Annotated in this window: 49 protein-coding genes; 25 read left to right on the top strand and 24 right to left on the bottom strand. The window is 68.5% G+C overall.

Features of this window, described 5'->3' with window-relative positions; translation table 11 throughout:
- The first annotated feature begins 98 nt into the window (after nucleotides 1-98).
- A complete protein-coding gene (locus tag HUW62_RS10495; RefSeq protein WP_176434339.1) occupies nucleotides 99-668 on the top strand; it encodes an FtsX-like permease family protein in 570 nt (189 codons plus the stop codon).
- Nucleotides 669-733: 65 nt separating this feature from the next.
- A complete protein-coding gene (locus HUW62_RS10490; protein WP_163869359.1) occupies nucleotides 734-1,714 on the top strand; it encodes a GlxA family transcriptional regulator in 981 nt (326 codons plus the stop codon).
- 96 nt (nucleotides 1,715-1,810) lie between these two features.
- On the opposite strand, the gene HUW62_RS49630 is transcribed toward HUW62_RS10490, so the two are convergent.
- The 3 genes from HUW62_RS49630 to HUW62_RS10475 form a co-directional block, all read right to left on the bottom strand.
- Complete coding sequence (locus HUW62_RS49630; RefSeq protein WP_176434338.1) at nucleotides 1,811-3,007, bottom strand: M57 family metalloprotease; 1,197 nt, start codon at nucleotides 3,005-3,007, stop codon at nucleotides 1,811-1,813.
- A gap of 257 nt (nucleotides 3,008-3,264) precedes the next feature.
- Nucleotides 3,265-4,131: a hypothetical protein gene (locus HUW62_RS10480; RefSeq protein WP_163869357.1), complete on the bottom strand. Its 867-nt coding sequence runs from the start codon at nucleotides 4,129-4,131 to the stop codon at nucleotides 3,265-3,267.
- 267 nt (nucleotides 4,132-4,398) lie between these two features.
- Nucleotides 4,399-4,839: a hypothetical protein gene (locus HUW62_RS10475; protein WP_163869356.1), complete on the bottom strand. Its 441-nt coding sequence runs from the start codon at nucleotides 4,837-4,839 to the stop codon at nucleotides 4,399-4,401.
- 220 nt (nucleotides 4,840-5,059) lie between these two features.
- Between HUW62_RS10475 and HUW62_RS10470 the strand changes: the two genes are divergently transcribed.
- Complete coding sequence (locus HUW62_RS10470) at nucleotides 5,060-6,067, top strand: cupin-like domain-containing protein (protein ID WP_163869355.1); 1,008 nt, start codon at nucleotides 5,060-5,062, stop codon at nucleotides 6,065-6,067.
- Nucleotides 6,068-6,085: 18 nt separating this feature from the next.
- Here the strand turns inward: HUW62_RS10470 and HUW62_RS10465 are convergent, their stop codons facing one another.
- Nucleotides 6,086-6,253, bottom strand: a complete 168-nt coding sequence (locus tag HUW62_RS10465; RefSeq protein WP_163869354.1) for a hypothetical protein — start codon at nucleotides 6,251-6,253, stop codon at nucleotides 6,086-6,088.
- 57 nt (nucleotides 6,254-6,310) lie between these two features.
- Between HUW62_RS10465 and HUW62_RS10460 the strand changes: the two genes are divergently transcribed.
- Together HUW62_RS10460 and HUW62_RS10455 are read left to right on the top strand one after the other, a co-directional pair.
- Nucleotides 6,311-7,366, top strand: coding sequence for a cupin-like domain-containing protein (locus HUW62_RS10460; RefSeq protein WP_163869353.1), 1,056 nt, complete (start codon nucleotides 6,311-6,313; stop codon nucleotides 7,364-7,366).
- Nucleotides 7,363-8,262, top strand: a complete 900-nt coding sequence (locus HUW62_RS10455; protein ID WP_163869352.1) for a hypothetical protein — start codon at nucleotides 7,363-7,365, stop codon at nucleotides 8,260-8,262. Before HUW62_RS10460 ends, HUW62_RS10455 begins: the two co-directional genes overlap by 4 nt.
- Here HUW62_RS10455 and HUW62_RS10450 read toward each other — a convergent pair.
- From HUW62_RS10450 to HUW62_RS10440, 3 genes are all read right to left on the bottom strand, one after another.
- Entirely contained in the window at nucleotides 8,231-8,608 is a 378-nt protein-coding gene (locus HUW62_RS10450; protein ID WP_163869351.1) for a hypothetical protein, read from the bottom strand. The genes HUW62_RS10455 and HUW62_RS10450 overlap by 32 nt on opposite strands.
- A gap of 8 nt (nucleotides 8,609-8,616) precedes the next feature.
- Nucleotides 8,617-9,888, bottom strand: a complete 1,272-nt coding sequence (locus HUW62_RS10445) for a hypothetical protein (protein ID WP_163869350.1) — start codon at nucleotides 9,886-9,888, stop codon at nucleotides 8,617-8,619.
- 84 nt (nucleotides 9,889-9,972) lie between these two features.
- Nucleotides 9,973-12,738, bottom strand: a complete 2,766-nt coding sequence (locus HUW62_RS10440; protein WP_176434337.1) for a CHAT domain-containing protein — start codon at nucleotides 12,736-12,738, stop codon at nucleotides 9,973-9,975.
- Nucleotides 12,739-12,947: 209 nt separating this feature from the next.
- Here HUW62_RS10440 and HUW62_RS10435 point away from each other — a divergent pair, with 209 nt between their 5' ends.
- Nucleotides 12,948-13,898 (top strand): FAD-dependent oxidoreductase, encoded by a 951-nt coding sequence (locus tag HUW62_RS10435; protein WP_176434336.1) that lies wholly within the window; start codon nucleotides 12,948-12,950, stop codon nucleotides 13,896-13,898.
- 2 nt (nucleotides 13,899-13,900) lie between these two features.
- Here HUW62_RS10435 and HUW62_RS10430 read toward each other — a convergent pair whose 3' ends face one another.
- On the bottom strand, nucleotides 13,901-15,643 hold the full coding sequence (locus HUW62_RS10430) for an amidohydrolase family protein (protein WP_163869347.1): 1,743 nt from the start codon (nucleotides 15,641-15,643) through the stop codon (nucleotides 13,901-13,903).
- Between the two features lie 211 nt (nucleotides 15,644-15,854).
- Between HUW62_RS10430 and HUW62_RS10425 the strand changes: the two genes are divergently transcribed.
- Nucleotides 15,855-16,187, top strand: a complete 333-nt coding sequence (locus HUW62_RS10425; protein WP_176434335.1) for a hypothetical protein — start codon at nucleotides 15,855-15,857, stop codon at nucleotides 16,185-16,187.
- A gap of 83 nt (nucleotides 16,188-16,270) precedes the next feature.
- Entirely contained in the window at nucleotides 16,271-17,011 is a 741-nt protein-coding gene (locus tag HUW62_RS10420; RefSeq protein ID WP_163869345.1) for a peptidoglycan-binding protein, read from the top strand.
- A gap of 12 nt (nucleotides 17,012-17,023) precedes the next feature.
- On the opposite strand, the gene HUW62_RS10415 is transcribed toward HUW62_RS10420, so the two are convergent.
- On the bottom strand, nucleotides 17,024-18,298 hold the full coding sequence (locus HUW62_RS10415; protein WP_163869344.1) for an endonuclease/exonuclease/phosphatase family protein: 1,275 nt from the start codon (nucleotides 18,296-18,298) through the stop codon (nucleotides 17,024-17,026).
- Between the two features lie 256 nt (nucleotides 18,299-18,554).
- Here HUW62_RS10415 and HUW62_RS10410 point away from each other — a divergent pair, with 256 nt between their 5' ends.
- The 3 genes from HUW62_RS10410 to HUW62_RS10400 all read left to right on the top strand — a co-directional run bounded on the left by HUW62_RS10410 (nucleotide 18,555) and on the right by HUW62_RS10400 (nucleotide 21,449).
- Nucleotides 18,555-19,364 (top strand): hypothetical protein, encoded by an 810-nt coding sequence (locus HUW62_RS10410; protein ID WP_163869343.1) that lies wholly within the window; start codon nucleotides 18,555-18,557, stop codon nucleotides 19,362-19,364.
- 277 nt (nucleotides 19,365-19,641) lie between these two features.
- Entirely contained in the window at nucleotides 19,642-20,463 is an 822-nt protein-coding gene (locus tag HUW62_RS10405; protein WP_163869342.1) for an alpha/beta hydrolase, read from the top strand.
- Nucleotides 20,460-21,449 carry an alpha/beta fold hydrolase gene (locus HUW62_RS10400; RefSeq protein ID WP_176434334.1) on the top strand — a complete coding sequence of 330 codons (990 nt, stop codon included), beginning with the start codon at nucleotides 20,460-20,462 and terminating at the stop codon, nucleotides 21,447-21,449. The genes HUW62_RS10405 and HUW62_RS10400 overlap by 4 nt, the downstream gene beginning before the upstream one ends.
- A gap of 55 nt (nucleotides 21,450-21,504) precedes the next feature.
- On the opposite strand, the gene HUW62_RS10395 is transcribed toward HUW62_RS10400, so the two are convergent.
- From HUW62_RS10395 to nth, 5 genes are all read right to left on the bottom strand, one after another.
- The gene (locus tag HUW62_RS10395) at nucleotides 21,505-21,942 is read right to left on the bottom strand and encodes a hypothetical protein (RefSeq protein ID WP_176434333.1); all 438 of its coding nucleotides are present in this window, start codon (nucleotides 21,940-21,942) and stop codon (nucleotides 21,505-21,507) included.
- A 203-nt stretch (nucleotides 21,943-22,145) separates the two neighbouring features.
- Nucleotides 22,146-25,949 (bottom strand): xanthine dehydrogenase molybdopterin binding subunit, encoded by a 3,804-nt coding sequence (xdhB, locus tag HUW62_RS10390; protein ID WP_217911247.1) that lies wholly within the window; start codon nucleotides 25,947-25,949, stop codon nucleotides 22,146-22,148.
- Between the two features lie 5 nt (nucleotides 25,950-25,954).
- Entirely contained in the window at nucleotides 25,955-26,788 is an 834-nt protein-coding gene (gene xdhC / locus HUW62_RS10385) for a xanthine dehydrogenase accessory protein XdhC (protein ID WP_163869338.1), read from the bottom strand.
- Between the two features lie 150 nt (nucleotides 26,789-26,938).
- The gene (locus HUW62_RS10380; protein WP_176434331.1) at nucleotides 26,939-28,261 is read right to left on the bottom strand and encodes a DUF418 domain-containing protein; all 1,323 of its coding nucleotides are present in this window, start codon (nucleotides 28,259-28,261) and stop codon (nucleotides 26,939-26,941) included.
- A gap of 90 nt (nucleotides 28,262-28,351) precedes the next feature.
- Nucleotides 28,352-28,984 carry an endonuclease III gene (nth, locus tag HUW62_RS10375; protein ID WP_163869336.1) on the bottom strand — a complete coding sequence of 211 codons (633 nt, stop codon included), beginning with the start codon at nucleotides 28,982-28,984 and terminating at the stop codon, nucleotides 28,352-28,354.
- Between the two features lie 428 nt (nucleotides 28,985-29,412).
- On the opposite strand from nth, the gene HUW62_RS10370 reads away from it, so the two are divergent.
- The gene (locus tag HUW62_RS10370; RefSeq protein ID WP_163869335.1) at nucleotides 29,413-29,721 is read left to right on the top strand and encodes a hypothetical protein; all 309 of its coding nucleotides are present in this window, start codon (nucleotides 29,413-29,415) and stop codon (nucleotides 29,719-29,721) included.
- Nucleotides 29,722-29,809: 88 nt separating this feature from the next.
- Here the strand turns inward: HUW62_RS10370 and HUW62_RS10365 are convergent, their stop codons facing one another.
- Nucleotides 29,810-30,976 carry an acyl-CoA dehydrogenase family protein gene (locus HUW62_RS10365; RefSeq protein ID WP_163869391.1) on the bottom strand — a complete coding sequence of 389 codons (1,167 nt, stop codon included), beginning with the start codon at nucleotides 30,974-30,976 and terminating at the stop codon, nucleotides 29,810-29,812.
- Between the two features lie 503 nt (nucleotides 30,977-31,479).
- Between HUW62_RS10365 and HUW62_RS10360 the strand changes: the two genes are divergently transcribed.
- A complete protein-coding gene (locus HUW62_RS10360) occupies nucleotides 31,480-32,925 on the top strand; it encodes an ice-binding family protein (protein ID WP_176434330.1) in 1,446 nt (481 codons plus the stop codon).
- Between the two features lie 95 nt (nucleotides 32,926-33,020).
- On the opposite strand, the gene HUW62_RS10355 is transcribed toward HUW62_RS10360, so the two are convergent.
- Together HUW62_RS10355 and HUW62_RS10350 are read right to left on the bottom strand one after the other, a co-directional pair.
- Complete coding sequence (locus HUW62_RS10355; RefSeq protein WP_176434329.1) at nucleotides 33,021-33,455, bottom strand: DUF6624 domain-containing protein; 435 nt, start codon at nucleotides 33,453-33,455, stop codon at nucleotides 33,021-33,023.
- 162 nt (nucleotides 33,456-33,617) lie between these two features.
- Nucleotides 33,618-34,163, bottom strand: a complete 546-nt coding sequence (locus HUW62_RS10350; protein WP_163869332.1) for a hypothetical protein — start codon at nucleotides 34,161-34,163, stop codon at nucleotides 33,618-33,620.
- A gap of 227 nt (nucleotides 34,164-34,390) precedes the next feature.
- Between HUW62_RS10350 and HUW62_RS10345 the strand changes: the two genes are divergently transcribed.
- Together HUW62_RS10345 and HUW62_RS10340 are read left to right on the top strand one after the other, a co-directional pair.
- A complete protein-coding gene (locus HUW62_RS10345) occupies nucleotides 34,391-34,762 on the top strand; it encodes a hypothetical protein (RefSeq protein ID WP_163869331.1) in 372 nt (123 codons plus the stop codon).
- Between the two features lie 10 nt (nucleotides 34,763-34,772).
- Nucleotides 34,773-35,189: a hypothetical protein gene (locus HUW62_RS10340; RefSeq protein ID WP_163869330.1), complete on the top strand. Its 417-nt coding sequence runs from the start codon at nucleotides 34,773-34,775 to the stop codon at nucleotides 35,187-35,189.
- Between the two features lie 43 nt (nucleotides 35,190-35,232).
- Here the strand turns inward: HUW62_RS10340 and HUW62_RS10335 are convergent, their stop codons facing one another.
- Nucleotides 35,233-36,606, bottom strand: a complete 1,374-nt coding sequence (locus HUW62_RS10335) for a DUF2314 domain-containing protein (protein ID WP_176434328.1) — start codon at nucleotides 36,604-36,606, stop codon at nucleotides 35,233-35,235.
- 282 nt (nucleotides 36,607-36,888) lie between these two features.
- Here HUW62_RS10335 and HUW62_RS49930 point away from each other — a divergent pair, with 282 nt between their 5' ends.
- From HUW62_RS49930 to HUW62_RS10320, 3 genes are all read left to right on the top strand, one after another.
- Nucleotides 36,889-39,675, top strand: coding sequence for an SEL1-like repeat protein (locus tag HUW62_RS49930; RefSeq protein ID WP_176434327.1), 2,787 nt, complete (start codon nucleotides 36,889-36,891; stop codon nucleotides 39,673-39,675).
- Nucleotides 39,669-40,073, top strand: coding sequence for a hypothetical protein (locus HUW62_RS10325; protein WP_163869327.1), 405 nt, complete (start codon nucleotides 39,669-39,671; stop codon nucleotides 40,071-40,073). The genes HUW62_RS49930 and HUW62_RS10325 overlap by 7 nt, the downstream gene beginning before the upstream one ends.
- 106 nt (nucleotides 40,074-40,179) lie before the next feature.
- Nucleotides 40,180-41,445: a cytochrome P450 gene (locus tag HUW62_RS10320; RefSeq protein ID WP_163869326.1), complete on the top strand. Its 1,266-nt coding sequence runs from the start codon at nucleotides 40,180-40,182 to the stop codon at nucleotides 41,443-41,445.
- Between the two features lie 29 nt (nucleotides 41,446-41,474).
- On the opposite strand, the gene HUW62_RS10315 is transcribed toward HUW62_RS10320, so the two are convergent.
- Entirely contained in the window at nucleotides 41,475-42,983 is a 1,509-nt protein-coding gene (locus HUW62_RS10315) for a hypothetical protein (RefSeq protein WP_176434326.1), read from the bottom strand.
- Between the two features lie 593 nt (nucleotides 42,984-43,576).
- Nucleotides 43,577-43,792: an undecaprenyl diphosphate synthase family protein gene (locus HUW62_RS49925; protein ID WP_368670381.1), complete on the bottom strand. Its 216-nt coding sequence runs from the start codon at nucleotides 43,790-43,792 to the stop codon at nucleotides 43,577-43,579.
- A 424-nt stretch (nucleotides 43,793-44,216) separates the two neighbouring features.
- Between HUW62_RS49925 and HUW62_RS10305 the strand changes: the two genes are divergently transcribed.
- Together HUW62_RS10305 and HUW62_RS10300 are read left to right on the top strand one after the other, a co-directional pair.
- On the top strand, nucleotides 44,217-44,699 hold the full coding sequence (locus HUW62_RS10305; RefSeq protein WP_176434324.1) for a hypothetical protein: 483 nt from the start codon (nucleotides 44,217-44,219) through the stop codon (nucleotides 44,697-44,699).
- A gap of 244 nt (nucleotides 44,700-44,943) precedes the next feature.
- A complete protein-coding gene (locus HUW62_RS10300; RefSeq protein WP_176434323.1) occupies nucleotides 44,944-45,651 on the top strand; it encodes a hypothetical protein in 708 nt (235 codons plus the stop codon).
- Between the two features lie 99 nt (nucleotides 45,652-45,750).
- Here HUW62_RS10300 and HUW62_RS10295 read toward each other — a convergent pair whose 3' ends face one another.
- The 3 genes from HUW62_RS10295 to HUW62_RS10285 form a co-directional block, all read right to left on the bottom strand.
- The gene (locus HUW62_RS10295) at nucleotides 45,751-46,053 is read right to left on the bottom strand and encodes a hypothetical protein (protein WP_163869322.1); all 303 of its coding nucleotides are present in this window, start codon (nucleotides 46,051-46,053) and stop codon (nucleotides 45,751-45,753) included.
- Nucleotides 46,054-46,261: 208 nt separating this feature from the next.
- A complete protein-coding gene (locus HUW62_RS10290; protein WP_176434322.1) occupies nucleotides 46,262-47,074 on the bottom strand; it encodes a protein kinase in 813 nt (270 codons plus the stop codon).
- 177 nt (nucleotides 47,075-47,251) lie between these two features.
- The gene (locus tag HUW62_RS10285) at nucleotides 47,252-47,932 is read right to left on the bottom strand and encodes a DNA-binding protein (RefSeq protein ID WP_176434321.1); all 681 of its coding nucleotides are present in this window, start codon (nucleotides 47,930-47,932) and stop codon (nucleotides 47,252-47,254) included.
- 223 nt (nucleotides 47,933-48,155) lie between these two features.
- Here HUW62_RS10285 and HUW62_RS10280 point away from each other — a divergent pair, with 223 nt between their 5' ends.
- Nucleotides 48,156-48,620 (top strand): hypothetical protein, encoded by a 465-nt coding sequence (locus tag HUW62_RS10280; RefSeq protein WP_176434320.1) that lies wholly within the window; start codon nucleotides 48,156-48,158, stop codon nucleotides 48,618-48,620.
- An 88-nt stretch (nucleotides 48,621-48,708) separates the two neighbouring features.
- Here the strand turns inward: HUW62_RS10280 and HUW62_RS10275 are convergent, their stop codons facing one another.
- Nucleotides 48,709-49,641: a type VI immunity family protein gene (locus tag HUW62_RS10275; RefSeq protein ID WP_176434319.1), complete on the bottom strand. Its 933-nt coding sequence runs from the start codon at nucleotides 49,639-49,641 to the stop codon at nucleotides 48,709-48,711.
- A 136-nt stretch (nucleotides 49,642-49,777) separates the two neighbouring features.
- Between HUW62_RS10275 and HUW62_RS10270 the strand changes: the two genes are divergently transcribed.
- The 4 genes from HUW62_RS10270 to HUW62_RS10255 form a co-directional block, all read left to right on the top strand.
- Complete coding sequence (locus HUW62_RS10270; RefSeq protein ID WP_368670380.1) at nucleotides 49,778-51,073, top strand: AHH domain-containing protein; 1,296 nt, start codon at nucleotides 49,778-49,780, stop codon at nucleotides 51,071-51,073.
- A gap of 46 nt (nucleotides 51,074-51,119) precedes the next feature.
- On the top strand, nucleotides 51,120-51,845 hold the full coding sequence (locus tag HUW62_RS10265; RefSeq protein ID WP_176434317.1) for a hypothetical protein: 726 nt from the start codon (nucleotides 51,120-51,122) through the stop codon (nucleotides 51,843-51,845).
- Nucleotides 51,846-52,021: 176 nt separating this feature from the next.
- Nucleotides 52,022-53,410 carry a M57 family metalloprotease gene (locus tag HUW62_RS49920; protein WP_176434316.1) on the top strand — a complete coding sequence of 463 codons (1,389 nt, stop codon included), beginning with the start codon at nucleotides 52,022-52,024 and terminating at the stop codon, nucleotides 53,408-53,410.
- Between the two features lie 375 nt (nucleotides 53,411-53,785).
- Nucleotides 53,786-54,426, top strand: a 641-nt coding sequence (locus HUW62_RS10255; RefSeq protein ID WP_176434315.1) for a hypothetical protein, incomplete at its 3' end; no start/stop codon positions are given.

Below are 54,426 nucleotides of genomic sequence, written 5' to 3'. Positions count from 1 at the left end.
GCCCGTGATGCGGGATCTCTCCTGTTTTTTTTCAAGCAGAAGACGGCATACGAGGTTACTGCGCGTCTCGTGGGCTCGGAGAGGATCCACCGCGCGAGGTGTATCTCCCCTTCGCGCTGCAGCCCTTGCGGGACATCCGGGTGCTCGTGCGCACGAGCGGAGCTCCGATGGCGCTCGCGCCACACGTGCGTGAGCTGGTGCACGAGCTGGACTCCGTGCAGCCGGTGACGGACGTGCGCACCCTGTCGAGTCTGCGGAGCGAGTCGCTCGCGGCGCCGCGCCTGATGACGTTGCTCCTCGGCTTCTTCGCGGTGCTGGCGTTGGTGCTGACCTGCACGGGATTGACGGGAGTGGTGGCGTTCTCCGTGAGCCAGCGGGTGCGAGAGCTCGGTATCCGTCTGGCGCTCGGAGCCGAGCCCTCCAGTGTGCTGAGCCTGGTGCTGCGTCAGGGCATGAGCCTGGTGCTTGCCGGCCTGCTGATGGGGACGGCCGGCGCACTGGGGCTGTCGTGGCTGATGGAGGGGCTGCTGTTCGGAGTGGAACCCACGGACCCTGTGACTCTCGTGGGAGTGGTGTTGTTGCTGGGCGGTACGGGAGCGGTGGCTTGCCTGCTGCCCGCCTTGCGTGCCGCCCGGACGGACCCGGCCATCGCCCTGCGGAGCACATGATGCCCATGGTGTAGGTGCCCCATGGCCCTGCGGGCGGGATTACGATGCCGGGTCTCGAGGTGCACATGGCATCGGCGGTGCGGCGTGTGGGCATTGTTTGCTACGAGGCTCTGGAGGCCTTGGACCTCGTCGGGCCGCTGGAAGCGTTCTCGAAGGTCCAGACCGACGGACAGCGCCACTATGAGGTGGTGCTGGCGGGCCTTCACCTGGGGGAGTTCCGGTCCGAGTCAGGGCTCGCCTTCAAGCCGCATGTCCTGCTGGAAGAAGCCAAGGGGCTGGACACGCTCATCATTCCAGGAGGCGCGGGACTCCGGAGACCCGAAGTCAGGGCACCGGTGGTCCGTTGGCTCAGGGCTCATGGACATACGCTCAGGCGAGTCGTCTCTGTCTGCACGGGCGTCTACGCACTCGCGGACTCGGGCCTGCTCGACGGTCGGCGGGTGACCACGCATTGGCAGTTCGCGGAGGACGTGGCGGCTCGCTTCCCGAAGGTCCGTGTCGAGCCAGATGCCCTGTTCATCAAGGACGGTGCGTTCTACACGTCCGCGGGAATCACCGCGGGCATCGACCTGGCGCTCGCGTTGATTGAAGAGGACCACGGTCCACGTGCGGCCCTCTCCGTGGCGCGTGAGCTGGTGATGTACCTCAAGCGCCCGGGAGGTCAGGCCCAGTACTCGGAGCCACTGCGCTTCCAGGAGGAGGGCGGTGGGCGCTTCGGAGACCTGACGAGCTGGATGGTGGTCAACCTCGCCGGAGACCTGTCCGTGGAGGTGCTGGCACGCCGTGCGTGTCTGAGTCCACGACACTTCGCCCGGCAGTTCCGGACCGTGTTCGGGCAGACGCCCGCTGCCTATGTGGAACGGCTTCGTCTGGAGGAGGCGCGCCGCAGGCTGGTGGATGGAGATGGCGGCATCGAGCAGGTGGCCCTCTCCGTGGGGTTCCAGAGCGCGGATGTCTTTCGCAGGGCCTTCGAGCGCCGCTTCGGTGTAGCTCCGAGCACCTACCGTCGAGGCTTCGGCACCCCTGCGTTCCTGTCAGTGGAGTGACCGCGAACAGTGCTGTCCGTCGAGGTGGCAATGCCCAGATGGAGCCATCCATCTGGGACATCAAGACATGGTTGAGGCCAGCGCCGTGCGGAGACGTCACTGCATGAAGAGGACGAACGTCTCCCAAGCGCCGACCGCGGGGCGGTCGGCGTTCACCGCGCCCGAGTAACCGCCGCCGCCGCCGTTCTCGGCCACCACGTATTGTCCATTGGAGGCTTGCAGGGCCACGCGGTCTCCGGTCTGGAAGCGGCTCCGCCCTTCGATGTTGACGAGGCGGAAGGACTCCCAGCCCTGGGCGACGGGGCGGTTGGCGTTGACCACACCGCCGCCACCGTTTTCGGCCGTGACGAACTGGCCGTTGAAGGCGCGCAGGTTGATGAGGTCATTGTTGAGCAACTCGCCGCCGTTCAAGTCGACGTAGCCGAAGCTCTCCCAGGTGCTGATGGCCAGACGGTCAGCGCCCACGAACGAGCCGCCGCCGTTCTCCGCGACCAGGAAGTGGCCCGTGGCGGTACGGAAGGCCAGGGTCGCTCCGCTCCGGGGATACATCGCGAGCAGCGCGGTGACATCGCTGCCCGTGAACTCTCCGGTCTCCGACGAGCGGAAGCATGCATTCATGATCGAACCCCCGACCACCGCGTTGGTCGGCGTGCCGGGAATGTGGATGGCACCGACGCCCGCGGTGCCCTCGTTACCGCCAGTGCCGCAGCTGATGGTGCGGTTGTAGTAGTCCGAGTGACGGAAGCCGATGGTGTGGCCGAGCTCGTGCGTGATGACATGCTCGATGACGTCGACGCCGTACTGGCTGAGCAGGCCGCCAATGGTGATGGACCCGAACGGCAGGCCATTGGCAGGGAATCCCGCCACGCCGCCGTTCATGTTCGGGTCGATGTTGGCGTTGATGGTGAAGCTGCAGCCGGTGCTCGGCGTGCGCGCCATCGAGAATCGGAGCGACCGCTCCGAGTAGTTCTGGATGGCCAGGTTGAGGGCCGTGCTGAACACCCCGGTGAAGGCAGCGCCATTGACGCAGATCTTCGTCACGGCCGGGCCGACGAGGTTGGTCGTGCGGTATTGCTCCTCGGAGGTGGGGGCCTCCAGCATCTCGCGAGAGGCCTCCAGGCTGACCTCCGCGTCCCTGCCGACATAGACGGTCTCTCCCACGACCTGGATGTCATTGGCCGGGAAACCGGCCTGTATCAGGTTGTCGACAATCTCCTGTGTCTGTGCGGGCTGCTCTCCGCAGCCGACGACCAATGCGCTGCTCGCGACGAATGCGAGAATGAAGCCCTTCAAGGTCCTGGGGGTGTGGTTCACAGACAATCCGGTCGTGAAGGCTGGGCGGATGAGACATCGCCTGCTCGAGCCTTCTCGCGAGCAGGTTGGCCACTGCCCTATCGACCTTCATGTTCAGCGGCGACGAATTCGCGGGTGCTCCGCGCCCGTGTGTCGTCTGGAACTTCACGGCGTCATCGCGGGACGCAATTGTGTTCCTCAAAGACACACTGTCGTTGTCGCGGCGCGCGGCTCGTGGGTTGTCGGCGCCTGCGGGCTCACGGTGCGGGAGGAGAGAGCGCCCGGAATCCCTCCGCGAGCGCGAGGCCGATGTTGCCCATCAGGTCCTGTCGCGCGTTGACTACATAGAGATGGGGCGTCAGCGCCCACACCTCTCGGACGATGCGGCGCGGAGGGGGAGGGGGCTGAGTGCTCAGCTCCGCCTGGAGCAGCGGCAACACCTTGTCGGACAGCCGCAGTGCCGTATCCATCACGAAGACCGCCACGTGCGGACGCAGCGCACGCACGCGCCGGAAGAAGGCTCCTACTTCATCTGGCGCAAGGTGCTTGGGTGGCGAGGACTTCATCTCCAGATAGACGAGCCGTCCCTCCGCCGCGCCCACGACGTCCAGGTCTCCGCCGACGTCGGGCGCGTGGAACTTCACGCCCGCAGCCACGTCGAAGCCGAACCGGCCTCGCAGCTCGTGCGCGACGTACCACTCCAGCGTGCCGCCGAAGCTCGCGGCTGGGTACACGAGTTGGTATCGGCCATCCGCCTCGCGCGTGGCCAGGTCCAGGGACACCAGGTCCTCGGCGAAGGCGGTGGCGCCGGCCTCCTCCAGATATCGCGTGGCCTCCACGGGCGTGAAGCTGCCGTGTCGCAGGATGGCGCCGCGCAGGAAGAGGCGGAACGCATAGTGGCCCAATCGCTCCACGAGCCGCTCCGCCCGCGCGCCGCTCACGTCAGCGGGGAAGGGCAGGTCCAGCGGCGCGACGGTGGCCTGGAACCCCCGGCGCGCCAGCATCGCGAGGGGCTCGTTGCCGGGTGCCAACAACAGGCGCGGCGTGGGCGATGCGCTGGCCTCGCCCAGCTCCAGCTCACGCGCCGTGGGAAGGTCCTCCTCGGGGGGCGGCTGCTCCGTCATGGCCTCACCCTAACCCGGGGCGCGACAACGTGCGCCACTTGGGGCAGGACGTCAGACGATTCGCGTGCTCCATCGAATGACACCACCTCGACCATGTCGCATGCTCCGCGCACGACCTTCGAGTTATCGCGCGACGTTCCATGGTTCGCCCAGGTCGACCCTCGGCTCACGCTGAAAGGAGAGGTCGACGCTTACGAGCTGTCGCGCAACGCTCCGTCGTCCAACACGGAGCGATGCCTGGCTCACGATGAAAGAGGAGGTCGACGCTCACTGCACGTAGACAGGGCAGTAGCGCAGGAACTCCGTCACGGGAGGCTGGCAGAGCTGGAGGATGCGCGAGTCGTCACCGAAGCTCTTGCTGCGTGCCTGGAGGTAGCAAGCCGCTGGGTCATCGTCGTTCGTCGCGAACTGACAGAGCTGGAGCGCCTGTGCCTGGGTCAATGAGCCCTCGTCCTGGACGCGCAGGAAGCACTTCGCGGGAGCATTGGAGCGGGCGCCGCGACAGAGCTGGGTGGCCACGTAATCGTCGCTGAGGCCTCCCTGGCTGGCGGCCGAGTAGCAGGAGACCTGGGGGGCGAGCGCCACCTCGCCGTCATCGTCGTCCTGCGCGAGCCCGCTTGCCGGAGCGACGAGCAGGAGCAACGCACCCAACCCTCCCGTGCTGGCGAGCGACAGGCACGACCGGAACCTCAAGCTGGATGATTTCATCGCGGGCCTCGTCCGGAGAATCTAGGACTCCGTCCGCCCACGGGACTCGCGGCCCGTGCAGTCGCCCCCCGTCGGGACAGGCGGGAAGGCGCCACCCGGGCCTCGTGCCGCCTACCGCACGGAAGAAAACGCACACCCGCTGAAACCGTCTGTCCCCTGGCCTGCCCAGGATGACCGAGCGCCTTGTACAGTGCCCGGCGCGCAGGGCAGCGGAGGGGACATGGCCAACGTGGCATCCAGCCTGGGCTCGGAGTGGCGGGCATGGCTGGCGGAGAACGTGGTGCGAGGCGTGTCCTCGGCGCGACTCGTCGACACGCTGGTGTCGGCGGGCATGCCGCTCGCGAACGCTCACGCGGAAATCGAAGCCACCCGTGCGCACCCGGCCGTGGCGGCGGGTCTCCGTCGCATGGGTCCCCACGAGGACATGCTCTCGCTGCTCGACACCCGCGTCGCGCTGCACCGTCACTCCGGACGCCACCAGCGCCTGGAGCGCCAGGAACACCTGGCCGTGCCCACGCTGATGGAGCGCTACTACCTGGCGCACGAGCCCGTGCTGCTCGCGGGCTTCATGCGGGACTGGCCTCTCATGGCGAACTGGCGGCCAGAGGCGCTCTCACGTCGCTACGGAGACGTGGAGGTGGAGGTCATGGCGGGCAGGGAGTCCCGCGCGGACCACGACGTGGAGCCGGATGCCTGTCGCGCGGTGATGCGCCTGGGCGAGTTCCTCCGCAGGCTGGAGGAGGGCGGCCCCACCAATGACCTCTATCTCACGGCCCGCAACTTCGCCCTGGAGCGAGAGGAGCTGCGCGGGCTGCTCGACGACGTGCGCTATCCACCGGGCCTGTTGCGCGCTTCGGCGCGGGCCGGCGCCGTGAAGCTCTGGGTGGGTCCCGCGGGCACGCGGACGGAGCTGCATCACGACCTGGGCACCGTCCTCTTCGGACAGGTCTTCGGCCGCAAGCGCTTCCGACTCATCCCCTCGTTCCACACCCACCACGTCTACAGCCACCTCGAGGTGTGGAGCCAGGTCGACGCCGACCGTCCCGACCTCACGCGCTTCCCCGCATACCGCGAGGCGGACGTCCTCGAAGTCATCGTCGAGCCCGGAGACATGCTGCTGATTCCCGCGGGGTGGTGGCACTGGGTGCACGCGCTCGACGTCAGCGTGTCCGTCACCTTCCAGGAGTTCGACGTCCCGGAGGGCAATACGTGGTGGAAGCTGGGATGATGCCCATGCTCCGCGCCGTCATTTCTCCAGCGGCGGCGTGGTGGGCGGCGGGGTGGGAACGGCGCGCTCCTCGGGCGGCGCGGAATGACCTCCCGGGTTGGGGACGATGCGCGGCGCTATCCGCGTGGCCGGGTTGGGTGGCGGGTTCGGGACGATTTTTGGAGCAGGATCCTTTGAAGTCGTCATGCGGTCCCCAATGCAACGGTGTGGCCTACCCGAGTGGTATATCGCACCGCGCGAACCATGACTCCTGACGAGCGCGAGAGCCTGCCGCCCCCGGTGCGTTCCTGGCTCGCTGAAAACTTGACCGCGGGCGTGGACCCCTCACGGCTCGTCCAGGCGCTCCAGGCCCGTGGCCTGTCCGAACCACAGGCGCGTGAAGCGGTGGACGCCGTGGCCTCGCACCCCGCGGTGCGTCACGGCCAACAGGCCCATTTCCGGCGCCGGGAGCTGGAGGGGCTGCTGGAGACGCGGGCCCGACTCCATGCCCAGCGCCACCCTGGCACCCCTCCAGTCGGCGTGGAGCGACAACGCCACCTGGCCCCCAAGGACTTCTTCGAGCGCTATTACGTCACCAACCAGCCCGTCATCCTGGAGGGATTGCTGGACGACTGGCCGGCGCTGACGCGCTGGAGTCCGGAGTGGCTGGCCGAGCGCTTCGGTGACGAGGAGGTGGAGGTCATGGCGGGCCGCGACGCGGAGCCGGACCCGGACTTCCATGCGGAGCGCCTGCGCCGGACGCTGCCCCTGCGCGAGCTGGTGTCCCACGTGCGCGACACGGGTGTGTCGGACGACGTGTACCTGGTGGCACGCAACAGCCTGTTGCTGCGCGCCGCGTTCCGTCCGTTGCTCGACGACCTGACTCCACCTAGGGGCTTCATCCATCCGGACCTGAGCGCCCCGGACAGCGTGCACCTGTGGTTCGGCCCCGCGGGGACGGTGTCGAACCTCCACCACGACCACCTCAACGTCCTCTTCTGCCAGGTGCTGGGCCGCAAGCGCTTCTGGTTGGCGCCGCCCTGCGAGACGCCTCGGCTCTACAACGACAGGGGCCTCTACAGCGCGGTGGACATCCTCGCGCCGGACCTGGGCCGCTTCCCGGACTTCGCGCGCGTCACGCTGCACTCCTGCGTGGTGGGGCCGGGTGACGCGCTGCTGATTCCGGTGGGGTGGTGGCACGCGGTGCAGGCGCTCGACGTGAGCCTGTCGGTGACGTTCGTCAGCTTCGACCGGCCGGAGCGCAACGTGGAGTGGCGCGACTATTGGATTGGCCCCAGGCCAGAGAAGGTCCACCGATGACGGATGCGGACACGCGCGCTCCTGGAGCGCGAACGACGGGCTCGCTGGCGCCGGAGTGGCGGCGCTGGGTGGTGGAGAACCTGCTGCGCGGCGCGGAGCATGACGACCTCGTGGCTGTCCTGGAGCGCTCGGGCGTCGACGCGTCGCTCGCTCGCGCGGCCGTGCGGGCCGAGGCCGAGGACCCCTGCTACCTGGGCGCCGCGCGCGCCGTCGCGATGCAGCGCAAGCTGGAGGGGCTGCTGGACCTCTACGCCGACCTCCATCGCCAGTCGGCGGGCCCGACGCACGTCGCACGCCACGACGCCTTGTCGCCCGAGGACTTCTTCGAGCGCTACTACTTCCAGAACCTCCCCGTGCTGGCCCCTGCCACGGTGCTCATGGACGCGGTCTCGGAGGACATGGGTTCGCGGCTGGCCACGCTCGCGAGCGGAGCCAACGCCACGAGCGAGGCACCCGGCGCCTTCGTCGTGCCTCCGGGCTCCAGCGAGCTGTCGCGCATCTCGGTGATTGCGCCCCCGGGCCTGGTGACGGCGGAGGCCCCCGCGGGCCTGTGGTGGGACGAGCCGGGCGCGGAGGTGCCCCTGCGGCCCTCGCGCCGCAACACCCTGGTGTGTCAGGTGCGAGGGCACCGCGGGCTCCAACTCGTGCCCGCCCATGCGTTGCATCGCGTGCTGGGCGCCACCTCGGTGCCGGACGGCGTGCCGCGCCTGGAGGTGGAGCTGTCGCCCGGTGAGCTGCTGCTGCTTCCCGTGGGGTGGTGGTTCTCGCATCGCTCGCCAGAGGGCGGCGCAGCGATTGTCTTCGAGTCCTTCGCCGCGCCCGAGCCCAACGTGTCGTGGACACCCCGGCCGGAGTCCCGCGAGCCTACGCCTCCTCCTCGCTCTCCAATCGACTGAGGAGTTGTCGGGCCAGCTCCCGCAGCGCGGGAGCGGAGGGCTCGCGCTCCAGTCGCACCAGGTCCTCTCGGATGAGGGCGAGCCGTCCCGCCTGCGCGAGAATCTTCAGCGCTCGCGACTGCACCAGCTCCTCGGGGGGCATGGAGTGGGGGACGGGCGGTTGTCCTCTCAAGGGGACACGGCCTCGCTGCGCCAGCAGCTCCACCAGCACTCCCACGTCGGCGTCCTCCAGGGGGCCGACCTCCATCTGCTCCAGGGCCCCCATCAGCTCCCCCCAGGCGAAGCCGCGGGACGGAGGTTTTCGCTCCGCCACCATCCGCCTGAGCTGTTCGCGTGTCGTCGGCATGACAACTCCTAGCGTGTCCACATGATGTCTATCTCCGGGACCTGCTCCGTCCCGACGGTGATGCCGAACTCGTTGCGCCCCAGGTCCACCTCCCAGAGTCTTCCGTTCGCGCGCAGCGTCCCCATGAGGAAGGGCAGCGTCGGATGCAGGTAGCGGCGTCGGAAGGAGGACTCCGCGCCCAGTCTGACGGGGCGGCCATCCGCCGAGGGCAGCGGCATGTCCAGCTCCACCGCCTCTGTCCGGAAGCAGGCGTCGTAGAGATACAGCCGCCCTGAATCCTCCAGGAAGTTGAGGCAATGGCCGTCGTCCCAGCCAGCCATGAAGACATACCGGGACTCCACGCGGCCCAGCAGCTCCACGGGTTCGTCCGGCGCGAAGGGATAGCGCACGCAGTCATGGAAGCGCCCCTGCAGGCGCGTCAGGCGGCTGGGCTCGAGCTGGTTGATGCCCGGCGCCACCGCCACCATCGCCTCCCAGCGCACCTCGTCCGTGCGCGGGTCGTCCTTGGGCACCAGGTGCAGCGTGCGGCCCTCCAGCGTCACGCCCTGACAGTTGGCCAGCTGCTGGAAGAGCTGATACCAGCCGCCGCACATGCCGCCGCCCACCGTCAGCATGTGGCGCACCGTCCACGCGGGCACGCCGTAGCGAAGCCCCGTCTCCGGCAGGCCTCGCAGCAGCGCGTCGCAGATGTCCTTGCGCGACTCCAGCCCCGCGCACCAGCGGGAGGACCAGCGCACCAGCGGCACATAGGCCCCGGAGGGCGGCGCACCCGCGCCTCCTTCGCGCATGGGCGCGCCGGTGGTGAACAGCTCATGTCGGCTGTTGCCCAGGAAGAGCTGGCGCGCGCTGCCGTCCGCGTCCGTCCACTCGGCCACCCACTGGAGCTCCAGCGAGTGCGTGCCGATGTGGTTGGGCAGCGGCCGGTTGAAGGGCACCGGCTCCGCGAGCGTGCTCCAGCCCGCCGTGCGCTCCAGCGTCACCGGGTGCGGCCCGAGCCAGCGGATGGGCGTGTCCGGGCCATGGGCCGGGGACAGAGAGCGGCCGAAGGCGCTCAGCTCGAACGACGCGGGGACGAAGTGGTTCGCGAGCAGGGAGACCTGGACGGAGGGCCGCGCGCCGCGCACGTAGGCGATGGGCTCGGCGCGGTGGTCCCGAATCCACTCCGGCTGTTCTCCCAATCGGGTGTCGGTGATGGGGCTCCACAAGGCAACCGTGCCGCTGTCCGCGTCTCCTCGGTCGAAGTGCAGGCTGTAGATGGCCAGCGGTTCCGCGATGTGCATGTCCACCCCCCCCTTGCCCGTGCCGGAGGGGCACGGACACTGCGTCACGGCCTCCGGCGACACCCCCACGGGCCGCCGGTGGTCCTACTCATACAACAAGACGCGCGTCACCCACGGCGCGCCCTTCACCTCGCGCAGCCAGCGCAGCCGCTCCGCGCGCAATGCCACCGCCGGTGTCGCCCCCGCGTGGATGCGCTCCCGGACGCCCTGGAAGAAGCGGCCCGCCGAGTCCGGGATATCCACCGTCGCCGCGAACACCGCGCGTGCCCCCGCGCCGACGAAGGCCTGGGGCAGTGATGACGTCTGATGCAACAGGGGCGGCAGCCGCGCCGCGCTGCAAGCGCCCAGCAGCACCACCGGCGAACCCTCCAGGCGCACCTGCTTCAGCGCCTCCGAGGTCAACGCGTAGCGCCCGTCATATTCGGGAGCCAGGGCGATGACGGGGGCTTCGGACAGGCTGCGGTCCACCACTCCGTGCGCGTGGAACTCGATGTCGGTGGCCCGCGCCATCGCCTCCAGCACGCGCGAGGGCGTGGCCTGCGCGCCGGACAGCTCCATCGACTGGCCGATGGGCGCGGGCGTGGACTCCCACGAGGACAGTCGCGCCAGCCCCAGTCCCGAGGGCGTCTCCACGTTGGCCACCACCAGGTGCAAGGGCGGGGGCGGCTTCTTCTTCGGCTCCGCCGCGACGCCCGTGGCCACGCGGTAGCTCCACGCCATCTCCGGCGGGAGCAGTCCGGCCCGGCTGTCCAGCGGAGGCGCCGCGAGCACGTCCACCCGAGGGCACGTGCGCAACAGCGTCAAGAGCTTCTCCGGCACCAGCCCGGACAGGTCTTCTCCCAGCGGCTCCTTGCGGGAGGCGTCATGGTGACCGAGCACCTGGCCCCGGGGCCCGAGCGCGACCACCACGGTGCGCTCGGCTTCCGTCGCGGCGATGAGCGCGCACTGCTTGGGACTGGTGACGCCCAGGTGCCTGGCCACGACGCCCGGTACCTCGGAGAATGCGCCCGCCTCGCCAGCCGTGACGGCCATCGTCTGGTAGGCCACCGCCACCGCGTCGCGCGCGTCCGCGTCCGTCGCCAGCAACGGCGCGGCCTGCTTGATGAGGGCGGCGAGCCGCTCATTGCCCTGCTTCCGGTCCTTCAGCAGCTCGAAGCGCGCCCGCACCAGTTGGGCGAGCATGCGGCGACCGGGAGTCTCCCGTTTCGCCTCGGCCCGGGCCAGCTCCGCGCTGATCTGCGCCGCGTCCTCGGGCCGAGGGTCCATCCGCATCAGGTCGGTGAGGGTCCAGGCGCCGATGAGGTCCACGGACGTGGCGCACTCCTGCGCGAGCACCATGGCGCGGCGGGCCTCCTTGGGCCTCAGCCGCATCAGCTCCAGGGACGCCAGGTTGCGGTGGACGTAGTTCTTCACGCCGCAGGAGTCCGGATCTCTCGCCAGATACTCCAACAGGTATGCGCGCGCGGAGGCCACGCGGAACTGGAAGCGGGCCGCCTGGGCGAGCGCGCGCAGGGCCGCGGACTCCAGCCCCCACTCGCCCATCGCCTGGGCTTCGCGCCAGCTCGCCAGGGCCGTCTCCTCGGCTTCCGACAGCCGGTTGGCGGACGTGGCGCTGTGGCTCATCTTGCGCAGCAGGTCCGAGCAACGCGGGCGCAGCCGCTTCTCGCGACAGAACGTCAGCGCGGCCTTGAGGCGCTGGTCCGCCCGCCACGACTCGCCCGCGAAGCCCTCCTGCCGCGCGAGCTCGTCCTGCACCAGCAGGTGGATCCACGGGTCATCCCACTCGCGGGCCAGCTTCTCCAGCTCCTCGGGCGGGCTCTGGGCCTCCGGCGACAGCAGGCGCGCGCCGAGCAGCAGGTCCTGTTCACCCGCGCCGCGCAGGCGGGTGAGGAACTCCGCCGAGGCGGGCTGGCGCTCGCGCACGAGTCGCGCGTACTCGGCGGCCAGTGGCGCGCGGCGCGTGAAGTCCCGTGTGGCCACGGCGCGCGTGTGGTCCGCCAGGGCGGTGCCACCGTGGATGCGGTCCAACAGCTCCGCGAGAGGCAGGAGCGCCAGCACCCGGGCGGACGTGGGCGCGGTGCGCACGGCGTCGTAGAAGAGGCCGCGAGAGATGCCGGGATGCTGGCGGGCCTCTTCCAGCGGAATGGGGAGCGTGGGGTCCTGGGCCAGCTTCGTGAGCGCGGCCAGCGTGCGCTTCCAGGACGTGTCCCGCTGACTCACGGACGCCCGCAGCGAGGCGGCGTGCTCACGGGCCTCCGTGCTCCAGCCGGGCTCACCCAGGGCGGCGACCTGGTCGAAGACGGAGGCCGCGAGCAGGTGCAGCCCCATCTCCCGCAGCACGAGCGCCCGGTTCCACAAGGCCTGCGGATGACGGGGCGAGGTCTCCAGGATTCCGTCGAGCGAGGTGAGCGCCTCGTCATGGCGCTTGAGCAGGAAGGCGGCGACGGCCTGGTCGTTGTCGCGATTGAGCGACGGCGGCGCGTGCGCGAGGTGCGCGAGGCCTTGCTGTGGATCTCCATGAAGGAGGTAGGACGCGGCGATGCCCGCGCGGTCTCCGCTCTCCTCCAGTCGGGCCAGCTCCCTCAGGGGCACGGCGATGGAGGGACGCTCCTCGCGGGGCCGGACATAGGGGCGGTGCACATCCGCGGCGGGGACGCTGAGTCGGGGCTCCAGCGGACGGGTGCGGGTGTCGGTGAGCCACAGCAACTCGTCGCGACGGTCTGTCAGCGGCCCGGAGCGAGCGATGAGGAGGGCGGGGAAGACCAGCAGGGGCAGCAAATGCCACGCACGCAGGCGCGGGGCGCGTCGCCCGCGAGTGGACTTCCCTGGTGCATCCAGCTCTGCCGCCATTCGCTGGACCCTCCCCGTCGCTCCACGTCCCATGGCGTGGAGCCGTCACTGAGACTCCGAGTCTTAAGCCATAACGTATGAGGGGAACAAATCGTGGCGGAAATCGTGTCAGTGAAATGCGCGCCGGGTTGGAGTTGACGGCCTGAGTCAAGACGACCCGGGTGTGCGTTGGCGAAGCCCGAGGGGCCTCCCGGAGCTAGGGTGACGCCATGTTCATCGTCATCCTCGGCGGTGGTGTGTCGGGCCTGTCGTGCGGCATCCGGTTGCTGGAGGCCGGGCACTCGGTGGAGGTGTGGGCGCGAGAGCTGACCCCGCACACGACGTCGGATGTCGCCGCGGCCGTCTGGTATCCCTACCGGGCGTGGCCGCAGGAGCGCGTCAATGCGTGGGCGAAGCGGACATATACCGTGCTGGAGTCGCTCTCGCGCGAGCAGCCCTCCGCGGGCATCCTGAGCGTCCCCGGCGTGGAGGTGTTCCGGCGTCACGTCGAGGACCCGTGGTGGCGCGACAGCGTGCCGGACTTCCGTCGGGCGCGCGCGGATGAGCTGCCGCCGGGTGTGTTGGAGGGTTATCACTTCACCGCGCCTGTCATCGAGATGCCGCGCTACCTGCCGTTCCTCATGGGGCGCCTGCGCGAGCTGGGGGGCCACGTCGTCCAGCGAGAGGTGCGCTCGCTGGAGGAGGCATGGGCGCGCGCGTCCCTCGTGGTGAACTGTACGGGCCTGGGGGCGCGCGAACTCGTGGGTGACGAGACGCTGTTTCCGGTGCGGGGTGAGGTGCTGCGGGTGACGCCGCCTCCCACGGACCGCTTCATCTTCGACGACGAGTGCGAGCACGGCATCGCCTACGTCATTCCCCGCGCCCACGACTGCATCCTCGGCGGCACGGTGGAGGAGGGGAATGCGTCACTCGTCCCCGACGCGGAGGCGGCCCGGGGCATCCTGGAGCGCAACGCTCCGCTCCTGCCTCCGGGCGCGCCGCTGAACGTCGTGGAGCACAAGGTGGGGCTGCGCCCCGGCCGTCCCACCGTGCGACTGGAGGCGGAGGTCTTCGGGGAGCGCGTCGTGGTGCATGACTACGGCCACGGCGGCGCGGGTGTGACGCTGTCGTGGGGGTGCGCGGAGGAGGTCGTCGAGCTCGTCTCCGCGCACGCCCGCTGAAGTCATGCCCTCGCGCGGAGCACCTGTCCGAAGCCGCGCTCCTGGCCCAGGGCCGGTGACACCGCGCCTTCCGTCACCGCCTCGCGTCCGGAGATGAGCACCGCCTTCACCGCGGCGTCATTGCGGCGCACCAGCCGGACGAAGCCGCCGAAGTTCTCCATGGGCGCCTCCGCGATTTCGTCGAGCTTCGCGTCCAGGCCCTCGGGGTTGATGACGACGAGGTCCGCGCGGCTGCCCTCCGCGAGCACGCCCGCGTCCAGACCGAACCACTCGCCAATCTCGCCGGTGAGCCGGTGCACCGCGCGCTCCACCGTCATGAAGGGCTCGCCGCGCTTCTGGGCCTCGCGCACCAGCCGCAAGAGGCGCAGCGGGAAGTTGTAGTGCGCCATGTTGCGCAGGTGCGCTCCCGCGTCGGAGAAGCCGACGAGGATGTCCGGGTGCTGGCAGATGAACTCCAGCTCCTCGCGCCTGTCGTTGGCCATGACGGTGTACCAGCGCAGCGCGTCCCCATGCGTGGCCACCAGGTCCAGGAACACGTCCACCGCGTCGCGGCCCTGCTCCTGGGCCACCTGCGCGAAGGACTTGTCCACCATGCTGGCGTCCGGGCACGCGAGGATGCGCGACTGGTTGAAGTCGCGGTGGAAGGCGCGCGGCAGGAAGCGGTTGGTCCACTGGCTCCGGAAGCGCGAGCGATACTCCGGGTCCTTCAAGAGCCCCGCGCGCGAGGCCGCGTCCTGAAGGTGCAGGGCCGCCGCGCCCGCGCCGAACTCCTCGAAGACGACCAGGTCGATGCCGTCCGCCCACAAGTCGAACACCTCCGGCAGGGCCTGCCAGCGGAAGTTCGCGCCGAACAGCGTGTTGGCCGCGCGCGACAGGACTCCGATGAGCCGGTGGATGCCCCGGCTGGCGCGCGGGTCCATCATCGAGATGACCGTCGTCTTCAGCGTCTTGCGGAACAGGCCCATGCTCTCCAGCAGGAACAGCACCACGTTCACCTTGGTGCTGATGTTGGGCACGCCCTGGAAGACGCGGCCCCGCTCGCGCAGCAGCTTCGTCAGTCGGCGGTACTCGCTCCAGCGCGCGTAGGTGGAGGGCAGGGGCCTGCTGCGGACATCGCGCGAGCCGCCCATCTTGTCCCACTTGAGCGTCATGATGGACATGCCCAGGTAGCCCAGGTCCAAGCCCTCGGTGACCATCGCCTCCATGCGGCGCAGCTCGTCCTCGGTGGGACGCAGCCCCGGCTCCAGGCTGCGATGCAGGCCCATGGCGTGCGCACGCAGCGCGGAGTGTCCCAGCATGGACGCGACGTTGGGTCCCAGCGGGAGCGTCTCCAGGTGTTCCAGGTAGCCGCCCAGCGTGTCCCACGTCTTTCGCTCCTCCAGGAGCGTGCGGACGGCGTCGTAGGGGATGGCCTCCACGCGGCAGAACATGTCCGCCAGGTCCTCGGGCTTTCCCACCGCGAGGCTGAGCGAGCAGCTCCCCACCACCACGGTGGTGACGCCGTGGCGCACCGACTCGGAGAGCGATGGAGCCAGCTCCACCTCGGCGTCGTAGTGGGTGTGCAGGTCGATGAAGCCGGGCGTCACCCAGTGGCCGGCGGCGTCGATGACGCGCGTGTTCGGCCCGCGCTCAATCGGCCCTTCCGTGAGGGCGGCGACCGTGCCTCCGCGGATGCCCACGTTCAGCTTGCGCGGTGCGTTGCCCAGACCATCGAATACGAGTCCGTTCTCGACGATGAGGTCCATGCGCCGAGCCTAGGCCCGTCGTTCTGTCCACTTCCACCCGGAAGCCTCCGACACGAGGGCCACCGGACAGTCGGGCGCGGTGCGTCATTTCGAGACGGGCGCTCCCGCGACGAGAGGAGGGGCGCCTGCTCGCAGGGCCGCTCTCACGTGCTCCCATGCCTACCTTGGCGTCCTGACCACACGCACGCGACACGAGCGCGGGAGGCGAGAGATGGCACGGACACGCTGGCAGTGGCTCACGCTTGTGGGCCTGGGGACGTCACTGGTGGCCTTCACGGGCTGCGATGACACGAAGGTGCGCGACAACTCCCGTGAGGTCGGCCGCGAGGTGGGGAACGCGGCGAGGGAGGTGCGCGACGGCACGCGCGAGGCGGCGAAGGACATGAAGACCGCCGCGGAGGAGGCCTCGCAAGGTTTCAAGGAAGGCATTGGCGGTTCGGGCGCGGCGAGCGACGCGGCCACGCCGGTGCCGAACCACGCGGAAGAGGACCGGGAACGTTCGGTGGATGACCGCGATGTGCCGGGTGAAGCACCTCCGCGCTGAGGTCGGGGCGGCCCTCCTGGCGCGGTGACTCGACGCGGTGCCAGGATGGTGCGCGCGGCCATGCAGCGGCTGGCGGGGGCCCCATGAGCGAGCTGGAGCTGGACAAGGTGTATCGCCGGGGTGAGGAGTCCTCCGGCGTGCGGCGCATCCAGGAGTGGCTGTCCCTGAATGGCTTCGCGGTCGCCGTCGACGGTGAATTCGGCGCCGCCACGGAGGCGGCCCTCAAGCGCTTCCAGGCGCGCGCGGGGCTGCCCGTCTCCGGTGTCGCCGATGCCGCGACTTTCGAACGTCTGGTGTCACCGCTGCGCGCCGCGCTCACCGGAGTTCCCGTGTCGGGCCGCTCCCTGGGCTCGCTGACGGTGGCGTACGCGGCGCAGCACCTGCGTCAGCTCCCCCGGGAAGTCGGTGGACGCAACCGCGGGCCGTGGGTGCGGCTGTACCTGGATGGCAATGAGGGCTCGTCCTGGTGCTGGTCCGCCGGCTTCGCGACGTACTGTCTCCATCAAGCGGCGAGGACGCTGGGCGTGCCCATGCCGCTGGAGCGGACCTTCTCCAGTGACCTGCTGGCGGCGCAGGGGCGCGCGCGGGCGAGCTTCCTCTCCACGATGAGCGCGCCGCCGGACCGCACGCGCATCCGCCCGGGCAGCCTCTTCCTGCGGCGGCGCACGCCCGGAGACTGGGCCCACGCGGGCATCGTCACCGAGGTGGATGAAGAGACGTTCCAGACCATCGAAGCCAACACCAACGACGACGGCGCGCACGAAGGCTACGAGGTCTGCGCGCGCACCCGGGGCTTCAAGAACGTGGACTTCGTCCTCTTGTAACGCCGCCGCGCCTCACGTGGGCTTGCCAGGCGTCGGCTTGCCGTCGCGAGTCTTCGCTGGCTTCAGCGTGTAGTGCGCCAGGACGGGCTGATGGTCCGAGGACTCGGTGCTCCGGTCCACCTCGAAGAGGACGGGCTCCAGCTCCGGGCTGGCATAGAGGTTGTCGAAGCGCTTGCCCGTGGCGGGCACGACGCCCGCCGCGTCCGGCAGCGAGGTGAGCGTGGCGCTGTCGGCGATGTCCTGGAGCCGCAGCCAGTGCTCACTCCCGCGCGGCACCTTCCCCGAGCGCAGCTCCGCGCACGCCTGCTTCGGCGTCATCATCGCCCCCTCTGCGAGGCGCACGCGCGCCACGGCGGCGTGGGCGATGGTCTCTGGCAGGCCCTGCTCCATCACGTGCAATTCGTGGCGCAGCCGAGGGTCCGCGATGTTGCCCACGCCCTTGTCGCCGACACTCGCGTGAGGCTCGCCGTAGCGCACGGCGTACTCCTCCACCGTGTCCGTGTCGTCGTACGTGATCAGGTGGGCCATCAGCCAGGAGCCCCCGCGCTTGATGGCGGTGTTGGCGTTGAAGTCACCCAGCGCCACGGCGTGGGGGACCTCCCGGTGGCGCAGCAGCGAGTTGAGCTGCCGCATGTTGTGCGCGTTGATGGCGGAGTCCCCCAGCGTGTGGTGCACGTTGTAGAGGACGACGGGCAGTCCGCCGACCTCCAGGCGGACGTACAGCGCGCCCCGGTCCTCCGGCAGCTCGCAGACGTCCCCACCCCGGCGCTGGATGGCGGCGGCGCGCTCCGCGTCGGAGAGGGAGTAGGTGAAGTGGGCCGCGTCCACCAGCGGATGTCGCGTGAGGAACGCCTTGCCGTTGATGAGGCGCGCGCCGTTGCCTCCGTCATGGCCGAAGTACGCCAGGTGGAAGCCATAGCGTGCCGACAGCAACACGGAGATGGGGACGTTGGCCTCCTGCAGCCCGATGACGTCCGGCATGCGGCCTTCTGCCTCCAGCCCGTCGAAGTACGCCAGCAGCGCCGCGCGACGCTCGCCTCCGAGCAGGATGTTGTAGCTCATCACCGACAGGCCGGGGCCCGTGGGAGGTCTGACTTCCGGGTTGCGAACGATGAGCGTGCGACCGTCCCCGAGCTGCCGGGCCGTCGTCGGCAGCTTGAAGGCGTCGAGGCTCGGCAGGGTGAGGGTGGGGTCCCTGCGAGGATGGGGCTCCTCGGGGCTGGTCGCCATGCGGCCGAGCAGCGGGCCCACGCCCGGCAGGTGCTCGAGGACCTCGGGCACCTTCATACGGGCTCCTGGGACAGACCCCTCCCGAGAGGGGCGTGAAGCAGCGAGTCGTGCTGGCGAGCGACGTTGTCCACCAATCCTCCTGGGTGTCCTCAAGTTCGATGCGGATCCTCCGACTCGCCAGGGGGCAGGCCCCTTGGAAAGCGTGATTCGGCCATTCTCGCCGGGACGGAAAGCGGGCAGGCGGCGGGGCCATGGCCTCCTCCCCAGCAGGTCGAGAGGCGGAGCGGGGGGACCTCGTGGTTGAATACCGGACATGACGCGGCTGTGGTTGCTGGTGATGAGTGCGGTGGGAGTGACGGCGTGCGCGACCACGCCCCGAGCGGACTCGGCGACTCCTTCTTGTGAGCAGGGTGCGGTGCTGCCCTGTCCGGAGTGGGGCGCCAAGCTGCTGCGCGAGGGCGACCGTCCCCGCGCCATCGAGGCCTTCGCGAAGTCGTGCGCGGAAGGCGACCTGTCGAGCTGCATGACGGAGGGCCAGTTGCGCAAGGAGTCCGGCGACCTCGTGGGCGCCGAGCGGACCCTCACCAAGGTCTACGACACGGGAGACGAGAAGGCCGCCCTGGCACTGGCGGACGTGCACGAGGCCAAGGGGAAGCCCGTGGACCTGCGGGCCGCGGCCCGGTTGCGTCGCGAGGCCCCCGCGATGAACAAGCCCGCCACGGAGGTGGTCTTCGCCATGCGGACGGGCAGCGAGATGGGCACGGGCCTGGAGCTGTCCTTCAACCTCCAGCCGATGGCCTTCATGGAACGCCGGCTGGGCTTCGGCGCGAACATGGTAGTGGGCGGGGAAGACGGGCTGGTGGAGGCCAACGGCTTCGCCGCCTATCAGCACTACCTCACGCCCTTCGTGGTCCCCTATGCGCGGGCCATGGTGGGAGGCATGGGCTCGGGGCAGGAGACCTTGCTGAACGTGGGCGGTGAGGCGGGGGTGAAGCTGTGCCTGGAGGACGTGGGCCACCTGAACGTGGCCGCCGGCGTCTCGCGCGGCAGCGGGGGGTATCTCTCGGTGGGCCTGGGGCTCAATGGCCTCATCGTCCTCGCCATCCTGTTGCAGGTTCGCTAGCGCCGACACCCGTCCGCCAATCCCTCTCCGGAGGCAGTGTCTCCTTCGCCGGGGTGGCGCTTCCGCCGGGAGCACGTGCCAGCTTCACGGTGATTCCGCCGGTGTGCTCCGCGCGTCTGGGTCCTTGGGGACCGACCTTGCGTGCGTGCTGTCTGGCGTCAGGGCTTGTCACGGGTGACTGCGTGGTGGGTTGCAGATGTGACAACGACTGTTTGACTCGCTTGGCGACGCGTTCCTAGCATCGCGTGACATCAAGGCGGGGGGACTCACCACTCACATGCCGGCATTGACTGAGTCACCCGGGTATCTCTCCCAGGGCGAGGACTCGCTCTATTTCGTTCACCACCGGGCGCGGACGGAGCGTCGGGCGGCGGTGCTGCTCGCGGGGCCGTTGGGGCTGGAGCGTGCGCACGGCTACGTCGTGTGGGTGAGGTGGGCGCGCTTCCTCGCGGCCCGGGGCGTGGAGGTGCTGCGGCTGGACTACCGGGGCTCCGGCGAGAGCACGGGGCGCTTCGACGAGATGACGTTTCCTCGCTGGGAAGAAGACCTGCGCACGGGCCTGGAGCACCTGCGGCGACTGAGTCCCGGTGTGCCATTGATGGTGCATGGGCTTCGACTCGGCGCGTTGCTCGCGGCGCGGGTGTTCCGGACGGAGCGGGTGGATGGACTCCTGATGTGGGAGCCGCCGGAGTCAGGGCGGGCGCATCTGATGGAGGTGCTGCGCCGGAAGGTGGCGGCGGACAACCTGGAGGGGACGGGAGGGGAGGCGCGCTCGCGCGAGGACTACGTGACGCAGTTGGAGGCGGGGCGGCACGTGGAGGTGGAGGGGTTGCCCTGGTCTCGCGGCCTGTGGCGCAGCTCGGAGGGGTATGGGCTGGCTGTGCCGGAGAAGGACGAGGCGCGGCCGTGGCGGGTGGTGCATTTGGATGGACGTCCCGCGGAGCGCTTCCTGGCGCCGGGGAAGAGTCGGTCGGTGCGGGCACCTCGGCCGTTCTTCTGGTCGACGAGCAACCGGCTTTTGCCGGAGCTGGTGGACCTCTATGAGGATGGGCTGGGGTTCATCGCCGGGTCGGGGGCGGGCCAGGAGGCGCGGTCATGAGGGAGCTGATCCAGCTCGAGGTGATGGGCCATCGGCTGTGGGGGACGTTCCATCCTCCGTCATCGTCCGCGCCCCGGCGTTCCGTGGGAGTGCTCTTCCTGAACCCGGGACATGTGCCGCGCTCGGGGCATGGGGGGCTGTCGGTGCTCGCCGCGGACCAGCTCTCGGCGCAGGGCTTCCCGTGCTTCCGTGTGGACCTGCCGGGGTTGGGGGATTCGGATGGGCCGCTGCCGGAGATGACGTCGGAGCTGTATCAGCTCGTGTGCAAGGGCGGCTTCGTGGACGTGGCGAGCGCCGTGCGGGAGGAGCTCCAGCGAAGGCATGGGCTGGAGGGGATGTTGATGGGCGGGCTGTGTGGGGCGGCGACGACGGCGCTGTACCTGGCGGACCGTGAGCCTCAGGGAGTGCACGGTCTGTTCATGTTCGAGCCGGAGTTCTATCTGTCGGAGCAGGAAGCGGCGGCGGTGGGAGGGGAGGGGACGGCGGTGGAGGCGGAGCACCCGCGACTGTCATTGAAGCGGGTGACGTCGAAGCTGTTTTCGTACTGGGGATGGATGCGAATGCTGACGCGGGAGAACGAGTACGCGCGGCTGTTCAAGTACGTGCCATTTCCCCGGCAGCGGTTGTTGGACTTGTTGATGGACTGGGATTCGTTGCCGGCGGTGGCGAACGTTCCGCTGGTGCGGGCGTGGCAGCGGGTGGTGGAGCGTGGGCTGCCGGTGCTGGTGCTGACGGCGGAGGGGAAGTTGAGGGATGTGTTCTTCGACCGCATCCACCGTTCGGCGCTGGCGGACCTGCCGCACCCGAACCTGTCGAGGATTCGCCTCAAGGGCACCAATCACATCTTCACGACCGGCGGAGCGATTGAGGCGTCGGTGGACCACCTTTCACAGTGGGCCTCGGAGCGCTTTCCGAGCTCCAACACAACGCATCTGCCCATTCCGCCCGACGCTATGCGTCCGGGTTCCGAGCGGGTGGTGAGCTGAGAAGAGTAGCCGTCCGACCGCGCGGCGTCTGGGGCCCGGCTTGATACAATGACTCTCAGACCCGCAGGAAGAGCTTCATTCCGTAACCATCGCACTCCGTGTCCTCGTCGGACAGGCCCAGCATGGGCGCGAGAATGGCGAACTCCTTCTCGCCCATGAGCCGGCGGATGGCATCGGGGTCTCCCTCCTGAAGCTCGACGAAATTCGAGAAGCGCCCAGAGACCTCGTAGTGCTCGTCATCACACTCCCATTCATGGTCGCCGATGAGACCGAGCTTCGCGGTGGCCCGTCCGTAGACCTGCGAATTGCCCGCGGCGTAGAAGCCGAAGAGGGCGCCTCGGAGCGCAACGTCCATATGCACCCGCAGGTCGCCTTCCAGATAGAGATGGCGGGCATCGATTCGACCCGTGACGACGAGCTTGCCGCTCTCGTCCGTCCCGACGGCATCGCTGACCCTCAGATTTCCCAGAATCAGCAACGCCCCCCGCTTCACCTCAAGCTCCCCTTCGAGCGCCAGGTCTCCCTCGTGGACCCAGGTGTCACCGTTGAGGAACGTCGCGTGCTCCTAGAGCACGAGTTCCGCGATGTCTCTGGCCCTCCGAAGCCGAGGCTTCAACGACTCCAGTGTATGTGTCGTCACATTGCTCGTGCTCTCGTGTGGTGAAAGCCGCCTCGTGGGAACGAGGCGCCCAGAGGCTACGCCGCGACCAGCCCGGTTTCCGCCTTGCTCCGAGCCTCACGCTTCTGGATGGCCAGGAACAACGCCTCGTGCGTGGCAGGGGAGGCCAGCTCCACCTCTCCGCCCGGAGCCCCGAACGCGCCCACCGCGTCCCGCAGCGCCTCGCGCACCGACAGCGCCAACATCAGCGGCGGCTCTCCCACGGCCTTGCTGCCGTGAATCGTGTTGTGCTGCCGCGCCCGCTCCATCAGTCGCACGCGGAAGTCCACTGGCGCATCGCTGAACGCAGGCACCGGATACGTGCTGGCCGAGTGCGTGAGCAGCCGTCCCTTCGCGTCCCAGCGCAGGTCCTCGCCCGTCAGCCAGCCCGTGCCCTGGACGAAGCCGCCTTCAATCTGGCCCCGGTCCACGCCCGGATTGAGCGAGTCGCCCACGTCCTCCAGCAGGTCCACGCGCAGTACCCGCTTCATGCCCGTGTGGCCGTCCACCTCCACCTCCGTCACCGCCGCGCCATACGCGAAGTAGAGGAACGGCTTCCCCCGGCCCTTCGCCTTGTCGTAGCCGATGCCCGGCGTCTGGTAGTAGCCCGTCACCGAGAGCCCTACGCGCGCCATATATGCCGCGTCCACCACCTCCGCGAAGGACACGGACGCATCCTTCACCCCGACGCGCCCGTCGTGGAACTCCAACGCCTCCGGCGCCACGGTGCGCCCATGTCGCTCCGCCAGCAGCTTCACGGCCACCGGCGCCAGCCGCCCCCGCAAGGTGACGCACGCCTCGCGCACCGCCGCGCCATTCAGGTCCGAGCCCGAGGAAGCCGCCGTGGCAGATGTGTTGGGCACCTTGTCCGTCACCGTCTTCGCCACCCGGATGGCTTCCGCCGGCAATCCCAGCTCGCGCATGGCCACGCCCTGAATCTTCGTGTGCAGGCCCTGGCCCATCTCCGTGCCGCCGTGCGACAGCATCACCGAGCCGTCCCGATACACATGCAGCAGCGCGCCCGCCTGATTCAGGAATGTCGCCGTGAAGGAGATGCCGAACTTCATGGGCGTCATCGCCAGCCCGCGCTTGATGCGCGGTGAGCCCGCGTTGAACTCCTCCACCTCCCGACGCCGACGCGCGAAGTCCGACGAGTCCTTCAGCTCACGCCACAGGTGCGGAAGCCGCTCGTCCTCAATCTCCTGCCCGTAGTGCGTCGTGTTCGTCTCACCGGTGCCCCGGTAGAAGTTCCGCTCGCGCACCTCCTCCGGCGGCAAACCCAACGTGCGCGCCACGCGGTCGAGGACCTCTTCGCCCACGAGCATGCCCTGCGGTCCACCGAAGCCGCGGAAGGCCGTGTTGGACACCAGATGCGTCTTCGCCACGCGGCCCGTGTAGCTCATGGCCGGGACGTAATAGGCGTTGTCCAGGTGGAAGAGGGCGCGGTCCGTAATCGACTCGGACAAGTCCAGCGACCAGCCCGCGTTCGACACGAGCTGCGCGCGCAGGGCGAGCAGCTTGCCCTGCTCGTTGAAGCCCACGTCGAACGTCGCATGGAACGGATGACGCTTGCCCGTCACCATCATGTCCACGTCCCGGTCCATCATCCACCGCACCGGTCTGCCCGTGAGCCACGCGGCCAGCGCGACAATGGCCGCCGGCGAGTTGCCCTGCGTCTCCTTGCCACCGAAGCCGCCGCCCATGCGCGGGGACTGCACCACCACTCGGCTGCGCGGCAGGTGCAGCACGTGGGAAATCACCGCCTGCACCTCGGAAGGGTGCTGCGTGGAGGAGACCACCGTGACGTCGCCGTCATCGCCCTTCTCGGCGTAGGCCGCCTGGGTCTCCAGGTAGAAGTGCTCCTGTCCGCCCATCGTCACCGTGCCCGACAGCCGGCGCGGGCTCGCCGCGAGCGCCGCGTCCACGTCGCCGCGCCGGATGACGTGCGGCTCGGTGTGGTAGCTGCCCTGCGCGATGGCGTCTTCCACGGTGAGGACGGCCGGCAGCGGCTCGTACTCCACCACCACCTGCTTCGCGGCCTCGCGGCACGCGTCGATGCTCTCGCCCACCACCACGGCGACAATCTGCCCGTGGAACAGCACCTCGTCCTTCGCCAGGAGCGGCTCGTCGTGGCGGATGGGTCCCGTGTCGTTCATCCCCGGGATGTCCTCCGCGAGCAGCACCGTCACCACGCCCGGAAGGGCCCGTGCGGCCGTCGCGTCCCTGCGCAGGATTCGCGCGTGCGCATGCGGCGAGCACACCGGCCACACCTCCAGCATGGGCCGCGACTGAGCCACATCATCCACGTACTTCGCGGCCCCCGTCACATGGCCCAGCGCGCTCTCGTGCCGCAGCACACGGCTGGCGTCCGCGGGCGCCTCGGCGTGCCCGGAGATGAAGCCCGGTGCCGCGTCCAGCGAGGGACTCTGCTCCCCCGAGTAGAACTTCTCGAACAGGCTCACGATGAGCCCGCGTCGATACTCCGCGCTCCCGCGCAAGTCGCTGATGGGGGACAGCTCGCCCGCGAGCACCGGCAGCGCCTTGTCCACCGTCTCCCGCGTCCACGGCTGTCCTACGAGCATCTCCTCGGTGCGCCGCGCACGAATCGGAGTGGCCGCCACACCGCCGTAGCCGAGCCGCGCCGCGCGCACCACACCGCCCGCATCCAGCTCCACGCGGAAACCCGCGGCGACGATGCTGATGTCCAGCTCCCGCCGCTTGGACACCTTGAACGAGTCGGATACCCGCTTGAGCCCGCTGTCCGCCGAAGGCCCATGTGGAATCACGATGAAGCGCACCACCTCGTCCACCTGGAGCGCCGTCTTCCGGTACGCGAGGAAGAAGTCCGACAGCGCCACCGTCCGCTCGCCCTTCACCGACGACAGCACCATCCGCGCATCCAGCGCGAGCAGCACCGGCGCCAGATCGCCAATCGGCGACGCCGTCACCAGGTTGCCGGACAGGGTGGCCCGCTGGCGAATCTGGCGCGAGGCGAAGACGTTGAGCATCTTCCCCACCTCGGGAACGTCCTTGCCGAGCGCGTCCTCCAGCTCCACGAGCGATGCCGCGCCTCCCACGTACCAACCGTCTGCTTCACGGCGGATGGCGCGCAGCGACTCCACGCCCTCGGTGGAGATGAGGAACGGATAGCGCCGGGCCTTCTTGGTGATGTCCACGCCCAGCTCCGTGGCGCCCGCCACGAGCAGCGCCTCCGGGTGCGCGGCCTTCAGCGCGAGCAGCTCCTCCCACGACGTGGGCCGCAGGAACTTCTGGCCGCCGGCCTCATAGCTCAACGCCGACACCGGAGAAGCAGGGCCCCCGAGCGGCGTGCCCGGCAACGGCTGCAAGCCCACCGCCGCGTCACGCGCCGCGAGCGCCTCCATCATCGCGTCGCGGATGGGCCGGTAGCCGGTGCAGCGGCAGATGTTTCCACAGAGCTGGTCCGCCACGGCCTCGGGAGTACAGACCTCCGGCCGCGAGTACGCCTCCGCCATGGAGACGATGAAGCCCGGCGTGCAGAAGCCACACTGCGAACCGTAGTGCTTCACCATCGCCTGCTGCACGGGGTGCGGCTTCTCTTTCGAGCCCACGCCCTCCACCGTCACCACCTCGCGCCCGGCCACCATGGGCACCAGGGTGATGCAGCTGTTGAACGCGCGCAGGCAGCGGTTGCCCTGGGCGTCGCGGTCCACCATCGCCACGGTGCACGCGCCACAGTCTCCCTCGGCGCAGCCCTGCTTCGTCCCCGTGGCGCCCCTGGCGCGCAGGAAGTCGAGCAGCGTGGTGTTGGGCGACACGTCCGCGACGCGGACCAGGCTCCCGTTGAGCCGGAACTCGAACATGGTGCTCATTCTCCAGACGAAACCCCGCGCAGGCGGGGCGGCTCCGAGGCGGATGGCTCGGGGCGGGTTTCAACGAAAGGGTGGTGGTGGAGCTGGAGCAGTCCCGCGGCGATGCTCACCGCGACCTCCTGGGGCGACTTGCCCCCCAGCTCCAGCCCCATGGGGCACTGCACCCGGCTCAAGAGCGACGTGGGCACGCCTCGCGCTTCCAGTCGCTGCCGGAAGCGCGCCCACTTCGTCTTGCTGCCGATGAGGCCGATGTACCGCGCCGGCTTCTCCAGCGCGGCGGCGATGATGTCCTGGTCCAGGTCATGCCGGTGCGTCATCACCGCGACATACGTCCGGCGCGCGTCCCACACGGCCCCCGCCACGAAGTCCTCCCAGGACTCCTCATGGCGAGCCACCGCCGAGGGCACGCGCTCGCCATGGAGCCACTCGGGGCGCTCGTCCACCAGGTGCACGCGGAAGGGCGTCCCCTCCAGGATGCGGCACACCGCCTGGCCCACGTGCCCGGCTCCGAAGAGGTACAGGCGAGGCCCGTGGTTGACGGGCTCCACGAAGACGTCCACCACGCCCCCACAGCACTGGCCGAGCTTCGCGCCCAGCGGATATCGATAGGTGCGGGACTCGCCGCGCTCCAGACAGGCCCGCGCGTCGGCGAGCACGAGCTGCTCCAGGTGTCCGCCGCCCACCGTGCCGTGAAACGCGCCGTCCCCACGCACCAGCAGCTTCGCGCCGGGCTCGGCGGGGGTGCTTCCCTGACACGCTGTAACGGTGGCCACGGCGAAGGGCGCATCCTCGCGCGCCCACTCGCCCAGCTGGCGGACCCAATCCCACATGGTCCCTGTGAGTCTGCCACACCCGGAGTCCGCCGGGGGATGCTCCCGTCCTGGAGTCCGAGGGCTGGACGGCGGCTCGGTGTCCGAGCCACCCCCTCCAGGGGCTCGGAGGGGGTCATCCCCAGAGGGAGGACGCCCCCTGTCAAGGGCTCAGCTCGTCGCCACCGCCCCGCCAGCCGCCTCGGTGCTCCGGCGCATGGGCTGGGCCTTGCCGTACGTCAGCGAGCGCCACACCCACTCCATGGGCCCGAAGCGGAAGCGCGCGAGCCACAGGTGGCTCACCACGATCTGCACGGAGAAGACCCCCAGGCAATAGAGGATGGACAGGCTGGGCGTCAGCTTGGCGACGAGCCCCAGGCCGTAGCCGTAGAACACGAGGATGCTGATGACGGACTGGCTCAGGTAGTTCGTCAGCGCCATGCGACCCACCGGCGCGAGCACGGACAGCAGCCGCTGCCACGTCGCGCGCTGGAAGAGCAGGGTGATGCCCGACACGTAGGTGGCGGCCATGCCCAGCTCGCCCATGGCCCGCACCGGAGCCAGCGCCATGGGCACCCACACCGGCAGCGTCTCCGGGGTGATGACCTTGCGCAGCACGAGCTGCTGGAGCACCACGCCCACGCTGCTGCCGAGCAGCCCCAGCCCCAGCCCCCAGAAGAACAGTCGGCGGAAGAAGGCCAGGTGCTGGGGTGCGTCATGGAACAGGCGCTTGCGGCCCGCATAGAAGCCCAGGAGGAAGCGGCCCAGCAGCGCCAGCGCGTTGACGCTCATCATGAGCAGGAACTCGCGGCGCCAGAAGTACAGGCCGGCCTTCGCCACCGCCCACCAGTTCCCGTTCTGGAAGACCGACAGGGTGTCCGCCTTGAGGGCCGCGCCGCGCTCCATCTCCACCTTCGCCAGCTCGGCGGCGGCCTCCGGCGAGGCGGCCATCAGCTGCGGCAGCTTGAAGAGGACCGCGCTGACGATGGGCCACACGAAGAGCAGCACCGCCGCCACCTTGAGAATCGTCCGGTCCTCCCGACGCCGGAACCACAGCAGCGACAACCCAATCAGGGCGTAGTTGCTGAGGATGTCCCCGTACCAGATGAGCGTCAGGTGGGTGAGCCCCAGGAGGAGCATCACCGCCAGCCGACGGACGTACACGCGGGTAATCGGCGAGCCCCGCGCCTCGGCCCGCCCCAACTGCACCGCGAAGCCGAGCCCGAAGAGGAACGAGAAGATGGTGATGAACCGCCCGCTCACCAGCGTCGTGACGACGGGCAGCAGAATCTTGTCGAGCAGCGTCCCATTTGCGAACAGCGCCTCCAACTGCTCGCGGGGGACGAAGGCCCGTCCGCTGAACCACATGAAGGTATTGGAGATGAACACGCCGCAGAGCGCGAAGCCGCGCAGCGTGTCGAGCAACACCAGACGCTCGCCCGAGTCGACCGGACGTGCCTCCGGGGTGGTCACCGCGGATGGTGCAGGAGTCATGGGTTCGGAAAGAACGTCCGAACCCGCGTTTCATTGCCGGTATTCCACGGCAGCGGTGGATTGCGAGCCCTTCCCGAGGAGCAGGTGGGTCTACACGCCGATGCGTGGGCAGACATCCTTCACGATGCACTCATCGCACTTGGGCTTCTTGGCGGTGCAGGTGTAGCGGCCGTGCAGGACGGTGGCGGGGCCGAAGAAGGTCCACGCGTCCTGGGGCACCAGCTTCATCAGGTCCTCTTCAATCGCCTCCGGCTTGTCGTGCTTCGTCAACCCAAGGCGCTGGCTGACGCGGGCGACGTGGGTGTCGACGATGATGCCGGACGCCAGGTTGAAGGCGGTGTTGAGGACCACGTTGGCCGTCTTGCGCGCCACGCCGGGCAGCGTCACCAGCTCGTCCACGGTGCGGGGGACTTCGCCGCCGAAGTCCGCGAGCAGCGCGCGGCTCATGGCCTGGACGGACTTCGTCTTCTGCTTGAAGAACCCGGTGGGCTTGAGGTCTTCCTCCAGCTCCGCGGTGTCGGCGTCCGCGAAGGCCTGGGGGCCGGGGTACTTGGGGAACACGGTGGCGGTGACGCGGTTGACGCGCTCGTCGGTGCACTGCGCCGCGAGGATGGTGGCGACGAGCAGCTCGAACGGCGTGGACCAGTTGAGCTCGTAGCGCGCGTCGGGGTGCTTCTCACGCAGGCGCTCGAGGAGGAGGGCGGCTTTCTCAGCGGGTTTCATGGGGTGGGGAGGACATCCTACCCGGGATGTCTGACAGACACGGCCCCGGAAGTGGTGGCGCGGTGCACGCCGGAGAGCGCGCACTCCACTTGACTCCTCGAAATGTCGGTGCAGGGCCGCGCTCATCCCCAAGCGCTGGCGTGTCGCCGGCGAGCGCGGTGAGGGGGGACCTGGACTTCATGGGCGGCGGATTCCATGTCCCTGGGATGACGACGCGTGGTGGCAAGCAGCATCCAGGGTGCCCCGCGGTTCAATGTTCCGCCTGGCTTGGAGATGCGGTTGGCGCGGGGAGGCGAGGCGCCCAAGTGTTGTGTGCCATTCCATGCTGCGTGCGGGCGGTTGAGTGGAGAGGGATTCTCGGGCAGTGTGGGTTTGGATTCCGCCGCGAGGAAGTCCGAATCGATTGCATGTGAATGCAAGGAGGCGCCATGGCTGGAATGTCGATTGCTGTGATGTTTTCGATGGGTGTGTTGTTGGGCGCGGGAGAAGGTGTGGTCGAGCCAGCCTCGTCGGCTGAGCCGCGGGTTTCGGGCGACGACACGGACTTCCGCTGCACCGAGAGCTACTGGGTCTACTATTACAGTGACTCGACCTATGTGACGCTCGTGGGAGAAGGATACTGTCAGTGTAATCGTATCGCTGTGCTCGTCAGCGGGAGGACGAGCCAGTATACGCAGTACTCCGCGTATGAGACGTGTCTGGATTCGGCTCGGGACTATGTGACGCCGAGAGAGTGAGGGGCTCGAATTTGAGGTCGTGCTGCTCGTACTGCCGCCGGAGCACGACCTTCTCGATGCCCACCCGAGTGGTCCCCCGTTGGTCTCCTCAGCCGCGCGACTTGCGAGGCAGGGTGCCCATGGACTTGGAGATGATTCCGAGCATCACCTCGTCGGCGCCGCCGCCGATGGAGCCCAGGCGCAGGTCGCGATACGCGCGCGCCAGCGGGTTGTCCCAGGTGAAGCCCATGCCACCCCAGTACTGGAGGCAGCCGTCGACCAGCTCGCGAGCGAGCCGGCCCGACTTGAGCTTGCACATCGAGGCGAGCTTCACCACCTCCGGGTCGTCCTTGTTCTCGATGTACAGGTCCACCGTCCGGTAGATGAGCGCGCGCAGCGCCTCGACCTCCGTCTGCAACTCCGCGAGCCGGAAGTGCACCGACTGGTTGTCCAGAATCGACTGTCCGAAGGCCTTGCGCTGGCGCGCGTACTCGGCCGTCTGCGCGATGAGCCGGTCGAAGGTGACCAGGTTGCTCGCCGACACGAAGAGCCGCTCCTCCTGGAACTGCTGCATCTGCATCGCGAAGCCGCGCCCCTCCTCGCCGATACGGAAGCGCGCCGGCACGCGCACGCCGTCGAAGAAGAGCTGCGCGGTGTCGGACGCCCACATGCCCAGCTTGCGAATCTTCGAGCGGGTGATGCCCGGACGGTCCATGGGCACGATGATGAGCGACTTGTTCGCGTGCGCGGGTCCGTCCCCCGTGTTGGCGAGCAGGCAGACCCAGTCCGCCTGCATCCCGTTCGTAATCCACATCTTGCCGCCGTCGATGACGTAGTCGTCACCGTCCCGGCGCGCGGTGGTCGTCACGCTCGCCACGTCGGAGCCCGCCCCGGCCTCGCTCACCGCGATGGAGCACACGCGGTCCCCGGCGAGCGTGGGCGTGAGGAACTCCTGTCGCAGCGCGTCGCTCCCGAAGCGGGCGAGCGCGGGCGTGGCCATGTCGGTGACGACCCCAATCGCCATCGGCAGCGCGCCGCAGGTGCAGTGGCCGAGCTCCTCCGCGAAGGCGACGGAGAACGACGCATCCAGCCCCAGCCCGCCGAACTCCGGGGGCTTGGTGATTCCGAGCAGCCCCAACTCACCGAGCTTCTTGAACACCTCTCGCGCCGGGAAGAGCTCCGCGGCCTCCCAGGCGTCCACGTGCGGGTTCAGCTCCTGCTCGACGAACTTGCGGACCGTCTGACGGATGGCGCGGTGTTCCTGGGTCTGCGGCATGAACTTCCTCGGGGGCTGGGGAGCGTCCATCGCACCTCCCACGCCAGTGGGTCCCGAGTCTGTAGCTCCCATCCCCGGGAAAGCAAGCGCGACTGCTTGTTTAGGGGGCACGGCGCCATCCCCGCGCGAGCCGCGGAGAGGGACGTCCGCCTTGGAGGTGTGCTTGAGGCGGTCTGCATCCAGGTCTTTGCCGTGGGATTGGGGCACGTTTAAGTGAGACCGCCACGCGCTTTCCCGTCACGAGAGACCGCATTCTTGTACCCGTCGCACTGGCTTTCGGCGCCACGTCGCATAAAGGCTTCGTGGGGGGCGCCATCGGTCGCCGCTGCCCTCTTGTGTCGAGCACCCATCTGCCTTGACGTGAGCGTTTGCTGTCTTAGCTTGGGAGCAGAACCTTCCCTGGCGAGACTCGCTCGGGGCAAAGGCTTCATCCCCCACGAACCCGCCTGAACTGGAAGCGCATCACCGCGCTTCGTCCCGGTGGGTCCCCCCTCGGAGCCTTCTTGACTTCCTTTCTCTCCACTTCGCGCCACCCGTCCATTCAAAGCAGCCTCGCGACCCGGCTTGGCATCGTCCTGCTGACGCTCGCCATCACCGCCTGCGGCGGGACGGATGACCCCGCGCCGATGCCAGTGCCGAGTCTCACCGCGACCACTCCCGTGGACAGTGCGACCAGCGTTCCGCTCAACGCGACGCTCTCCGCCTCCTTCGACCTGGCCATGGAGGCCCTCACCGGGACGACCTTCACGCTGAAGCAGGGGACGACCGGCGTCACGGGAACCGTGGCGACCAGCGCCGATGGAAAGACGGCGACCTTCTCGCCCTCCAGCAGTCTGACCGCGAGCAGCGTCTACACCGCCACCATCACCACCGGAGCGAAGTCCGCGGAAGGCACCCGCCTCGTGGCGGCCCGCTCCTGGAGCTTCACGACGGGCGTGGCGGCGGACACCGCCCCACCGCAGGTCAGCTCGACGACCCCTGCCGCCGAGAGCGCCGGTGTGGCCATCAACCGGAAGGTCACGGTGAGCTTCAACGAGGCGATGGACCCGCTCACCTTCACCTCCGCCACCTTCACCGTCCGGCAGGGCGACACGCAGGTGCCCGGCACCGTGGTCTACGGCCCCGGTACCACCGCGACGTTCACCCCTGGGAGCGCGCTGGCCTCCAGCGCCATCCTCACGGCCTCGGTGAGTACGGACGTCAAGGACCTGAACGGCAATCGACTGGCGAGTGCCTTCACGTGGAGCTTCACGACGGGCGCCTCGGCCGCCATGGGCCCCATGCCAGTGTCGCTGGGGACGGCCGGCAACTACGCCATCCTGGCCAAGTCGGGCGTCTCGACGGTTCCTGCTTCCTCGGTGACGGGCGACATCGGGCTCGGCCCGGCCGCCGCGAGCTACCTCACCGGCTTCTCGCTGGTCGCGGACGCCACGAACATCTTCGCGTCCTCCCCGCAGCTTGTCGGCAGGGCCTACGCCGCCAACTACGCGGTGCCGACGCCCTCCAACCTGACCACGGCGGTGGGCAACATGGAGGGGGCCTACACCGATGCCGCCAGCCGGCCGACGCCCGACTTCCTCGAGCTGGGTACGGGCGACATCGGCGGGAGGACCCTGGCGCCGGGGCTCTACAAGTGGACGAGCACGGTGACCCTCCCGACGAACGTGACGATTTCCGGCGGCGCGAATGACGTGTGGATCTTCCAGACCACGGGAGACCTCACGGTGGGCGCGGCCCAGCGCATCACCCTGAGCGGCGGCGCGCAGGCGAAGAACATCTTCTGGCAGGTGGCCGGCCGGACGACGATGGGCGCCGGCTCGCACTTCGAGGGCGTCCTGCTCTGCAAGACCGACGTCACGCTGGAGACGGGCGCGACGATGAACGGCCGCATCCTGTCGCAGACGCAGGTGGCCCTTCAGAAGGCCACTGTCACAGAGCCTCCCCGCTAGCGCCGGGACGCTGAACTTCGGGGGCAGGTCCACGTCACGGACCACCAGGCCGACGGGCCTGGTGGCGGTCTTCGTTTCGGGGCTCTTCGCGCGAGCTACTTCGGGCGCGCGTTCATCGTCTCGACCTTCTTCCGCGCCTCTTCCAGCGGGGGTACGTTCCACTTCGCGCGCTCCTCGTCGGTGATGGAGGGGTCCACGGCGTGCAGCTCCCACTTGCCTTCCACGACGCGGAACTGCGTCCCGTACAGCTGGGGCTTGCCGAGATGCATCAGCTCGCGGTCCTTCGAGGCCGCCGCGAGCCAGCGCGCCTGCTTGAGCGTCGGGTCCAACTCCGCGGCCTTCACCGCGAGCGCGTGGGAGCGCTGGTAGTTGGCCACCTCCATGCCGTGTTGGGACACCATGGCCGCGTGGAAGTAGTCGAGCCCGACCTTCGCGCCGCCCGCATCCAGGATCTGCTGCACGCGCGCGCGGCGCGCCTCGTCCCGAGCGCTGACGGTCTTCCAGTCGAGCTTCGTGAGGTCCGGGCCCATCCGGTCGGCCTGGTCCGCCCGGTCGGCCTCGCCGAGCAGCCGCGCGCATTCGACAGCACTCGGCGCGCACTCATTCGTGTCGCCGGCCCTATCGCCATCAGTCCGCACGCGACGCGGGCACCCACTCCATGGCCACGGAGGGAGACTCCTCCTGGGGCTGAGCTAGTTCCAGGGATAGGACGGCTCGTAGGTGCTGCGGTCGCTCAGCTCGAAGGGAAGCTTTCCTGTCAGGACGAGCCCCACCTCACGGCCCCGCCGGACGCGGCCGGGGGCTCCGTCCGGGCCGAGTCCTCCGCCCTTGTCGCTCAGGGGGATGCCGATGCGCACGCCCAGGGACGCGTAGATGCCCGTGATGAAAGGGGTGATCTGCAGCCCCGTGGTGGGCAGGTGCTCCTGGGTTCCGGTGTGGTGGTAGACGCCCAGCTCCAGTCCGGCGAAGACAAGCGTGCCTTGGACGCCGCCGGCGAGGCGGGCGTGTCCCTGGGGCATCCACTGGGCCTGGGCGAAGGCCCCCACGCTGTGGACGTCGTTCAACCAGTTGAGGGTGGTCTCCAGCCCCAGTCCGAAGCGGGGTTGGTCCGTGAGGTCGTTGACGCTCACGAGTGGGCCGACGGTGAGCCAGGTTTCATCCTTGGGGAAGGAGACCTGGGCCCGCGACGCGAAGGGGAGGAGGACGAGGAGGAGGGCGGGGAGGAGACGTGGGGACATGGTGTGCTGGAGTTGCAACGCGCGGACCCCGAAAAAGGCTTGGCGGAGATGGGGCTGGGGCGTGTGCGGGGACGCGCCGAGGCGCTGGGCTGTGCAGTCGCGTTTACATCTGCATCAGGACTGTGCAAGGAGTTGCTCGCTCTCGAGACGGAGGCGTTCCTCGGCGGATGAGCGACGCTGGCCGGCGAGGGGACATGGGTATGACAGTCGAGCTACCGTGCGGCCCCATGAGCGAAGCGGTCGCGAGTGAATCGTCCCCCCAGGTCTCCCAGCGCGGAGGCGGTTTCATCACCGGTGCGGCCATCATGCAGGCCCTGGTGGTCCCCTACCTGCTGCTCGCGGGACTCATGGCCGCCGAGATGTCCGCGCTGCTGTCCACGGCGCTGCTGGCCCACGGAGTCGTGGTGGCCGTCGCGGCTGGGTTCCTGTTCCGCCGCAGACTCTGGGCCTGGCGCCTGTCGGTGGCCCTCGCGACCCTGGCCTTCATCGTGGGCGCGGGCGTGACGTTGATGCCGCCAGCCTGGGTAGGGGCAATCCATGCAGCGGGCGCAGCCGCGCTCCTGGGCCTCCTGCTCGCGGGCCGCCCCGCCGTCGCCTGAGTCACCGCGCATGACGGAGCATCCTCACGAACTCGACCTGACGAAGCTTCCCCAGCTCCGCTCGGAGGAGGTGAAGCTTCTCTGGGTCTCCGACTACTGGGATGGCCCCCTCGAGGGCATGGCTGAGTACCGCGGCGAGCGATGCTTCTATGTCGTCGCGGAGCCAGACCTCATCGGCGCGCGCGATGAGACGCGGCGGTGGGTGCTGTACCGACTGACTCCGGAGCAGCTCCGGGAGGAGGAGCGCTGGCAGGCCCTCTTCGTTCTACACGTCGGCGCTCATTGGGATTTCACGGGGACCCCGGCGCCTGAAGGAACGCATCCTCATCCAGAGCGGTTCTACGAGCCCTATCGAGCCGAGTACCACCCGCCTCTCCTGGGGCCAGGGCAGGCGCTGGGGTGGGTTGAGTCCTTCGCCTCCTCGTGACAGCCAGTCCTACGCCGGGCGGTGATGGATGTTTCCGCGTGGATCAGCGCGCCTTGCCCGCGCGCTCCAGGAGGAGGCGCTGTGTCTCGTTGCCCTCGGTGCCTCCTTCGCGCTCCAGGATGTAGTCGAAGAGCGAGTCCTCGCCCACCGTCACGGGCGAGCCCGCCTTCAGCTCCGGCACGGCCTCCGGCTCACTGTTCAACACGCCATGGAGCGCGCTGCCCTCCCACCGCGTGACGTGGACCCACATCCACTCGATGCCCCCGTCATGGGTGGTGAAGCGGGCCTTCACGAGCAGCTTCGACTCCAACTCCAGTCCCTCCTGGAAGCGCGGCTTGATGCGCGTGAGCAGGTCCTCCACGGCGCGACGGCTCGCGGCCAGCAGCTCCGGGTCCTCCTCGACATGGACAATCTCGGCTTGCGTGCCGAAGACCTCGGCGATGGCGGCATAGGGGCGCTCCGAGGGGTTGTCACCAGGCCGCGCCTTGAAGATGACCTCCAGCAGCGGGTTCTCACCTTCCACGTCGCTCGGGTCCACGGGGAGCAGGCCAATCAAGGTGCGCCGGGGCGCCTCGGGCGGCACCTGCTCCAGCAGGGCCTCGCGATAGGAGGCGAGCTTCAGCGCCTCCACGGAGATGGGGAAGACCCCATCCTTACGGATGGCGGTGCCTTCGAGCATGAGCTGGGCGACGAGGTTCAAGAACGTGCCCACGGTGTGCGCGAGCGGCGCTGGGACCTGCTGCACTCCCAGGTCCGGGAGACCGAAGGTGCCCAGGCCCACGGTCATGAGCCGGGCGGTGCCGTCCCATTCCGAGTAGACACGGGTGTTGAAGTGGCGTTGCGCTATCGGCTCGCCGCCGTTCCAGTCCGCGAGCCTGCGCTCGTGCCAGCCCTCCACGGAGAAGAACTCCCCGGCGTGCTCGTCCCACAGCAGCCCGCCGCTGGCGCGGGCCAGCTCCAGCGCCAGCGCGTGTGCCTGCCGCACCGCCTCGAACGCCGGGGGCTCGGTGGTGAACTCCAGGACGGTGACGCGCTCGGAGGCCGCGAGCTGCGCCTGTTCCTGGGGCGAGAGGCCGCGCGCGGCGATCTCCAGCATCCCCTGTTCGGGAAGCGGGTGGTCCTTCAGGGCCCGCTCCGAGGCGCGCACGGAGGGCAGGGGCGCGCCTTCCCCGGCGAGCCGCAGCGCGGTGAAGCGCTCGCGCACCAGCTCCTCCACCTTCGGGAGGACTGGGACGCCGGGCTTCGGCGTGTGGATGACGGCGAAGCGAAACGTGGCGCGCGGGGAGAAGAGCGGGCCTGGAGGCAGCGGCGGGGGAATCGGCCGAGGCGTTGCCGCCCGGGTGGCACAGCCCGAGAGCACGAGCGCACAGACCACCGCGCCCCAGAATCCCAACCGCCTGGCGGTCACACCGCGCATGCTCATCCTCACGCCCTGTTCGAAGAAGGTAGGTGACGGCAACCTACCACCCGGGGGCGACAGGCGGCGCCGTTCCAGTCCCCGCTTCGTCATGGCGGAGTCGGAACCGTGCGCGCCGACCGGGCGTCCAGGAATGGGGCAATCAGATGCCAGGGTTTGCATGAAAGGGGTTGACCTGGATTAGGCTCCAGTCCCGCCATGGCCCTGCACTCATTGCGTCTCTGGACATGCGCACTGCTCGCGCTGTGTGCATGTGTCGCGGTTCGTCCTGCCCAACCCACCGTGGCCACTTCCACCTTGCGTGAGCAGTGCCGCACGAACCTGCAAGCCTGCCTGGACCTGGAGGAGCGTCCCTTGTCCGAGGAGGAGGCGGGATGCGAGCGTGGCGATGCCACCGGCTGCTTCCTGCTCGGGCTGAACCTTGTCTCCACGGGCGAGGCCCGGGGATATCCACTGCTCGGCAGGGCCTGCCAGGAGAAGCACTTCACGGCCTGTGAGCAGTTGTTCAGGGGACAACTCTCAGGGAAGGGAGGCCACCCGGAATTCGCGGCGGCGCGCCTCATGCTGGAGCAGTCCTGCGCGGATGACGAGCCGATGGGCTGCTTTCTGCTCGGTGAAATCCATTCGCACCTCGGTGCGGGAGAACTCGACGACGCGCGGGCACTTACTTTCTACGAGAAAGCGTGTGCGCGTGGAGTGGTGCGGGGCTGCACGAGCCTGGGAAGCGCACTGATTGTCGACATGAAATTCTCGGGGGAGGTCTCACAGGCGGACCGTGCGAGGGCGGAGGCGCTGTTCAGTCGCGCGTGCGACGGAGGTGACGGGGAGGGTTGCTTTGGCCTGGGGCGGCTGGCCCTGGGGCCGCGGTGGAGGGGTCCGGCGCCGGCCGCATGCGAAGCCTTCAAGAAGGGGTGTGAGGCGGATAGCGAAATTGCCTGCGATGGCCATGGATCCGTGTGCGACTCCGACTTCAGTCGTGACCACACCTTCCTGCGTGATTCGGAGCAGGGCTGTAAGGAGGGAAGCAGCGAGGACTGCGAGGAGGCGGGCCTGGCCCATGAGGAGGGGACGGGCACGAGAAAGTCACTCCGTCGCGGGGCGAAGCACTACGCGCGCGGCTGCGAGCTCGGCTCTTTCCTGTCGTGCGAGCGGCTCGCGAGCCTCGAAGGCAGTGGCTTCGACGGTGCGTCCCCCCAGCCGGAGAAGGCGCGTCAGCGCCTGCTCGGGGCTTGCGAGCGCAAGCTGCCGCGCGCGTGCGTTTCCGTGGGAGGGGCCCTGCGCGAGGGGCGGCCCTGGCTCCCCAAGGACCTGAAGGCCTCCTCCGGTTACTATGCGCGCGCCTGCGAGGAGGGGGACGTGGAGGGGTGTGCGGCCCTCGCCCTGGCCTACCGGGAGGGGCGCGGCGTGGACCAGAGCCACGAGCGGGCCTTCGAGCACTTCCTCGTGGCGTGCGGACCGGGCCGCGTGGAGTCTTGTGTCAACGCGGGCGCTAGCGCGGAGGCCTTGAAGAGACGCGAGGACGCCGTGCGAGCCTACCAACGGGGCTGCTTCTGGGGCACGGCGGCTGGGTGCCAGGCCCTGACCCGACTGGGTGAGGCCACCACGCTCGTCGAGCGCTCGCAGCGGGTGGAGTTGCTCGGGGCTCGCGACCCAAGGGAGAAGAGGCCCGACCTGCTCCTCCTTCCGGACTCCCCGCTGCTGCTGGCCTCCGGCCGGGGGGGGCGACTTCAACTCATCGATATCGCACGGGGCGAGGCCGTGGGGGCGCCGGTGGACCTCTCCAGCGAGGAGGTTCGATGGAAGTCCCCATTCGGGCAGGAGAGTCTTGTCCGCAAGCCCGACAGCCTCACGCTGAGCTGGGATGCTCGCGCGCGGGAGCCCTTCGGCTTCTTCGAGGACTCCCCGCGAGGGATGCGGCTCTGGCGGCCGGGCCGCGCGCATCCGCTCTCTCCAAATCCAGAGGAGAAGGCCCAGCAGTGCCTGCCGCTTGCGTACCATCCCCCCGGGCACAGAGTGCTCATGAAGCTCGCCTCCATGGGCGACTGCGGCAAAGGCTCGTCCGAAGTGCAGCAGTTCGACGTGGAGACAGGCCAGCCCGTGGGCCAGCGCGTGCAGCTTGGGGGCTCAGTGGAGTTGCTCGCGTCTTCGGCCGACGGCTCCCGCTATGCCGCGGCGCTCGAGGGCGGAGCGGTGCGGCTCATCGACGCGGTGACGGGTGAGGTCACCGAGCTCCCCGGTGGGCACGCGAAGCACGTCGACTCGCTCTCCTTCCATCCCACGAGGTCGCTGGTGGCCGCGGCGTCTCGTGAAGAGGGCATCGTGCGACTGTGGGACCTCTCCGGAAGCACGTCGGAGCCGGTGACGATTCGCGAGCGCGCGACGCAGGTTCGCTTCAGTCCGGATGGGACGCTGCTGGCCGCGGCGGAGGGTGACAGGGAGCTCCTGCTGCTCGATGCGCGCACGGGCCAGCGGGCTTCGCCCCCCATTCCGCTCTCCAGCGGCGTGTCCCACCCGCTCATCGTGTTCAGCCCGGACGGCAGGCGCCTCGCGGTGGCGGACTCGGGGGAGGGTGTGCTCCTGTTGACGCTCCGGGGGGCCGCTCCGAGCGGGAGCGTCGCGTCCGTGCCGCCATGGTTCACGCGGATCCGCCGGCTCGAGCCGCATGCGATTCCGAAGCCGCCACCCATCCTGATGGGAGGCCGGATCGAAGGGTCGGTGAAGTTCGAGGGCAAGCCCGTCCCCGGCGCGGTGGTGGTGTTGACGCCCGGTTGGGAGTGGGGCGATGCCCAGGCGCTGGGCACGAGGCGCTACCCGGTGAGGCCGGATGGAACCTTCGTGCTGACGAACGTGCCGCGCATCGAGTGGCGTCTCTCGGTCGAGGCGCCGGGGATGATGGAGTGGTCACGGACCATCAGAGGGCGCGGGCAGGCGCGGCACACGGGCATCGACGCCCAACTCGGGCGCTCGGCCACGTTGCGAGGCCGGGTGCTCTCACCCGCGCGGCGGCCCGTGGCTGGCGTGAAGGTGGCCTGGCGGGTGAAGGGGTTGGGCGAGGTCTCCTCGTGGTGACGGACGCGCGCGGGCGGTTCGTGCTCGATCATCTGCGGCCTGGCTCCTACTTCCTGAAGATGAGTGTCTCCAATGGAGACCTCCTCAGCCAGCAGGTGACGCTCGACAAGCCAGCGCCTCGAGACGTGGAGCTGGTCCTCCGCCAGCGCAGCGACCCCGCGGTGCTTCGGCTCCGTGTCCTCACGGCGAGTGGCAAGCCCGTCGCCGGCGCGGAGCTCCTCTTGGCACGCGGCGTGAGCGGCGTCACGGACGCGCAGGGCCGCTGGCACACCGACGAGGTGTCTGCCGCCGAACCCGTTGCCCACTGGAAGGGACGCATGTACAGGCCCACCCCAGAGTCGGTGTCGATTCCCTATGCGGAAGAGGTGGTCATCACCATCCCGGACGCGGAGTTCTGAGCGACGGATGGCAAGCCGCTCCACCTCGCGTTGATGCCCAGCCACCAGCACGAGTCCACGAAGGCCTGGGTGCCTGTCGCGGCCATCTCAACGAGGGTCAGCACGCATGTTCAAGGACAGCGCCGCTTCAGGACTCGGGTCCGAGTACCACCCGCTCGACTCTCCCCAGCTCGAGAATCCCCACCCGTTCCTCGCGCGTGCGCGTCGGGAGGAGCCGGTGTTCTTCAGTCCGGCGCTGGGGGCGTGGGTGGTGACGCGCCATGCGGACATCAGCGCGGTGGTCGCCGATACCGCGCGCTTCTCGTCCGCCGAGTCAATCACGGTCGGTGCCGCGACGACGCCTCCGGAGGTGGTCGCCGCGCTGATGGACGGCTATCCGCTGGTCCCCAGCCTCGTCGACAATGACCCGCCAGCGCATTCGCGCTTCCGGAGCCTCGTCAGCAAGGCCTTCACCGGGCGGCGCCTCACGGAGAAGGAGCCCTTCATCCGCGCCCTCGTGGACGAGCTCATCGACTCCTTCCGGAACGAGGGGAAGGCGGACCTGTTCCTCCGGTTCGCCCACCCGCTGTCGGCCAGCATCATCGCGGAGATTCTCGGCATCCCTCGCTCGGACATCCACAGGTTCCGGCGCTGGTCCGACGAGCTGTCCACGGTCCTCGCGGCGCATGGCCCGCTTGAGCACCAGGTCGCATGCGCGCGAGGCGTGGTCGACTTCCAGCGCTACCTCGCCGCGGCGCTCGAGGAACGCAAGACTTCTCCCCGGGAAGATCTCCTGAGCGACATCGTCACCGGCTCTCAGGGGATGACGCCGCCCCTGAGCATGGCGGAGCTCGTGAGCATGCTGATGCAGGTGCACTTCGCGGGGCACGAGACGACCGCGGGCCTCATCGTGGGCGCGGTGGAGCTGCTGCTCGAGCATCCGGAAGCGCTGCGGGCCCTTCGGGACGACCCGGGCCTCATCGCGGGCGCCGTCGAAGAGGCGGTGCGGATGACCTCCCCCGTGCATGCCATGTTCCGGACCGCGCTGGAGGCGGTGGAGCTTGGGGGTGTTTCCATTCCCAAGGGAGCCCACATCCGGATTGTCTACGCGTCGGCCAACCGCGACGAGGCCCGGTTCCACGAGCCTGAGCGCTTCGACATCCGGCGGGCTGACGTCAAGAAGCACCTCGCCTTCGGGCAGGGCATCCATTTCTGCATTGGCGCGCCGCTCGCGCGGCTGGAGGCACGTCTGGCGCTGGAGGCCCTGCTCCGGAGTCTCCCGGGGCTCCGGCTCGTGCCAGGGCAGACGCCTGGCTTCTTGAGGAGCGTCACCGTCAGGAGGCACGAGAGCCTCCAGGTCGCGTGGGATGCCCACGCGACCCAGGCTCGCTGACGACGGGCCTTCGGCGTCAACTCAACCGTCTACCACCCGTTCCGATAGACGGATTGTCGCACCGCTCCATCAGGGGCGGTGTAGAAGACATCGAGATGTCCAGATGCCTTGCTCACGGCGCCTGGCGCGAAGGACAGCTCACCGCCGAGCCACGTCCAACCGCTCCAACTCGCGCCATTCCAGCTGTTGATCCACAGGCTGTTGTCCGCGCTTCGGGCGAACACATCCAGCAGGTTGGCCCCTCGGGAAGCCACTGCGGGGGACGAAACGAAGTTGCCGCCCAGGGATGACCAACCCGTCCATGTGGTTCCATTCCAGGACTTCCGGATGATGGAGTTGTCTGTCCCCCGGGCGAACACGTCGATTCGGTTGGCGCCCCAACTCACCGCCGCTGGTTCCGACGCCAGGGTACCGTCGAGCGAGCCCCACGGGCTCCAACTGGATCCATTCCAGTAGGACTGCCACAGCTTGTTGTCGGGCCCCCTGACGAACAGGTCCATCCGGTTCGAGCCCCACGCGGCCACGGTGGGTCCCGAGGTGAAGTTACCACCCAGCGTAGACCAGTTCGTCCACGTGGTCCCTGTCCAGGACTTCTGCTGGATGGTGTTGTCGTTTGCCAGGGCGAACACGTCGATGGTGACTGAGTCCTTGCTCACCGCCACGGGGGCTGACGACAGGGAGATGCCGCCGAGCGAGCCCCACGTGCTCCACGCTCCATCCCAGTACCGCTGCCACAATTGGTTGTCGGCCCCTCGGGCGAATACGTCCAACCGGTTCGTGCCGCGAGCGGCCACCGTGGGCCCGGAGGTGAGATTGCCTCCCAGAGAGCCCCAGGGAACGCCATACGTCTGCTGCACTCCTCGTTGGTCCGTGACGCTGAGGTTGCCATCCCCATTCCACTGCGGATTGCAGTAGTTCATCACCGAGCTCAGGTCCCACGCGCCGATGGTCAGGTCACCATTGGAGCCCTGCGGGGGCTCGGTACAAGAGCCTGGAGTGTCCGCGCGGTTCTGCTCGTGGGCGTAGCCCAGGGCGTGGCCGAACTCATGCACGGCAATCGTTTCGATGCAGTATTGGAGTGTGTTCTGGCAGCTGGGGCCCCAGTTGATGAACGTGAAGTTCAGCACCACACCCGCGGAGACGCCGTTGAGAGTGTTTCCCAGACCCTTCGCATGCGGGCCGACGTCACTGATGTTGAGGCGGATGCCCAGGGTCCCTGCCGCGCAAGTGCCCCAGCCGGTGAATCGAATCCCGGAGCGGGCTTCCCACGTACGTGTTACCGCGTCGCGCACCCACTGCCGCTGCGTGGCGCTTCCCGCTCCTGGGTTCTCCCAGCATACGGACACGCTCATCGGCCGCCACAACCGCGCGGAGGCCACATAGAGGTCCGCCTCGCTATTGCGCATGTCCCCTGCGGGCGCAGTGCCGGGCTCCGCTGCCTCAGGTGCTTCCGTGGCGCTGCCACAGCCGAGCAAGGTTCCCAACCCCAATGCAGCGAGCAACACCGCCCCCCGGCGGGATGCGATTCCAATCAGCATGGCGTCCGTCTCCACTCTTCTTTACCAGACGGGCCAGGAATGGTCCTTTCGTCTTGGCAAGGAAGTGGGACGACTCTTTGACAGGTCTGTCTGACATGCTGTTAGTGAATAGTGCGTGCCGGCGCCGATCTGGTTGCGGCGGATGTTTCCTGTCTTGTTGTTGCGCACAGGCGCGCTGGGGAGACGAGAGAGAATGCGGAAAGGCAAGCTGGGTGAGCGGGCTTGCCCGCACGAGCCACTTCCATGGCCCGCACGCATTTGACAGCAGCAACCCCACGCCCTGCTGTGACTTCCGAGGACCGAGGCACCTTGAACGGACGCGGATGCTTTCCTGGCAGGGCTCTTGTCCTGAAATCGCTGGGTGATGTTGGACCATTCTTGGTTTCCGGTCTTCTTGATGTCAGGGTGTTCCGCGACGCACAGGGGCAATTCCATGTCACCGCCTGATTCGCCGACATCGAAATACATCTACATGCCAAGCGATCTGCGCCGCAGTGGGAAGAAAGTTGTACTCCATGAGGCGCTGAAGGCTCATCTCGTCACGGACCAGGCCCATTTGTCGGAGCCATGCGACATGTTCGGCGCGAATCAGGTCAAGCTGGGAGTATGTCTCCGATGGAAAGTGGTGTGCCTGCCGCGGCGTGTTCTGCCAGCAGTGCACGCATGGCGCAGGCAATCTCATCTCGTCCACTAGAGGCGACCGCGATATTCACATTCATGCGGATGGCCTGTTCCGTGCGTTGTGTCGCCGATGTCAGTGAGTCCGCGACAGTGGCGGGCCGCATCGAGATGTCGCCAAGAAGCCGTATGCGCGCCAGCGCCCATCGGCTGCCAGCTCATCAATCAGGTTCGTGATCGAGACGAGCAGCCCGCTGAGTTCGGTGGGATCTCGACGCAGGTTCTCTAGCGATAGAATCGGCTGGACCCAGTGGGTCTGCCCCTATGAAGGTCGCACGAACCTGCGGAACGGCCCGGAAGAGGACGGGACGGCAGGGGACGCGGAGGGATGCCGCAGTGGAGTCGTTCCGGGCGGGTGCGAGGTAAGGGCGCGAATCTACTGGGCTTCTGCACCGTCCATACGAGGGCTCGGTTCCTTCTGCCCCCCATCCAGCGATCAGCGTCGCGAGGAGCGCTCGGCCGCGAGGAGGTCGAGCGCGCGGTCGACTTCCGCGGGGCAGAGGAAAGCGCATTCTCTGCTCCGGCAAACGGCCGTCGAAGGGTATGAGGAACACCATGAGCGCCGAGAGCACACCTACCGAGCCCGAAGTGATGGAGCCTACGTTCTGGCGGAAGAATGGCTGGTCGGCCCGGGTCATCAAGTACGAGGATGATGACGGCTGGGCCGTGGAGATCCGCAAGCAGGGGATCGCCGAGCCCGTCCTCATCAGTCCGTGGGTGATGGGCCGCGACAAGAAGAACCCCAAGCCCTTCGATGCGCCAGCGTTCGCGACCTTCGTGAAGACGGCCTCGGAGGTCCTCGACCGGTCCGCGCGACAGCGCGACCAGGCCATGACGCGGAAGCTCTCCATCGCCTGGGAGGGCCGCTGGTACGAGGTCCGGCTCGAGCTCGTGGCCGATGAGTATGATCCCCACGCGCTGCTCCTGGCCATCGACAACGCGGGCGCGACCGTCGCGAAGCATCGCGTGTCCACGAACTTCAAGTTCAGCAGAGACGTCGCCAACGAGTGGGTGCGCGAAGGCTTCCCCGAGCCCTGAGCTGGCTGTCCTCGACGCCCGGAGTGGTCCCCGGCCACTTCAGGGCTCCGGCGGGTAGAGACTCGCGCGTGGAGGAAATGGCAGTGCGATTTCCGCAAAACATGCGGAATCCGCATCCACGCACTTCCCCGCAGCACGGTCTGTCATGAGGACACGCGGCGCGGACGCGAGGTTCCGGGGGCCCCTCCGCTCGAAAGCCTGACGTGCGACGAGCCTGGAATGACAAATGCTAGGGAAACCTCCCATGAAAATCCAAGCATGGGCCCTGGCGGGCATGGTGATTCTGGGCAGCGGCTGCATCTCCAGCATTCGGACCAGCAGCCACTCATTCCTGGATGCGAAGGAGTCCGAGGCGCTCCTCCAAGGAGGCACGGATGACGCCGCGCGGCGCATCACGGAGTTGATGAGCAAGCGCGGCTTCCCGGTGACGGAGAAGCAAGTCCGCAAGGACAGGAGCGTCGTCTATGTCTTCAAGGGACAGCGCACGGCGTTGACCACGGTGTCGGGGACCAAAATCGTCAGCGGCTCCACGAACACGGTGGGGTCCGTGTTCTTCGTGCTGCTGACGCCCCGCGAGGACGGCGTCACCCGGATGGACTTGATTGGCAAACCCACCATGGACGGCCGCGCGGTGTGCAGTGACGCCCCGCCCGCCTGGGTGCCGAGCTGCGACAAGAATGTCATTACCGGCTCGCTCTGGCACGGCCGGGACCAGATGACCGGGAAGGAGGAGGCGGAGGCCATCCGCGGCATGCTGCTGGAGCTGGGGTTGGGACAGACCAGCGGCCCTGGTGCGTTGATCGCCAGGCCGGAGGCTCTGCCCGAGGCCCCCACCCAGCCGACCTGCGTCGCCTCGGAACATCCGGATTGGGCGAGCGCCTCGGCCGTCGAGAAGAAGAAGCTCCTGGAGATGTGCCGTGCGCCGGCCGCCCAGTCCGCCGACGCGATCTGACACCCGGTCAGTTGAGCGCCGACAGCTCCGCGGTGCTTCACCTCGCCCTCGAACTCCGGGCGCCACGCGCACCTTGCGCGCGTGGCCCCGGGGACCTGCCTACCGCGCGGAGTCGTCCTGCTCGGAGCACGCCGAGGACGCGTCGACGTCCTCGGAGGACATCAGCTCCTCCTCGATGTCCTCGGCCGTCAGCGTGGGCACGCACGTCGTACCCGAATGATAGAGGTCCGCCCACATTCCGCAGGTGATGACTCGCGAGGTCCAGGGCACTGCACACTTGAGGCTGCACGACTCGAACTCTTCACAGGCGATGTCACAGTCCAGCGGCAGCGCCGACGCGGACAATGGAGCCAGCACCAGCGCCAGGACACCCGCGAACGACGACTTCGAGATGAGTTTCATGTGGTCTCCGCGACAGGACTTCGGGTTGAGCAAGCCGTGCCACGTCACACGGCGGCGCAATTATCCAGCTTAAGCCGGAAAACATCAAAGTCAGTCATGCCGGGTCGGGCGCCACTCCCCATGAATGGACGGAACACCGGGCGACGCGCACGCGAGCGCCATCGGCGGTGAGTCGCTCGGGATGTGGCCCGCCGGGCGCGGCGGTGGCTCACGGCGCTTCCAGCACCGTCTCCTGGTTCGGGAGGCCCGCGCGGGGTTCTCCCATCGCGGTGCGCACCCACCGCGCCAGCTCCAGCGGGCCTGCGTCCGGGCGTGCGCGTCGCGGTGGGGTGAGCATCCGGTGAAGGGCCTCGGCGGAGGCCACGCGGTCCTCCGGTCGCCTCGAGAGGCAGGCGTGGAGCACGGGCCTCAGGTCCTCGTCCACGTCGGCCAGGGCGCCGAGCTTCGCCTCGCGGATGTTCTCCAGGGTCTCGAAGGGCGTCTCCCCGTCGAAGGGCCTGCGCCCGGTGAGCAGCTCGTGCAGGAGGATTCCGAGCGAGAACAAGTCACTGGTGGCGCCCAGCACTCCGCCGCGGGCCTGCTCCGGGGACATGTAGCCGTAGGTTCCCTTGCGCACGCCGGAGCGCGTCTGGTCCTTCGGCAGGGTGGCCTTGGCGATTCCGAAGTCACCCAGGTCGTGCACGCCCACGAGGTTGCGGTGGCTGAGCCTGGCGCCCAGCCTGCGATGTGCCCCACGGCCGCGCCTCGGGGACTCAGGGCGAGCGCCACCAGGGTGGAGCTCATTCCACGCAGGGCCCCCACGCCGCGCGCGCACGGTGCGCGGGGCAAGTCGTGCGCAGCCGAGCAGCAGGTTCTCCTCGGAGCTGAGCTTCGGGAGCGGCCGGAGGGGCCATGTGGTCTCCGAGTCGCGGGCCACCCCGTCCGCGACGACGAACAACCCCAGGTCTCCCCGGCTCACCCAGGCATCCTCGTTGTGCGCACGGCGTCCCACGTGCGTCCATCCCGCGCTGTCGATTCGCATGGCCTGCTCCTCCAGTGCCCCGCTGCATGGGCAAGAAGGAGTCCGCCGCCAGGGCCCCGAAACGACGTGGGCGCCTGGGGTGTGCGGTCCCCAGGACGCCCGTTCGGCGCTCCCTTCACTGGGGAGCCTGGACCCCAGGGGGGCGCCGGAAAAGGCAGACGCCGTTGATCGTCGGAATCAGGGCGCGACGGTCAGGTCCCCGGGAGACCGGGGCGCCACCTCGTAGGTGGTCTCGTACTGGGCGGCCAGTCCCACCACGGTGAGGGTGTCTCCCAGCTTCAGCGCCTGCAGCCCGCTCGCGTCGAAGCCGGCCGAGACGTGGACGAACACCTGCACCTCACCCGAGCCGTCATTCACGTAGAGCTTGTAGCCGTAGGGCGAATCGTCCTGGAACGTCTGCGTCACGTCGCCCGTCACCTTGATGAGCTGACCCTCGACGGACTCGTTGACGGCGCCGGTGGTCACCGTCTTCGCGGAGACAGTCTGCGAGCCGCTCAGCAGCTCCACGTCCTCGGGATTGGCCTTCAGGATGCGCAGCTTGTTCTGCTCGTCGAGCGTCCCGGTGACGCGGACGCGGGAGCCCAGATTGAACGACTGCTTCTGCTCCATCTTGACGTAGACGCCGCTCGTGGCGTCCTGCAACGCGAAGCCCTCGTCGCCCAGGGCCGAGGCGAACGCTCCGGGCTGGACGCTGACGTAGCCCTCGATGGTGGCCTGCGTCCCTGTCGCCTGCGCGCGCGCCTCGGCGATGGGAGTCGAAGTCGACTCGTCCGAGTCGTCACAGGCGGCAATGAAGACGCACAGCGCGGTGAACAACGCACGGGAGAATCGCGGAAAGCTGCTTTCGAATGGGGTCATGCCGCCCCTTAACGCGGAGCGGCTCTCGTGAGCAAATCAACAATCAAAAGGATTCCGCGCGGCTTTGGCGGGCTCGGTGGGGACAGCCCGGGCGGATGCGTGAACAGAACGCATGTGAAGCACCTTACAGTCGGCGCCAGCATGGCATGGAGCCCTCCCAATGTCGGGATGTTTGGACTGAACTTCCCGACGTTGCCATTCACTCGTCTGGGAGGACGACGCCATGAAGAACTCCATGACCCTGGATGCGGGGCTCGAAGCGATGGGCGAGGCCACCGCGGCGCGGTTGAAGCTGACGCCCGAGCAGCGGGTGCTGCTCGCGAATCATGTCGACGCCGAGGGAGATGAGGCAAAGGCCGCCATGGTGCTCGGCGAGGCCGTCGACATGCCCTTCAGCATGCCCATCGTGGGAGGGATGGGCTCGCTCACGACCGAGAGGCAGATCACCGCCTGGGTCAGCCTCTCGGGCTATTTCCAGGTCGCCGCGCCGCCGGAGGGGACGTGGAGCATCCGGGTGACCGACATGGCCCGGAGCGGTCGACTCGTCCTGGCCGCCCAGGGAATCCCGTGCGGCCAGCAGGTCCCTTTCTCATACAGGACGGGAATCACGTGCCAGCTGAGGTTCTCCGTCCAGTGGAGCCAGGCGGACGACACCACGCTCCAGGGGCAGGTCCACACCCGCTACTGAGCCACCTTCAACGGGCGGCTCGCCGGAGCGCGGTCTCGAAATGGGCGGTCACGCAGCCGGAGCTGCTCGCTCGGGCTGCCGCGTCTCATCATCCGCCCAGCCTTCGATACCATGCGTCGGTCCGGGCAATGGCATCCTTGCCGATCCGCAACGCCATTGACTGCTCCGCCGCGATTTCAATCCAGGGGGCCAGCAGCCGATGGACCTCCCGGTAGAGAGGGAGCGTGTCCCCTTGGCTGACATCTCCGAACAGGGGCCTTGGCCCCGCCTGGATGAGGGTGCCATGGCGACACTCAATCAGCTCGATGTCGCTCGGAAGCTGGCGCCGCAGGACCATGGCGCCGCCGAGCTGCTTCAATCTCTCGGAGTCGATCATCGTCAGCCAATTCACTCCGGGGATGCCATCACCGCCGGCCGCCTTGGCGTCGAAAGGGATGCGGACGATGTTGATCCCTGGATGACGCATCGACATGTCCCACGCATGTGTTTCGCTCGCCTGCTTGTCGTAGCGCGAGCACTCGAAGGTGAAGCCCGCGAGTCCACTGCGGAAGGGAAACACATCAGCCAGTTGCCGCACGAACGCGAGCATCTCGCCCGGCGTTTCCTGGGCGGCTCCCGCTGGGAGCGCCAGTGACAAGATGTTGGCCTGGTTGCTCGCGTCCACGTTCCAGATTTCATACTTGGCGACAGGCGCCTCCTCGGGGCCCTGGCTGGCCTTGAGTTCCAGCGCGAGGTAGTTCTTGCGAGGCGTCGTCGGCGCAAGCCACGCGCCGAGCAGGCCGAGCACCCGCTTCGTGACGGGCTTGTGGGCCTTCATGGTTTCGGTGGCGTGAAACGTCAGCCTCTCGGGCGGACACCGGGCCAGGAACAAGTCCCAGGTGGACAGCAACCCGGCGGCCTCGTCATAGAACGAGCGATGGGTGTACAGGTTGATGCCGAAGACCAGTGAGGTCAGCCTGATGTCGCCCTGAATGAGTTCGAGGCCCTCGGGCATGAGGGTGGGGGGACGTTCGGTGACCATGGAGTTCCGGGAGGCTGGTGCTGGGGTGGCGTGACGCGGGAGCATAGCCCCTGTCTACCTCCCGGGAGGTAGAGCCAATCCACACCGACTCCTGAGATGAATGGCGTGTCGAAGGCCTTCATCTCCAGGAGTTGGCGTGAACGTTCCATGGGTTGCCGTGCTGCTGATGCTGCCGGCCGGATGTGCGACAGCGCGTGAGGTGCGGCTCGACGTCGGGCGGGGCGAGCCCATCGTCTACACTCCTGTCGAGTCCGACCCCATCGAACTGGATGCGGACGCCTTTGGAAGCGCGCTCACCCGCCTCGCGCTCGAGCTGCAATGGGAGTCAGCGCACCAGGAAGCGGGGCCTGGCCGTGCGGCGGGTCCCTCCGCGGCCTCATCCCATGAGCGCACCTGTCAGCGGCAAGGCTCTCCGACGAGGTGTCTCGGGCTGCTGGCGAGAGGATTCGCGGTGGGCCCCCGGGAGCGACACATGCTGGCCCTCGCGTTCTCCCTCGACCCGGTCTGGAATGAAGTCGAGGATGCTCTCGGCGAGGCGGTGAACCCCCTCGTGTGGCGAGCCATGGTGGCCAGCCTGGTGGAGGCGGTCCTCTCCAGGCCCGAGGAGCGTGAAGCCATCGCGACCGTGGCGACCCTCATCGCGTATCTGGGCACGGGGCCGGTGTGGACGCTCCAGCGGGGCTTCCAGCGCCTCCAGGAGGAATCCCGGGACGCGCGGAGCCTCGAGGAGCTCGAGGGCGCGGGGCACCGCTTCGGGCGCATCCTCGGCGACAGCGGCACGCGGGTCCTGGTGCTCGTCGCGCTGTCGATGCTGGGCGGCGAGAGCGGCATGGCGACCGAGGTGCACGCGCTGCCACGCTTCGCACGGGCGGCCGCGCGAGCCCAGATGGAAGGCGGCTTCCTGCTCCCAGCGGCCTTGCTGGGCGAGGTTCAGTCGCTCTCACTTTCCTCGGCGGGGGAGCTGAACGTGAGGCTTGTGCCCACGGCCGTCGCCGCCGTGGCCCTGGGCTCGGGTATCGGCGTGGAGGCCTGGCCCGCCGCGAGTGTCGTGCAGGGGGACCCGGAGGGTGTCGTCCATCACATCTGCGCGGACGTACACGACGTCGCGGAGATGGCGGGCGACGCATGGGCGCCGGAGTTCGAGGAGCTCTTCGCGAGAGCGGAGATGAAGCTCAGCGCCCCCGAGAATCAGGTCCGCATCCGAGGGCACCGGGGGCCGCACTCCCGCGAGTACCACAACGAGGTCTTCAGGCGCGTGGCCCTGGCGACAGGGGGCTGCCGCAACCCCACCCAGTGCCGGCTCGCGCTGACGGACGAGCTGGCGAAGATTGCCCGGGACCTCGTGCACGAGAAGTCCGTCCTGCGGAAGCTCGTGACGGACAAGGGCGTCTCGTCGAGAGTTCAAACCGAGCTGTTGGAAGCCGGGCGATAACGCGCATACTGCCTTCGTCAGCCGCACATCGACGAGAGGTGGTTCCGTGAGACATGCGTGCTGGGCCCTCGGCGCCATGCTGGTGATGACCGCTTGCGCGGCGCCCTCGACGCTGAGCCCCATGGCCATCCGGCTGGCGCCCGGGAGCGCGCGGCACGTCACGACGCGCGGCGGGCTGCGCACCGGGCCCCGGTTGACCGTGCCTCTCCAGGAGCCCGAGTCCTTCGAGGGCAACGACAAGCCCTTCTCGTCGCCCCAATGGGCCGTGGCCTACGACTTCGACGTCATGGTGCCCGTGGACGGGCCCACCACCCAACTCCACCTGGGCTTCCAGGGCGAGCTGGGCTGCGGCGCGGACACGGACATCAGCTGTCCCGTGCCCGTGCCTGGCTACGGCCTGTCCATGGGCCTGTCACACCACCTGCGTTGGGGCCGCTGGAGCCTCGCCCCCGCGTTCATTCTCCGTGGGGCCACGGACTTCGGCCTCGGCAGCGAGGGTGGGCCCGGCAGCATGTTGGGCGTGGAGGGGTCCCTCTCCCTGGGCGTGGACCTGGGCGGCGCGACCGTGGGCGTGGTGCCCTTCTTCGGCGTGCACCGGCTCATCGTGTCCGAGCGGACCGTCAGTGCCACCTATTCGGGTCTTGCGCTGGCGGGACACTTCGCGATGGAGGAAGGCTCCTTCATCGAACTCACCGCGGGGGCCGGCCACGTCAAGGTTCGCGGAGTGGAAGGCTGGTGGGTGCCCATTTTCGGCCTGCGCGGGGGCCCGTGAGCAGAAATTTTTGACAGTGCATGATGTCTTGAATCCCGAGATTCGAGACGGATTGCTCATCCAGAGTTGTCGCTGAGGGTTTGGGGTGGGGGCGCGCTATGAGACATGGCGCGCGGCCACGGTGGGAAGCCCACGCCGGGCGGCGCGTTCCCTCGTAGTCAGATAGACGAGCATTCATGTTCAAGCAGGCAGCAGTCCTCGCGGTGACCGGTGTCGCATGGCTGGTTGGTTGCGGCGGTATGGACCCGCGGATGGAGAACGAGGAGATCATCTCCAACCTCATCGAGGCCGGCTATCCGGCCAGGGACATCCGGGTCATCGACGAGGCTGTTTTCGTGGGCGGAGACACGCGTGTGACGCTCCAGGCCTCCCGAGAGATGCTTCAGGCCCCCCCGGGGAGCGCCGAGCAATACAGCTCGACCAACGTCGTCGGTCCCGGAGTGACGAAGATCTGCATCAACCCCACGGCCGGATACAACAGCTACTCCAATTTGAGCCAGGGGCTCGACCTGGCCATCGCCAACTACAACGAACTCGGTCTGCGATTCACGTTCGTGCGCGGTTCGACGATCGGCTGCTCCGCGACCATCGTCGCGGCGATCTCCATCAAGGAGAACAACTGGGCGGACTTCCCTTCGTTCGGCCTGCCCGGCGGGTCCATCAACATGCTCCCCGCGCTGGACACCTACAACCTCGACATCAACGAGCACATCATCACGCACGAACTCGGCCATACCCTCGGCCTGCGCCACACGGACTACTACAACACCAGCATCAGTTGCCTTCGCCCATACCCCGACCCCGAGTCAGATCCGGAGAATGTGGGCGCCATCCACATTCCGGGGACGCCGACCACCGCCGTCTACGACGGGTCCGTCATGAACGCCTGTTCCAACCTCGGCAGTACCGGCGAGTTCACCAGCACCGACGCCACCGCGCTGAGAGCCCTCTACGGCCCGAGCGAGGTCCCGAACTGCTTGAACGTCGACCTCACGGTCTTCCGAGGGCAGACGGGGGCCCAGGGTCGCTGCACCTGCTCCTCGGGGGGCTCAGGGCCTGTCTGGGGAACGAATCTCTACACCGATGATTCGAATATCTGCACCGCCGCGGTGCACGCGGGTGTCATCTCCACCAGCGGTGGGACGGTGGTCGTCGAAATCCAGCCGGGCCAGAGCACCTACGTGGGGACCACCCGCAACGGCGTCACCACGAACTCCTACGGCGCCTGGGCGGGGAGCTTCCGCCTCATCGGTGCTCAGACGCCTCAGCCGCCGCCGATCTGCTCCAGCTTCAACTTCATGTCCTATCGTGGGCAGAACGGGACGCAATTCCGGTGCAACTGCCCGACGGCGAGCCTCGGAGCCTCGATCTGGGGGACGGACCTCTACACCGATGACTCGGATGTCTGCACGGCGTCCGTGCACGCGGGCGTGATTGCCTCCACTGGTGGACAGGTGACCGTCACCATCCAGCCGGGGCAGGGCGGCTATGCGGGCGCCACCCGCAACGGTGTCACCTCGTACGCCTACGGTTACTGGCCGGGGAGCATCTCCCTCAGCCCGTAATCGCCCCGTCGGCGATGGGCGGCCCGGAAAGCAGTGCTCCGGGCCGCCGCGTTCAATTCGTCCCATTCAATGACAGACCCCGGAGGACCCACGAGTGTGAGTGCCCACCCGGGTCACTTCGAACCGTGTTGTCCTGCCTGGGAGAGGTCACCGTGACGGATGTGGCCGGCTTCCAAGCGGTGCCGGAGCAGGGCGCCGAGCAAATCATCCGAGACCTCATCGCCCGCGGCGAAATCAATCTCGTCTTCGAGCCCGAGAGGCGGGTGTACGTCGTCGGCCAGTTGGTGAAGCGCGCGGATGGTCGCCCGTGTCCGCGCCGTGAGCACGAAGGCGCTTGCTCGCGTAGATTGGCGTCCCTTCCGCTGGAGTCGCCACGTGCGCAATCTGGATTTCAGTTCCTGGCAGGCGCTCCTGTCGACGCTGCTCGGCCTCGCCATCTTCACGCTGCTCGGCGTCGGCATCCGCCTGCTCGCGATGCAGACGATTCAGCAGCGCCGCGAGCGTGAGAACCGGCAGATCAACGAACGCCTGCGCACGTTGATCGCCGCCTACAAGACGCTCGGCGGCTCGTTCACCGGAGACCTCGCCGTCGACCCGACGCACCTGCGCGAGCTGCGCCAGCGCGCCGCGCTCGCTGGCGCTCCCGCCGTGGCCGTCGCCGAGTCCGTACAGGCGGTCGAGAGTCTTCGTCCAGGCGATGACCGCTCGCGCCGCGTGCGGGACGCAGTCGAGGCGGCCCTGTCGGACATCATCCTGCTCGGGACCGAGGACCAGGTGCGGCTCGCGGCCAAGGCCGCCACCGAGCTCGCCGAAGGTCGCCCGATTCACACGCACGACCTCGTCGTGTCACTGCGCGACTTCATCCGCACGGTGCTCGATCTCGAGCCAGTGCCAGCTTCGCTGGTGATTCCGAAACAAGGCCCAACCCGTCCCTCCGCGGGCGGCGCACGCGGCAAGGGCGAAGGCGCGGGGAAGGATGACGCGCGACAAGGCGGAGGCAAGGGCACGGGTGGAGG

This window comes from Myxococcus sp. AM011 (genome assembly GCF_013372595.1).
GTDB lineage: Bacteria > Myxococcota > Myxococcia > Myxococcales > Myxococcaceae > Myxococcus > Myxococcus eversor.
The sequence above is the reverse complement of the archived record's forward strand: the minus strand, read 5'-3'. Positions and strand labels throughout refer to the sequence as shown.

Excerpts from the sequence above, each read along its gene's own strand:
- HUW62_RS10490 (WP_163869359.1), top strand. The coding sequence starts at position 734 with ATGGCATCGGCGGTGCGGCGTGTGGGCATTGTTTGCTACGAGGCTCTG.
- HUW62_RS10480 (WP_163869357.1), bottom strand. The coding sequence starts at position 4,131 with ATGACGGAGCAGCCGCCCCCCGAGGAGGACCTTCCCACGGCGCGTGAG.
- HUW62_RS10475 (WP_163869356.1), bottom strand. The coding sequence starts at position 4,839 with ATGAAATCATCCAGCTTGAGGTTCCGGTCGTGCCTGTCGCTCGCCAGC.
- HUW62_RS10470 (WP_163869355.1), top strand. The coding sequence starts at position 5,060 with ATGGCCAACGTGGCATCCAGCCTGGGCTCGGAGTGGCGGGCATGGCTG.
- HUW62_RS10465 (WP_163869354.1), bottom strand. The coding sequence starts at position 6,253 with ATGACGACTTCAAAGGATCCTGCTCCAAAAATCGTCCCGAACCCGCCA.
- HUW62_RS10460 (WP_163869353.1), top strand. The coding sequence starts at position 6,311 with ATGACTCCTGACGAGCGCGAGAGCCTGCCGCCCCCGGTGCGTTCCTGG.
- HUW62_RS10455 (WP_163869352.1), top strand. The coding sequence starts at position 7,363 with ATGACGGATGCGGACACGCGCGCTCCTGGAGCGCGAACGACGGGCTCG.
- HUW62_RS10450 (WP_163869351.1), bottom strand. The coding sequence starts at position 8,608 with ATGCCGACGACACGCGAACAGCTCAGGCGGATGGTGGCGGAGCGAAAA.
- HUW62_RS10445 (WP_163869350.1), bottom strand. The coding sequence starts at position 9,888 with ATGCACATCGCGGAACCGCTGGCCATCTACAGCCTGCACTTCGACCGA.
- HUW62_RS10440 (WP_176434337.1), bottom strand. The coding sequence starts at position 12,738 with ATGGCGGCAGAGCTGGATGCACCAGGGAAGTCCACTCGCGGGCGACGC.
- HUW62_RS10435 (WP_176434336.1), top strand. The coding sequence starts at position 12,948 with ATGTTCATCGTCATCCTCGGCGGTGGTGTGTCGGGCCTGTCGTGCGGC.
- HUW62_RS10430 (WP_163869347.1), bottom strand. The coding sequence starts at position 15,643 with ATGGACCTCATCGTCGAGAACGGACTCGTATTCGATGGTCTGGGCAAC.
- HUW62_RS10425 (WP_176434335.1), top strand. The coding sequence starts at position 15,855 with ATGGCACGGACACGCTGGCAGTGGCTCACGCTTGTGGGCCTGGGGACG.
- HUW62_RS10420 (WP_163869345.1), top strand. The coding sequence starts at position 16,271 with ATGAGCGAGCTGGAGCTGGACAAGGTGTATCGCCGGGGTGAGGAGTCC.
- HUW62_RS10415 (WP_163869344.1), bottom strand. The coding sequence starts at position 18,298 with ATGAAGGTGCCCGAGGTCCTCGAGCACCTGCCGGGCGTGGGCCCGCTG.
- HUW62_RS10410 (WP_163869343.1), top strand. The coding sequence starts at position 18,555 with ATGACGCGGCTGTGGTTGCTGGTGATGAGTGCGGTGGGAGTGACGGCG.
- HUW62_RS10405 (WP_163869342.1), top strand. The coding sequence starts at position 19,642 with ATGCCGGCATTGACTGAGTCACCCGGGTATCTCTCCCAGGGCGAGGAC.
- HUW62_RS10400 (WP_176434334.1), top strand. The coding sequence starts at position 20,460 with ATGAGGGAGCTGATCCAGCTCGAGGTGATGGGCCATCGGCTGTGGGGG.
- xdhB (WP_217911247.1), bottom strand. The coding sequence starts at position 25,949 with ATGTTCGAGTTCCGGCTCAACGGGAGCCTGGTCCGCGTCGCGGACGTG.
- xdhC (WP_163869338.1), bottom strand. The coding sequence starts at position 26,788 with ATGTGGGATTGGGTCCGCCAGCTGGGCGAGTGGGCGCGCGAGGATGCG.
- HUW62_RS10380 (WP_176434331.1), bottom strand. The coding sequence starts at position 28,261 with ATGACTCCTGCACCATCCGCGGTGACCACCCCGGAGGCACGTCCGGTC.
- nth (WP_163869336.1), bottom strand. The coding sequence starts at position 28,984 with ATGAAACCCGCTGAGAAAGCCGCCCTCCTCCTCGAGCGCCTGCGTGAG.
- HUW62_RS10370 (WP_163869335.1), top strand. The coding sequence starts at position 29,413 with ATGGCTGGAATGTCGATTGCTGTGATGTTTTCGATGGGTGTGTTGTTG.
- HUW62_RS10365 (WP_163869391.1), bottom strand. The coding sequence starts at position 30,976 with ATGCCGCAGACCCAGGAACACCGCGCCATCCGTCAGACGGTCCGCAAG.
- HUW62_RS10355 (WP_176434329.1), bottom strand. The coding sequence starts at position 33,455 with ATGGGCCCGGACCTCACGAAGCTCGACTGGAAGACCGTCAGCGCTCGG.
- HUW62_RS10350 (WP_163869332.1), bottom strand. The coding sequence starts at position 34,163 with ATGTCCCCACGTCTCCTCCCCGCCCTCCTCCTCGTCCTCCTCCCCTTC.
- HUW62_RS10345 (WP_163869331.1), top strand. The coding sequence starts at position 34,391 with ATGAGCGAAGCGGTCGCGAGTGAATCGTCCCCCCAGGTCTCCCAGCGC.
- HUW62_RS10340 (WP_163869330.1), top strand. The coding sequence starts at position 34,773 with ATGACGGAGCATCCTCACGAACTCGACCTGACGAAGCTTCCCCAGCTC.
- HUW62_RS10335 (WP_176434328.1), bottom strand. The coding sequence starts at position 36,606 with ATGCGCGGTGTGACCGCCAGGCGGTTGGGATTCTGGGGCGCGGTGGTC.
- HUW62_RS10320 (WP_163869326.1), top strand. The coding sequence starts at position 40,180 with ATGTTCAAGGACAGCGCCGCTTCAGGACTCGGGTCCGAGTACCACCCG.
- HUW62_RS10315 (WP_176434326.1), bottom strand. The coding sequence starts at position 42,983 with ATGCTGATTGGAATCGCATCCCGCCGGGGGGCGGTGTTGCTCGCTGCA.
- HUW62_RS10305 (WP_176434324.1), top strand. The coding sequence starts at position 44,217 with ATGAGCGCCGAGAGCACACCTACCGAGCCCGAAGTGATGGAGCCTACG.
- HUW62_RS10300 (WP_176434323.1), top strand. The coding sequence starts at position 44,944 with ATGAAAATCCAAGCATGGGCCCTGGCGGGCATGGTGATTCTGGGCAGC.
- HUW62_RS10295 (WP_163869322.1), bottom strand. The coding sequence starts at position 46,053 with ATGAAACTCATCTCGAAGTCGTCGTTCGCGGGTGTCCTGGCGCTGGTG.
- HUW62_RS10290 (WP_176434322.1), bottom strand. The coding sequence starts at position 47,074 with ATGCGAATCGACAGCGCGGGATGGACGCACGTGGGACGCCGTGCGCAC.
- HUW62_RS10285 (WP_176434321.1), bottom strand. The coding sequence starts at position 47,932 with ATGACCCCATTCGAAAGCAGCTTTCCGCGATTCTCCCGTGCGTTGTTC.
- HUW62_RS10280 (WP_176434320.1), top strand. The coding sequence starts at position 48,156 with ATGAAGAACTCCATGACCCTGGATGCGGGGCTCGAAGCGATGGGCGAG.
- HUW62_RS10275 (WP_176434319.1), bottom strand. The coding sequence starts at position 49,641 with ATGGTCACCGAACGTCCCCCCACCCTCATGCCCGAGGGCCTCGAACTC.
- HUW62_RS49920 (WP_176434316.1), top strand. The coding sequence starts at position 52,022 with ATGTTCAAGCAGGCAGCAGTCCTCGCGGTGACCGGTGTCGCATGGCTG.